Here is a 57671-nt window from a genome sequence, read left to right as displayed (position 1 = left end):
TGTTATAGTAGGTTACAATGGAAAGGATACAGCCTAAACTTAAGTTTAGGTCAAGAGGAATTTTTTAAAATAAATATAGAATATCTATATATAAGAGTGAGAATTCTTATCATTTAAGAGAAAGTCTGTTATTATAAGAGATGTAGGTATTATATTTTCAAGGGGATGAAAACATGGAGTACAGAATTGAAAGAGATACATTAGGAGAAATAAAAGTTCCAGCTGATAAATTATGGGCAGCACAAACACAACGTAGTAAAGAAAACTTTCCAATTGGAACAGAGCAAATGCCGCTTGAAATTGTAAAAGCATTTGCAATTTTAAAGAAGAGTGCAGCGCTTAGCAATCAAAAATTAGGAAAGCTATCAAAAGAAAAAGCAGAAGCAATTGTAGAAGCTGCGGATGAAGTGATTGCAGGGAAATGGAATGAACATTTTCCGCTTGTCGTATGGCAAACAGGTAGTGGTACACAGTCAAACATGAATGTGAATGAAGTAATTGCAAATCGTGGGAATCAAATTTTGAAAGAGAAGGGATCTGACGTACACATTCATCCGAATGATGATGTGAACATGTCACAAAGTTCAAATGATACATTTCCAACGGCGCTTCATGTAGCTTGTGTAATCGCAGTAGAAAATCACGTATTACCAGCAATTACGAAATTAAAAGAAACTTTAGCAGAAAAAGTAACTGCATTTGAACATATTATAAAAATTGGTCGTACACATTTACAAGATGCAACGCCGTTAACTTTAGGGCAAGAAATTAGCGGATGGCACCGTATGCTTGAAAAAACAGAGCGTATGATTGCAGAGAGCAATACATATATGAAAGAGTTAGCAATTGGTGGAACTGCGGTTGGAACAGGTATTAATGCTCATCCTAAATTTGGTGAGATGGTATCAGAGGAAATTAGTCAATTTACAGGTAAACAATTTGTTTCTGCACCAAATAAGTTCCATGCATTAACGAGCCATGATGAAGTTGTATATACTCACGGTGCATTAAAAGCATTAGCTGCGGATCTAATGAAGATCGCTAACGATGTACGTTGGCTTGCAAGTGGTCCACGTAGTGGTCTTGGAGAAATTATTATTCCAGCAAATGAACCGGGAAGCTCTATTATGCCAGGTAAAGTAAATCCAACGCAAAGTGAAGCGTTAACGATGGTTGTAGCGCAAGTAATGGGGAATGATGCAACAATCGGATTTGCTGCGAGCCAAGGTAACTTTGAGTTAAATGTATTTAAACCTGTTATTGCTTATAACTTCTTACAATCAGCTCACTTATTAGCGGATGCAATTGTTTCGTTTAATGACAATTGTGCAGTTGGTATTGAAGCAGATGAAGAAGTAATTAATGAAAATGTGAATTGTTCACTAATGCTTGTAACAGCGCTAAACCCACATATCGGATATGAAAATGCAGCGAAAATTGCGAAGCATGCTCATAAAGAAGGATTAACTTTAAAAGAAGCAGCATTGCAATCTGGACTACTAACAGAAGAGCAATTTAATGAAATTGTAGATCCAAAGAAAATGATTGCTCCAAAAGAGTAATAGAAAAAGCCAGGGTTCTGAGTATAGAATCTTGGCTTTTTTGATGTTCATTTTTATGTTTCATCTACTTGCAATACTGCAAGCTTCAAAATATATTATTTGTTAGCGGGCGTATTCATTACTTTCATCTGTGGGCAGTTCTCTTTTAAGAGTGAAATGAATTTTTCTTCTTCTTGTGGTACGAAAGTGGTCACTGAGTCAAATAAATTATAATTAATTTCTAATTGTTGCCTCGTCCATTTTTTTGAACGAAGTTTTTTGCCAGAGTACTTAATATGGCGAATGTCTTTAAATGGGATTTCAGTACGAAGTATGAAACCGTGTTTTACAACAAGAGATGATTCCGTTACGTTGTAGTGAGAGAAATAGAATGAAGAAAGATTCACGATATTTAATAGCATCATGAGAGTGAAAAAAATAGAATTTTCATTTTGGAAGAATAACGAAACGAAAAAAATAATTATAAATAATGTAATGAAAATGACGTGGAATGGATTTTTTTTCGCTTTAAACTTCAAGTTAGTCACCTCGGTATACTTGTTCTTTAACTAAATTAAATCATAACATTGTGATAAAACGTGTGAATATGCATAATTGCATATTCACACGTTTTATTATTCATGTAAAATTTCTTGATGGGATAAATTCAAAAGAAGTTTTGTAATAGTGGAGTGGCATGAAGTGACTTACAAGAATAGAAAGATAGCGTTAGTCATAATTAGTTGTATGATGATTATGAGTAGTTGTGCTAATAAATTTGTTGAAGATAGAAATCGAAAGCATACATTTGTACAAGTAAGTAAGGTTTTAGTAGAGACTGTAAATAGAATATATAAAAAGTAAAGGATGTTTTCTTATACGAAAACATCTTTTTTGTAGTTAAAATTGAATACTGAAGTTTTGGAATGAGTGAATACCAGTTCCATATTCACTAATCGCATATGTATTCTGTGCAATTTGTTTAACGGTAAACTAAGGGTCTTGAAGAATATTTATGTTCTATTTCACATCCTATAAAATGAATTTGTATAAACATATTCGCTTTTCGTTGTATTAAACCCTTTTGTTAGATGTTTTTATAAAAGTTTATAAAATGGGTAAACGAAACATTGAAATGTTTGTTTGCGTTGTGATAAGATGATGAAGTGATAATAAACGTTATGCTGATTTGTTTAGTTTTAAATAAACATTTTAAAGGAGTGTTTAGTATGAGTGATATTTCAGAGAAGTTTTGGGATGCGTCAATAGAGGAATTAAAGAAAGGGTATGTGTTTGATGAAGAAAAAGAGGAGTACATTTGCTTAGCTTGTGGTGAAACATTTATTAAAGGTGTTATTTATCAAGATAATCAAATTTTGTATGAAGCAGAGAAGTTCGTCCAATTGCATATTCAAAATGAGCATACGTCTATGTTTGATTATTTGTTAAATATGGATAAGAAATTTACTGGTTTAACGGATTTACAAAAGAAAATGGTTCAGTTTTTCCATATGGGACTGAATGATAAAGAAATTGTAAAAGAAATGGATGGCGGAAGTACATCAACAATTCGTAATCATCGATTTACACTGCGAGAGAAAATGAAGCAAGCAAAAGTATTTTTAGCGCTAATGGAATTATCAGAAGAAAAATCAAAAGTACAAACGAAATTTGTGCCAATTCATAGAACAGCAACGATGGTGGATGATCGATACAATATTACGGAAGAAGAAAATAATGAAGTATTAAAAGCTCATTTTACAGAAGGGTTAGATGGACCTCTCTCTAAATTTCCGAAGAAACAAAAGCGTAAATTAATTATATTGCGCCATTTAGTGAAGAAGTTTGATAGTAATAAAAAGTATACTGAAAAAGAAGTAAATACAGTGATAGAAAATGTATACCCTGATTTTGTAACATTAAGAAGATATTTAATCGAATATGGATTTTTAGATCGAACAGCCGATGGAAGTCAATATTGGGTGAAGTTATAATTATACGAAAAGAAAATGAATAGAAGCACAGTATTATAACAACTATACAAAGAGATAGAGATTGAAAATAGATGTTTAATAAAAGGAGAAATGAAATTTGAAACCACCTGCAGATAACAATAAAGAAGGTGCGGAGTCACATAAGTTGGAAAGTGAGAGTAAACCGATTTGGAAATCGATGTCGATGTTTTTAGTACCGTTATTATTAAGTAATGTACTACAATCAGTTGGACAATTATTTGGTATGGTAGTAGTAGGAAGATGGCTTGGAGTTAATGATTTAGCGGCTATATCAGCATTCTTCCCATTATTTTTCTTGCTCGTTTCATTTGTAATTGGTATCGGTTCAGGAAGCTCTATTTTAATTGGTCAGGCGTTTGGTGCTAAAAACGAAGATCGTTTAAAAGCTATCGTTGGTACGACGTTGACGTTTACCTTTATTATTGGAGTTGTGTTGGCGATAATAGGCAGTATTTTTGCGATGGATATTATGCGTCTAATGGGAACGCCAGAAAATATTATTGAAATAAGTGTACATTATGCACGGATTTTATTTATATCGATGCCAGTATTATTTTTATATTTCGCATATACAACATTTATGAGAGGTACAGGAGATTCTAAAACGCCATTTTACTTTTTAATTGTAAGTACAGCGCTAAATATGATCTTATTACCGATTCTTATTTTTGGATGGTTAGGAGCTCCGAAATTAGATGTGTATGGAGCGGCCTATGCATCTGTTATATCTACAGTTATTACGTTTATTGTCATGCTTGTGTATTTAAAGAAGAAAAATCACCCATTACAACTAGATGGCACGGTTAGAAAATACCTTCGAATGGATGGGGAGTTATTAAAGCTATTGCTAAGGCTCGGTATACCAGCAAGTATAAATATGATATTAGTATCATTATCTGAGATTGCCGTAATCGCATTTGTAAATCGTTACGGTTCGGATGCAACAGCTGCTTACGGCGTTGTGAATCAAGTTGCAAGTTATGTACAAATGCCAGCAGTTAGCCTTGGTATTACAGTTTCCATTTTTGCGGCACAATCGATTGGTGCGAATCAATTTGATCGATTGCAGAAAGTTGTGAAGGCTGGAATTATTATGAACTACGTCATCGGTGGTTTGTTAATATCTCTTATTTACTTATTCTCAAGAGACATCTTATCACTATTTTTAACGAGTCAAACTACAATTGAAATTGCTCATAGCTTAGTTATGATTACGTTATGGAGTTATTTAATTTTCGGTCATGCACAAATTATTAGTGCGACAATGCGAGCGAGCGGTACAGTACTTTGGCCAACTGTTATTGGAGTTGTTTCAATTTGGCTTGTAGAAGTACCCGTAGCATATTATCTTTCTTACCATACAAGTCTTGGAATAGAAGGCATTTGGATCGGGTATCCAGCAGCATTTATTGTCAGCTTAATATTACAGTATGCATATTATAAGCTTTCATGGCAAAAGAAACGAATTACACGATTAGTTAGTTAAATAGAAAAATGTCCCTAAGTTATTAGACTTAGAGACATTTTTTCGTAAGTGCAGGTTTACAAATAGCTTTTTAAAGTGATATCAAAATGTTGTCTAATGAGTGTTTTATCACTCATATAAAACTCCCACGCTTTTTCCGGTTCACCGATAATCTCAAAGGATTCCTCTGTAATATATAAAGCGCAATTATCCTCGAGTGCAATTCCTTCTATATTCCCTTGATGATTTTGTAAAAAGGAATGGAAGGCGTTCATTCTGTTTAATTGATTATAATGTGGACAAAATCTTTTATTAACAATCCCCCATCCGTTACTCTCTATATAACCAGAACCTTCATAATCTGATCGGATACTAGACGTGAACCAACACATAGCACCAGCGCTATAACCAGCAATAAGTGTTCCTTGCTGCAGAGCCAATAATAATTTTTCATCGAGTCTATGTTCTTTCCATTGCGTAAGCATGTGAATATAGTTCCCGCCACCTAAATAAATTAAATCGGCTGAATGAATCATCTCGTCTATTTCATACTTTGAAGGTGAATCTGTTGTAGTACGTAAAATTTGTACTTCACAATGTAATTGTTTTTCAAACGTGTCTAAAAATAATTTTATATAGCTTTCATCATCATGACTAGCCGTTGGAATAAACAATATTTTTGGGTACTGTTTATTTGTTAATTCTATAAGGCGTTCATTAATAGGCAAGTGATTTGAATCTTGTAAATCACCGCCACCAATGACAGCTAATTTCATAGTAAAGCACCACCTAATCATTTTTGTTATATAAAAATTCGATAGAAGAGAGTTACATTCCTTCCGTAATGTAATCAATAATTAGAAAATATAGCTTAAGTATATCGGAATAGTAAAGAAACTACTGACTATATATACCAATGCATTAGAAACCATTCATTGATATATAATATTTCATACTAATGTTTCAAAATATGGAAAAAATATGTTTAAATAGATATAATGACGCATTCATTCATATTGAATTTATACTTATATTTTAAAAGGGTATCGGAAATAATAGCGATTTTCTAAAACAGTTTTTACTTTTAATAGGAAGTTGTATTACAATATGGTAAAATTATTTCAATATATTTATTTAATATGAAATACAAAGAAGGAGCGTGAAAAAAGTGGATTTTCGATTTGAATTTACAACGAAGCTGAAAGAATACTTAGACGATGAGAAGGATGAAAAAATAATAAAAGATGGACATAGAGATGTAATTTTTCACTATTTATATGCGTTAGAGACTGAAATTGGCGTTGTTAAAAATCCTAATTTTACTTTTTTTGCATCAGGAAGACGTTCACATATAGTGTTAGAAAACGTTGAATTTAAAACAGAAGTAAATGTAAAAAGTAATATAATTGAAATTACAAAAATCGTGGATAATGTAGCTATTCCATTAGATACTATCGTAGCGAAAGATCGGGAATTATTTGCCCTTGGGCGTAATGAGAAGTTTAGTGTACAAATATTAGAGCAGTACCTTTTTGATACATTTGGAGAAAAATTAGGTTTAAAATGAATGGAATAGCCTATGTATTTATAGGTAGTTAATTTTCGTATATATCATTTACGTTTGACCTTTCATTTAATTTATACTACAATTCGTAGTGTGAAAGGAGTTGTACAATGTTTACTCAAAACTATAAGTTAAATGAGCACGGGTTAAATCATTTCTTTGGACCGCTTGAAGCAAAAATTATGGAGATTGTTTGGTCTAGCGATGGTATTACGATTAAAGAAGTGCAGCAGAAATTAAGTGAAGAATCACCTGTGAATTTTAACACTGTTATGACAGTTATGAACAGGTTAGTAGAGAAATTACACTTAGAAAAACAGACTGTGAAAAGAAGTGGCATATATCGTGCTGTACAAACGAAAGAAGAATTCTTATCCAATCAAACGAAGAAAATGACACAGGAATTGATGGGGGAATTTGGAGATTTAGTTGTAAATCATATGTTAGATGAGTTAGAGCAGGCTGATCCGACTTTAATAAAAAAGTTAGAAGACAAATTGAGTCAGTTAAAAAAAGAGGATTAATGAAATGAAATGGCAAATGCGTAAAATCGTATTGTTAGCAGTAATTGTTAGTACCCTCTTTTTCAGCTTGTTACTGTATTACGTTACATATCCATTTCTGTTTCAAAATAAGATGTTCCTTCTTTCAAAATTTTGCTTGTTCCAGTTAGAAAAACATATGAAAGAATTATCGCTGATTCGTATAATAATCGCTGGATTATTATTACTTACTGTATTAATCGTGTGCAAAAGAATTTGGCGACAATTTTTCTATAGTAAAAAATTACAAAAAGTACTTATCCCTTTCATCCGAAAAGGAAAACAAATATATATATTGCCGACTACGGAAGTTGCGGCATTTACAATTGGGCTATTTCGTCCGAAAGTTGTCATGTCAGAAGGGATGCTTCAAACATTTTCAGATGAAGAAATGGATGCAATTATTTTCCATGAAGAATATCATCAAAAGAATTGGGATCCGCTAAAATTATTTTGTTTTACGCTATTAGCAGAAGGAATGATGTACATACCAATATTAAAAGGGTTGTTACAGCGATATCATACGTATCAGGAACTAGCTGCTGATAAATATGCGATGCAAAAAATGGAATCCTCACTTGAGTTAGGTAGCGCGTTATTAAAATTAATTAAAATAAAGACAATGGAAAATCGATGTGTTACAGCTTCATTTGCAAAAACAGCAATAAATTTACGAATCGAGCAAGTGTTAAATGAAAAGGTTGTTAAGCTTACTATTCCGTTACATACGAATTCGGTATATGTAACAGTAGGTTTATTCTGTATGTCGGTTGTACTTATTGTCGGAGAGTGCATATAGCCTCTTTTTTTTAGAATAAACACTACTCATTGTAGTGTTTCAGGGGGAATAAAATGAATGCAGCAGATTTAACAATTTGGCTTGTGGCTGGGGCGGGAGTATTGTCATTTATATCACCGTGCTCTTTACCGCTATATCCATCTTATTTATCTTATATTACAGGTGTGTCTATTCAAGATTTAAAAGAAAATCGTGGGATTATGCAAAAATCAGCGATTATACATACAGTATTTTTTATGATCGGATTTTCGGTTATATTTTACGCGTTAGGTTTATCGGTAAGTTGGATTGGAATAACATTTTCATCTAACCAAAAATTGATTCAACAAATTGGTGGGATTTTTATTGTTTTAATGGGGCTATTTATGACGGGCTTGTTTCAGCCTAAGTGGCTTATGGCAGAGAAAAAGGTGCAGTATAGAAGTAAATCGACTGGATTTATTCGCTCGATTTTAGTCGGTATGACATATGCAGCGGGTTGGACGCCATGTGTTGGACCGATATTTTCAGCTGTACTCATGCTTGGCGCGACGAATCCTGAAGGGGCACTTCTTTATATTACAGCGTATACTCTTGGGTTTGCGGTTCCATTTTTCGTGATGGCATTCTTTATTGGGAAGGTAAAATGGATTGTTACATATGCCAATGTCATGATGAAAATTGGCGGTGGAATGATGATTGTAACGGGTATTTTATTGTATACAAATCAAATGACGAAAATTACAGCATTCTTTATTCGACTATTCGGTGGATTTACAGGTTTTTAAAAATGAGGAGGAAGAAAAGTGAAGAAACTAATTGCTATTATACTAGTAGGTGCTCTCGTTTGGGCGGGGGTTAACTTTTATAATTCAAAGAAAGAAGAAAAGGAAAGAAAAGCAAAGCAAGCAGAGTTACAGGAGAAAGAAGTATTACCACAAGTCGGTTTTAAAGCACCTAGCATCACATTAAAAGGATTAGACGGAAAGTTGCAGTCGTTAAATGATGCTAAGGGAAAACCATATATTATTAATTTTTGGGCATCATGGTGTGGGCCGTGTGAAATGGAGGCACCTGATTTAGTTCATATGTATGATAAATATAAAAAGGATGTTGAAATTTTTGCGGTGAATGCAACTGTTAGTGACCCAGTACAAGAAGCAAGCGCATTTGCTAATCGCTATGGGTTTGAGTTTCCTGTTCTATTAGATATGGACGGAGTAGCTGGACTAGATTATAAAGTATTCTCTTTACCGACGACATTTTTTGTTAATAAAGATGGAATTATAGTAGATCATGTACGAGGTGTATTACCACCAGATCAATTAGAAAAGAAATTTAAGAAATTGATTGAGAATTAAAAGGAGATTTCGTGACGATGGAGTGGATCGTGAGGTTACAACCCATATCTCTTATAATTGGAAGTCTATTTGGATTTGTGTTGATGAAACGAAAGATGAGGCATCAAAATGTATCATATGAAAAAATGATGGATGCCGTAACAAATGCTTTTCTTATCATCGTATTTGTATGGAAGTTTGCACCATCAATTTTAAATCCTGTATGGGCCTTTGGGGCGCCAGTGCAAGCAATATTAGCTGTTGGAAGTATGCAACATATTGTAGTAGGATGCGTGATTGCGAGTGTATACATTGTTTGGAAAAGTAAAAAGGAGCAATTTTCGCTTCGTATTTTACTTGATGCATTGCCTTTGGGTCTGTGTGTGAGTATTATCTTTTATTTTCTATTACATCATGAAGTAGGTGCACAAACGACACTACCATGGGGAATGAAAATATATGAATCTAAACTTTTATATCACCCTATTTTCGTATATGAGATCAGCCTTGCTCTTTGTATAATGGGCTTGTTATGGATGAAAAATGAAAGGCTCGGAAATGGAAAGAATATAAGTGTTTTTCTAATTATTGAGGGGTTTGCTCATATTATTATTTCGCTTGTTAGTGAACAAAATTCGGTTCTGTTTGGTCTATCAGCAGAGCAAATAATGAGCTTTTGTATTATTAGTTTAGGGATTTTGTTGGTGTCGAAAAAATAAAAGATAGCCATGTACAGAGAGTATATGGCTATCTTTTATAAGCATATTTCTTCATCATATGCTAAATCATTATATTGTAGAAATCTAAAAACCCCTTTATTAGGGGTTTTTAGGTTTCTATAGGTCTGCATGTGTTTCTTGTTTATCTGTATCCCATTTTGGAAGTTGTTTTGCTTGTTGACTTTCAGTAAAATTATTAAATCCAAAAGCAAGTATGCATGTAAAGGTTAAAATAGCTAAACTAATCTTTTTCATTATCTTAGTGCCTCCTTAGTTAATAATTTTTGTTTTGCTTCGTAAGTATTGAAAAAATATTTTTGAGATTTCTCTATTTTATTCACTTTATGAAATTCTACTGCTAATAATTCGTAATATTCTTGTACATAATCGTATAATTCTTTACTGTTAAAATATGTAGTGCCTGCAATGATTGCGTTTTCTAAGTCGTCTAGAATACCAGTGTGTTGTGTTTTTAAGATAGTGAAATGGTGTTTATATTCTTGATTATTTAATTCATTACAAATTTCTAAGCCTTTTTGAACCCAATCGTTTGCAATTTCTTTTTCATTTAAACTAAAATGTTCTTTGGCTTGTAGAAAATTGGCTTTTAGGTGTTTAGGTAATTTGTTTGTAACTATTGTAAGATGTCTAATAGCAAGGGTTGATAGATTTTGAGAAGAGTAGAGCCAACCTAAGTTATTTCGAACTTTTAAGATTAGTGTATCGTCTTTCAGCTTTTGTAAAATATTGATTGCTGAATTATAGTTCTCTTCGGCTTGTTCGAATTGTTTTAAATAAACAGAACATGAGCCTAAAATGTTTTCGCATAGAGCTATTTTAATTTCATAACGTGGATATTTTGAGAAAATCTCTTTAGCTTGATTTGCATAATTGATTGCTGTAAGTGGTTTGTTTGTATGGTGATTAAATATAGCGAATTTATATTTATATTCAGCTTCTTCTAGTTCGCCTGGTACATGTTTTAAAAGGGATTCAGCTTTTTCGTATTCTTTTTTTGCTTCATCATAATTTCCAATAATGGTAGCATGTTCAGCTTTAAAAAAGTGATAATAATAAGTAATAAAGTCTTCAGTTATTGGATTGTCTAAACGAACAATTTGACTAAAAGTATCATATTTAATGTTTGTCCAATCGGTTAGGACCTTATATTTAAAGTTTAGTAGGGAGTAGTAAAGCGATAGATTTTGATCAGCTTCAATTTTATTAATCTGTTTCTCTATTTTTTCTTTTAATTGTTTCGCTTCAATTAATTGCTCCGCTACCATTACTTGATATAAAATGTTTAATTCGTTGACAATCTGTTCATGCCCTTTTAATAACACACTCATTATATATTCCCCCATTCGATAAAAGTATCCTAATTTAATTATTTCTATAATAGCAAAATAGAAGAAGTATAAGAGTGATTTTACCATATTTTTCAACAAAATTCTGAAAAATTAATTAATTTTTACATATTTCTTATTTTTATGTGAATATTACAAGTGCCTCTGGTAGTGGTGGGATGAATCTGACTCATGATACGTTAGCATCAATGGGAGGGATAGTTTTACTTGTAAATATGTTTTTAGGAGGATTGTTCGGATTGGGTCCAACTGTTAAGTTTTTAACAAAAATTTCACTTTCTTATTTAATAAAAACAGGATAATCCTCATTTTATAAGAATCATCCTGTTTTTATTGATACATTAAAAAATCGGCGGAGTAACAGAAAATAAGACTATCGCGTTTTTTTCAAAATGATTCTCCCATTTATGCTTTAAATAAGCAGGTATCTTTACGCTGTCGCCAGTTTCTAATACGTATTCTTCCTCATTTAAATATAATGTGATTTTCCCATCTAAGACAAATGCTAATTCTTCTCCTTTATGTTCTAGCACATTTTCTGATGAAGCTGTATTAGGCGGGACGGTCATAATTGCTGTTGCTAAATTTCCAGTGAAATCAGGTGAAAGCATTTCATATGATAAATTATCAATAATCATTTTCTTTCGTTTATGGGAACGTACAATTAAATCGTCTGTATTTGTATCTTCAAGTAAAAAGCTAAATGTTGGCACATCAAGAGCTTTAGCAAGCACTTTTAATGTTTGGATAGAAGGGTTAGCGGACCCGCGCTCAATTTGACTTAACATTGATGGTGTAATATCGGCCATCTTTGCTAGTTCTTTACTAGTTAAACCTTTTTCTTTTCTTTGTTTTTCAATTTTTTTACCAATATCTATATTTTCCATAATGAAAATCTCCTTAATAATTATTAAATTATATTTAAATAAATTAAATTAAAATTAACTAAATTGGATTATTTGTGTTAAACTATATTAAAATTAATTTAATTATAATTTATTGTATGGTGAGCTACAAGGATATAAGGAGGAAACAAAATGAAAGAAATAGGGGCATTACAAGCAGAATATCCATTAGTGAATAAGCTTATTGCAACAGAAGAAGTATTTTGGATAAATCCAAACATACAAATGTATGAAACAGCAATAAAAGATTCACCACTTAATGAAGAGAATGTAAAAGATGCGGAAGAGAGATTAAAGCGTTTTGCACCATATATTGCGAAAGTTTTTCCTGAAACGAAAGGGGCGAACGGCATAATCGAATCACCTTTAGTGAAAATACCTTCTATGAAAGAAGCTTTAGAGAGAAAATATGAGCAACCTATTTTAGGAGAATTATTATTAAAATGTGATAGTCATCTTCCAATATCAGGATCAATTAAAGCTAGGGGCGGCATTTATGAAGTGTTGAAACATGCTGAGCAACTAGCATTGCAGCACGGAATGGTAACAGAAGAAGATAATTATTCCGTTTTAGATAGTGATACATGTAGAGAGTTTTTCTCGAAATATTCAATTGCAGTAGGTTCTACAGGGAATTTAGGACTTAGCATAGGGATTATGAGTGCGAATCTAGGTTTTAATGTAACTGTTCATATGTCAGCAGACGCAAAAGAATGGAAGAAAGATTTATTAAGAAGTAAAGGTGTAAACGTTATTGAATATGAAGATGATTATAGCAAAGCAGTAGAAGAAGGAAGAAGACAAGCGGATGCGGATCCTAGCTGTTATTTTGTAGACGATGAAAACTCACATGATTTATTTTTAGGATACGCAGTAGCCGGATCACGATTACAAAAGCAATTAGAAGAGTTAGAGGTTGTAGTAGATGAAGATCATCCTTTATTTGTTTACCTTCCGTGCGGAGTAGGAGGAGGACCTGGCGGAGTAGCATTCGGTTTAAAGTTATTGTATAAAGATAATGTTCATTGTTTCTTTGCAGAGCCAACACATTCTCCTTGTATGTTACTCGGCTTAATGACAGGCCTTCATGACAAAATTTCCGTTCAAGATATCGGAATTGATAATGTAACAGATGCGGATGGACTTGCGGTAGGAAGGCCATCTGGATTTGTCGGTAAAACGATGGAACCATTTTTGAGTGGGAATTACACAGTAAGCGATGAAGAGTTATATAGATTGTTAAAAGAACTAGCTGATACGGAAAATATTTATTTAGAGCCTTCTGCACTAGCAGGTATGATAGGGCCAGTGAAAGTATGCAAAGAAGGTGAGTATTTACAAAAGCAACAGGTAACAGAGAAGGTGAAAAAAGGTACTCATATTGTGTGGGGAACGGGTGGAAGTATGGTTCCAAAAGATGTAATGAATGAGTATTATAGGAAAGGTTTGGATTTAACGGTATAAGAAAAATGAGGCTAGTTGTAGCCTCATTTTTTCATGTACATAAAAATCTTTGTTATTTTCACAATAGTTCTTTATAGTATATATAAAGGATAACTAATATTGAATAAATACAACAAAAAAGCTTTATTTTACATAATAAGAGGATGTGTATACGATGTCATTACAGACTAAATATATAGCGGGTATTTCGCTTGGGGTTATGGGTGTCGGCTTTGCGGCTTCTATCCCTTTTCAAGGAACGGTAGCTGGAGAGATTATACAAGGTGGATTTGAAGCTGGATTGGTTGGTGGACTTGCGGATTGGTTCGCGGTTACAGCTTTATTCCGTCATCCGATGGGAATACCAATTCCGCATACAGCTTTGTTACCTAAAAACCGTAAACGGGTAACGAAAGGACTCATTCATACGTTAGAAAATGAATGGCTGACGAAAGAAAGTATTACGAATAAAGTAAAAGAGATGCAGTTAGTACAAATGGTACTGCAAATTGCTGAGAGAGAAATGCAGTCTGATGCTGTGAAAAAGGGGATTGTAACGATTGCAGAGAAAGCAATTGTTACAATAGATACAGAAAAGTTAGCTGTTATTATTGAAAAAGAATTAAAAACATATTTGCATACAATTAATACAAGTAACATTTTACAAGTGCTTGTTGATCAATTAGTTGTGCAAGAATATGATGAAAAGACACTTGATTACATATTAGTGAAGGTAAAAGATTGGACAGCGCAAGATGAAGCTCGTTACCAGCTCGGTAGCTTAGGTATGAAGGCGATGGAAAATATAAAAGTAGATGGATTCTTGCAGTTTACTTTGAAATCATTTATGAATATTGTAGATGAAGATAAAATTGGCGGCATTTTGCAGAAGTTTATCATTAGTAATATTAACAGCTTACAAGAGGCTGATAATAGCACAAGACAACTTATATTAGCGAAGATTCGTCAAGAAATTATCAATGTAAAAGAAAATGAAGCCTTATTACAGGAATTAGAAAATTGGAAAGAAAAGTGGATTGCGAATTGGAATGCTACTGACAAAATAAAAGAGATGCTAGAGCAAGTACAACAAAGAGCAGTTACTTTTGTAAATAATGAAGAATTTGCTGATAAATATGTTATTCCATTTTTACAAAAACAAATGAATAAAATAAAAGAAGATGGACAGACAGTTCAAAAAATAGAAGAGTGGTTACAAAAACAAGTTGTGAATCTTGTTGAGAAGAACCATTCGAAAATTGGTAAGCTTGTACAAGAAAACCTTGATAAGTTAGATGATAAAACGTTAATCGAAATGATTGAAAATAATGTCGGTAAAGATTTGCAGTGGATCCGAGTGAACGGGGCGGTTTGCGGATTTATGATTGGATTAGTGTTAGAAGGAATTAAAGCGATTATATGAGAAAAACCTTCCGCAATTGCGGAAGGTTTTTCTTATTTTTCAATAACGCTCATATTTAAATTATAAGCTTTCTCAATATTTAACTTGTACGTGCCATTTCCAGTTTTAATCGAATTTTTATACCAATGTTCTTGGTTGTTTAATTCTGGATGTTCTTCTGAAGAAGTATTTTCGTTTTTCGTTAAATCTTCTACTTGTTCCCAAGGTGTGCTTCCGTGTGTTTCTTTTTGATTCGTTACTGCTGTTAAAGATACATCACTCTCTTTTGCAAGATGGACAGACACTCTTGAGCTTTCTTGTACAAACCAATTATTTTGTAATTGACCTGGATAAAGAGATAGTTCGTTATTTGAAGCACGGATTTCCACATTTTTATTTTGCGGAAGAACAAGCGTTGGTTTCACCTGTGGTGCTGAATTAAATAACGTATGCTGAACAGGTAATGATTTTAAAGTGATATACATCGTTTCTCCAGCCGTTTGAACTGAAAGGAAATCATCTTGTTTTAAATTGAGTTTTTCATTTGCTTTCGTCGTCATTTCATAAGTTCCCAAAAGATGAATTTGATTTGTATTATTTCCCTCTATCGTTAGAGGCTGATGTCCTGCATCTACTACGATTTTTTTGATAGATTCAGGTATATCAAATTGTCCGTCTGGAATATTACTCGTTTGCCTCGTTGTGTTAATAGAGTGACGAACTTCTTCTAGTAATCCAGTTGATAATAAACAGTAAAAAGCAATTCCGACGCTTCCTAAAACGCCGATAAAGAAAATACTAAAAATATCATATTTAATAAATGATTGTTCCTTCTTAGAAAATAGAAGGTATAGAAAAACTTCGGCTCCAAGTATGATTAGTAAAACTGGCCACCATGCAGTTAGTGTATCTAATACTTGAATTCCTTTTACGACTGAAAATAGTAAAAAGCATCCTAACGATATAATAGAAAGCCCCATTGAGAATGTTCCAACACGCCAAGTCCTCATTCGTTTGTCCCACCTTTGTTTTCTTTATTTCCAAGTAACAATTTAAAGCCGCCGCCAATTAAAAGGAGCGCAACGATAGATGTTTGGAAATAGCGATAATATAGTTCACTAAGATGAATATTAAATATAGTTACAAAATAATCATTCAAAATAGGAAGGACTGTTTGATTTAATAAATAATAACCACCGAGTGTAATTAATCCGATACCGATCCATCTTTGATGATTTATAAAATAATCGATAATGGGTTCGTCTTGAACTCGTTCTTTTCCGTATTTTGCTGTTTGCTGTAACGCATCAAAAAAGCTATAGAACCAAATGATTGGTACTAAAAATAAAAATGCAGAAAGTCGTAATAAATCGAGTAAATAAATAGATAGTAAAAAGGCTGCCATAAGCTGAAGACCACGGCGTTGTAAGCCTAAATACATATGACCTGCTCCAGGGAACATTGCTAAAATAGAAGCAAATGTTTTATTCTTCTTTCCTTGTTCACGATGCTCTTCAAACTCTTCGAAAATAGTACGATCATCTAGTTGCTCGCCACGTTCTTTTTTCTGGAGTTGCTGAACAACATCGAAGAAATTGTAAATCCATAAAACAGGTAATGTAATAAGGAAGATAAGAAAACTTTCTTGCGATGTTAAAAGTGCAACGAAAATAATCATACTTCCGATTCCTGTGCAAGCTACTAAAAATGTAAGTCCACGTTGCATAAGTCCTAATTGGAAATGGCCAAGTCCAGGGATGATGGATAGGAGAATGATATAAAATCGTTCGCTCTCTTTAGAGGATGTTGTCAATTCTCCAGCTTCTTGTTTTTTCGTTTGGTTTATAATGGTGATAACTAAATCTAGTAAGTTAATTACCCATAGAACAGCTAGTAAAAATAGAGAAAGAAAAGCAATATCACGTTCTCTTACTACTATTGTACAAAATACTGCAAAGGAGAATAGAAATAAAGATCCTCCGCTATATAAAATAAACCGTCCTAGCTTTTTTAAGTATAAATGTCCAAGCCCAGGAATTAGCCCTAATACAAGTGCTAAAAAGGGGTTTTTATTCATGCTTTAAACCTCCGTCCTTTTTTGATGTGTCTACCGATTTGTTTACAATTTGTTGTGAGATAGAAGACTCGTTATGTTTTGAAGATTTCTCGAAATTTGATGTCGCTGTAAAAATATATTGGAATAAACCACTTACCATAAAAATAATTGTAGCCGCAGTCGCAATTATGTAGTGAATGATTGTGCGCTTTAGTGAGTTTGTTTTTATATTTTCATTAGACTGTAGTGTTTCAAAATTAATTTGCGTCATAACTTCGTTCGTAAATGAATCATCATTTATCATTGGAAGGTTTTCATGTTGTTCATCAATACTTTCCATATAAAGTGCTAAACAATCATCACATTCATAAAGATGTTCTTCCATAGATTCACGTTCATTGCTTTCTATAAAATCTAATGTATAATTGCGCCAATCTTCTTTTGAATAATGCATCATAGAAACTCTTCCTCCTTCCAATGTTTTTTAATCCATTTTCGTGCCCGATACAGTTTCATTTCGACTGTTTTCACTTCGATGTTTTCCTGTAAAGCAATTTCTTGATAACTTTTTTCTTCTAAGTAATGTGCGAGAACGACGTCACGGTAATTTTCGGGAAGTTCTCTCAGTTTTTGAGCGATGAGTAATTTCTGCTCTTTCGTCAATAATAAAGCCTCAATATTATGAGAGGACTTTATATTTTCCTCAGCTTCTTTACATAAGGAGAGTTCTTCACTTTCTCTAGCTTTCTTTCTCTTATAATCAATAGCGTGATTGGTGGCAATACGCGCCATCCACGTTTTTAATCCGCGAAATTGATAATTAGGGAGAGAGGCGTGAATTTTTACGAATACTTCTTGTGTAACATCTTTCGCATCTTCTTCATGTCTTAAAATAGAAAAGATAACTTGGAAAATATAATGACGATATGTTTGCACAAGGATACGAAAAGCATGTTCGCTTCCTTGTTGTGCTTTTTCAATTAATTGTTTTTCCTCAATGGGTCTCTCCCTCCTTTTTGACGCATTCTATTATATAGACGTAAAGAATGATAAGTCACCCTACACATTTTATAAAAAAGAATAATATATTTTTTGTAGGAGAGCTAGATGAAAAAAGGTGTGAAAAAATGGTAAAGAGAAGTATATAATGAGCAAGTAGGAAATGTTACACGGAGAAAGGATGTGAATGTTAGTAGGGGAAGGTCCATACTAACAAACATGAAAATTAAAATATTAATAGCAGATGATAACTCTTTTATTAGAGAGGGCATGAAAATTATTTTAAATACATACGAAGAGTTTGAAGTAGTAGATACAGTAAATGATGGGAAAGAAGCAGTGGAGTATTGCAAAAAGAACGACGTTGATATCGCTCTATTAGATGTTCGCATGCCAAATATGAACGGGGTAGAGGCGACGAAATTCATTTGTGAAGAGACGAAAACAAAACCGCTTATTTTAACGACGTTTGATGATGATGAATATATTTTGGATGCAGTAAAAAACGGAGCGAAAGGTTATTTATTAAAAAATAACGATCCGGAGCGTATTCGTGATGCGATAAAAGGAGTATATAACGGTCAAACTGTTATGCAAGATGTTGTCCTCGATAAAATTAAGTCTAATTTAATGGAAAGTAAAGAGGAAGAATGTAAAATTGATAAGAGTCTTTTCACAGAAAGGGAGCTTAGTATTATCGCATTAATTGCAAAAGGTTTCTCAAATAAAGAAATTTCGAAACAGCTTTTTATATCTGAAGGAACAATTGCAAATTATATTACGTCAGTTTTAGGGAAAACTGGACTTGAACATCGCACACAAATTGCGATTTATTACTTAACAGGGAAAGTAGATTAATGATATGGAATTTTGGCTAACTGTAAGTAAATTAATTGTCTTTTTATATATTGTGTTTAGTTATATTTACGCAAATGTAGTAAATTTACCGTGGGTTATATTTACTTTACTTATTTACCTCTCTGTAAACGTAATGATTTCTATATTTAAAAAAGATACGTATAAAAAAATATTAATTTGTATGTCAATTGGCGTAGTTATGTTATTTACATGGAGGGTTCATCCATTTTTTATTTTGTTTTTACCTTTGAATTTATACGAAATTACATTCCATTACATAGAAAAGAATTGGCCACGCTTTGTCATTATGATGCTCCCAATTACAATTGCAGATGAAAGTATTCGAATGACTTATGGATTAATTGTTGCATTTTCTTTTCTCGTTTTAACTATTGCAGATCGATATATATCGCGTGTAGTAAAGCTTGAATCGCAAAATGATAAGATGCGAAAAGATATGCAACGACTTACGAAAAGCTTACATGAAAATAAAGAGTACATAAGACAATCTGAATACACATTTAAGTTAGAAGAGAGAAATCGGTTATCACAAGAAATTCATGATAAAATTGGCCACTCGATGACGGGTGCACTAATTCAAATGGAAGCAGCAAAGAGATTAATGGGGATAGATAAAGAAAAATCTGCGGAGTTATTACAAAATGCAATTCATATTTCAAAAGATGGAATTGAAAGTATTCGCATTACATTAAAAAATATGAAGCCACCAACTGAGCAAATTGGCATTCACCGCATGAAATTATTCATAGAGGAATTTGCCGGTAAGAATGATGTGAATATTCCTTTCGTGTACAAAGGGAACCTAGATATGATTTCTCCCATTCAGTGGAAAATTATCGGTGAGAATGTTACAGAAGCACTAACAAATGCAATGAAATATGCTGATGCGACAGTTATTTCTATAGATATTCATGTGCTTAACAAGATGGTTAAGGTGCAAGTAAAGGATAACGGAAAAGGGGTAGCTCTTGTTAAAAAAGGTCTCGGTATTATGGGGATGGAGGAGCGAACGGCGTCTGTAAACGGAAAAATTATTGTAGATGGGACAAGTGGTTTTTCAGTAACGATGTTGTTGCCAATATAAAGAGAATGGTACGAGGATGAACCATCTCATATGAAAAAAGTGAATATTCTCATGTGAAAAGAATGAACTTCTGCACTGAGCAGGTTCATTCTTTTTGTTTATACTAAAAGCAGAGAAACCGAAATAGGGGTGAAAATGATGAATACATTAGAAATTAAAAATTTAACGAAAAAATTTGGTGATTTCATCGCAGTTGATAATATGTCTTTATCTATTAAAGAAGGAGAAATATTTGGCTTTTTAGGATCAAATGGTGCTGGTAAGAGTACAACGATAAATATGATTGCTGGTTTGTTAAGAAGTAATGAAGGTGAAATTAGCATACTAGGAAAAAATATAAAGAAACATAATCGATTTGCGAAAATGAATATCGGTATTGTTCCACAAGATATTGCGATTTATGAAGAGTTAACTGCCTATGAAAATGTGAAATTCTTTGCTGGATTGTACGGATTACGAGGAGCCGAATTAAAAGCTAGGGTAGAGGAAGCTCTTCAATTTGTAGGACTTAGTGATAAACAGAAAAGCTATCCGAAGAACTTTTCTGGTGGGATGAAGCGAAGACTGAATATCGCTTGTGCAATTGCTCATAGACCGAAGTTAATTATTATGGATGAGCCGACAGTTGGAATTGATCCACAGTCAAGAAACTACATTTTGCAGTCAGTACGTAAATTAAATGAAATGGGAAGTACAATTATTTATACGAGTCACTACATGGAAGAGGTAGAAGAGATTTGTACAAAAATAGCGATAGTAGATCACGGTAAAGTAATTGCAGAAGGAACGAAAGAACAGTTAAAAGCAATTATTACTGATACGAAAGATATTTGGATTGAAGTGAAGTCGGTGGAAAATTTAGACGTGGAAAAATTAAAAGAGATAAACGGTGTGAAAGCAGTTCAAATTGAAGAAAACGTAATTAAAGTGAATTCTGATGGGGGATTAAATAATTTAAATAAAATCATTCAATACTGTATCAATCATGATATTGAAATTCGTTCATTAGAGGAGCAGGCTCCCAACTTAGAAACAGTATTCCTTACATTGACGGGAAGAAACTTACGAGATAAATAAAAAGTAAATGAAGAAAAGGTAAAGGGAGGTTCATCAATTGAACATCTTCAATATTGCAATTATGCATATTAAAAGAGATTTCAGAGACGTAAGAACTTTAGTTTTTATGTTAGCATTTCCGATTGTGCTTATGCTTGTGTTAGGAACAGCGTTAACGAATGCATTTAATAGTGATAGTCATTCGATTAAAGATATACAAGTGCTATATAAAGATGAAGCGAGTAGCACGTTTTCTCAATCATTTGAAGCATTTACGAAAGAAGTGGATAAATCAGGTATTCATTTTAAAAAAGCTTCCGGCAGTATAGATGGGAAAGAAGAAGTGAAGAAAAATAAATATGCCGCTTATGTAGAGTTAAATAAAGATGGTGCAAAATTTTATGGAAGTGACAAAAGTAGTATTGAGGGAAGTATTGTGGAAGGAATGCTTACAACATTTGTTGATAAGTACAATGTAGCGGTCGAAGTTGCAAAAGTAGATCCTACTAAGGTTAGTACGGTTATTTCAAATGGAAATCATAATGATTATATAAAAGAAACATCTTTACAAGCTGCGAAAAAACCAGGTTCTATGGATTACTATGCGGTTGTAATGACAACGATGATTGCACTATATGCTGCGATGGGAGCGAGTTCTTTAATTCGAGGAGAACGAATACGTAAAACAGGAGATCGTCTCATTGCTGCACCTATAAGTAAAGCTGAAATATTCATTGGAAAAGTACTTGGTAGCCTAGTAGCAAATGCCCTGTGCATATTACTCGTCATGTTATTTAGTAAATTTGTTTTTCAAGCGAATTGGGGCGACCATCTTGGAATCATATTTCTTATTTTATTAACACAAGTCTTTCTAGCAATTAGCTTCGGTTTAGGAATCGGATATATTACGAAAACAGCTGAAGCGTCTAGGGCAATTATTATGGTTGTTGTGCAATTAGCTTCTATTTTTGGAGGTGCATATTTCGTAGTAGAAGAAAATTTTGTTACGAATTTATCGCCATTAACTTGGGCAAATACAGCTGTTATGAAAATTATTTATGCAAATGATGTAGGGGCAGCACTACCAGTCATTTCTTTAAACATTGGAATTTCAGCACTCTTTTTATTAATTGCAATTATTGCATTACGTAGACGGGAGGGGCTATAGTATGAAGGATATTTTATGGCTCATACAAAAAACGTTATCTGTGCTTTTGAAAAATAAAAAAAGTTTACTCATTATAATTAGCTTGCCGATAATAGGGACGCTCATTTCCTTCTCGATATACGGAAATGCAGGGCAAGGAACGTTAAATATCGGGATTGTAAATAAAGAAAATGAGCCAATAGCAAATGATACGATAAAGTTTTTAGAAGGATTAAATCATGTGAATGTGAGTAAGGTTAAGGAGTCTGAAGTAGAAGATAAACTCACTTCCAAAAAACTTGATGGAGTTATTACATTAGATTCTGGTTTTTCAAAAAGTGTTCGAGAAGGGGAACCAGAGCATATTGAAATTTCATCGATTAAAGGTGATCAAGTAACAGGATTTATAAAATCATATTTATATAATTATATTGATAATATAGCAGCTATTAGTAAAGTAGCAGGAACAGATCAAAGTACATTCGACAATATGTACGCAGGGTATCAAAAAAGTTCATTTAAAATGAAAACTGAGACGCTAGAAGATACTTCGAAAAATAAAGATATGACAAATCAAACGATGGGTTACCTTATTATGTTTATGCTGTTTTCAGCAGCGAACTTATCAGGTCATATTTTAAAAGAAAAAGAGAATAGAACGTACTTTAGACTATTATCAACGCCGATAGATGGGAAGAAGTTCATATTATCTAATGTCGGGGTAAATATGATAATACTAACAGTACAAATTTTGATTACAATCCTATTCCTAACGAATGTTTTTCATACGAATATCAATATGCCTTTCATAGTGATGATTGGTGTACTCATGCTATTTGCTTTAATAGCGATTGGAATATCGTTAGTCCTTGTCGCTTTTTCGAAAAACTCAGCATCAGCAAATGCACTGCAAAATATGATTATTGTACCGACATGTTTACTGGCTGGATGTTATTTTCCTTATGACATTATGCCAAAAGCGGTACAAAAAGTAGCTGATTTTCTTCCGCAGAGATGGCTATTAGACACAGTATCAAAACTACAACAAGGAATTCCAATTTCAGATTTGTATTTAAATATTTTAATCTTATTTGCCTTTGCGGTAGCATTCTTCTTAATTGCTATTTATAAGTTTGGAAGAAATAATGATGCGAGAAACTTTATTTAATATGAAAAGGGTGTGACGTTAAGTCGCATCCTTTTTTGTATGAAGCATGAAATCTAAATTTGAATGACAAAATAGAAAGGTGGAAAGAAAATGAGCGGAAGGAAATCAAAATGATTAAAAAAATATTGCGAGTTACTTCTATTGTAATTACTATTTTCGTTTTTGTTTTAATTTGGATGCATATTGACGTTACGCTCGGAAGAAAAATGGAAGTCGGGAAAAATATGCCGACAGAGTACGCTCCTCATTATAGTGATTTTCAATTATATGTAGAAGGAAAGTCATTTTATAAACAGTTATTTACTGATATAAGAGAGGCGAAGCAATCTATTTACACGTACTTTTTCATTTTGTCGGATGATAAAAGTAGCCATACTTTTTTAAACTTATTAAAAGAGAAGGCGAGAGAAGGAGTAAACGTATATTTATCTGTCGATTTACTTAACGATTTATCATTTGAAAGAAAGGTGAAAAAAGAATTACAGGAAAGTGGCGTGCATTTTACATATAGTAGAAAACAGGAATTACCATTCGGGTTTTATTCCCTACATCATCGTAATCATCGCCGTATTACGACGATTGATGGGGAGATTGGCTATACAGGCGGATTTAATATAGGAGATGAGTACTTAGGGAAAGATAAGCGATTTGGATATTGGCGTGATTATCATGTACGGCTTAAAGGAGAAGGAGCAAAAGATTTAGAAGAGCAGTTTGCTTTAGATTGGAAACGAGATACGAAAGAAGAGATAAAGAGGAGTACGAATAAAGCTAGTAAAGGGAATACATTACATACTATGACTAGTTACAATGGGCATTACGTTGCTGAAAAATATATAGAGCTCATAAAACAAGCTCAACACTCCATTGTAATTGCAACGCCGTATTTTATAGCAAAAAATAAAGAGTCCATGAATGCTTTAATCGCAGCACAAAAGCGTGGTGTTACAGTAAAAATACTTTGGTCATATAAACCAGATCTACCTCTTATAAAAGAAGCGGCGTATCCATACATACGTCAAGCTGTTAATAATGGGATTACTGTATATGGGTATAAAAAAGGAATGTTCCATGGTAAATTAATGCTTATTGATAATGAATTAACCGTTATTGGTACAACAAACTTTACTTCGCGTAGCTTCAATATAAATGATGAAATGAATTTTTATATTTATGGTGGTCCTATTGTAGGACAAGTTAATAAGGCGTTAACAGAGGATTTTCATGATTCGAAAGAAATGACGAAAGAGTTTTTTGAAAAGTTATCTTTTTGGGAGCGTTGTAAGGAGAAAGTGGCGGGATTGGTTGACTTCTATTTGTGATGATGAATTAGGAAAGGGTGCCTACAAAAGGCACCCTTTTTGGTGGGGAATTATTATTTTTCATGCACCAGCATCGTAACATCATCATTGATCAACGTCCCCACATGTTCGCCTAAACATATTTTCTTCATGACACCAGGCTCATCAAAGTTAAAGACGTGTGCTGGTAAATTGTAGTCCCGGGCAAGCAGTAATGCCGCTTGATCCATGACTTGTATATTTTGTCTAACGACATCATTATAGTTTAGTTTGCTGTACATTTTTGCTGATTTATTATGCTTTGGATCACTTGTAAAGACGCCATCGACCCCTTGTTTTGCGACTAATATGGCATCACTATTCATCTCGATGGCTCTTTGTACACTTGGATAATCTGTTGTCACGAACGGTTGGCCGTTTCCGCCTCCAAAGATAACGATATAACCGTTATCTAAATGGTGGACTGCACGCAAGCGAATGTATGGTTCAGCTACTGCATTAAATGGAATGGAAGTCATAACGCGTACTTCTCTATTTGTTTTACTTGTTAAAACACCGCGAAGCATTAAGCTGTTAATGATTGTACCTAGTGTACCGATATTATCAGCTTCTACGCGATCGATTCCCCATTCTTCAGCTAGATGCCCCCTAAAAATGTTACCGCCACCGATGACGATGGATACTTCGATACCTAAATCAACAATGGATAAAATTTCGTTTGCGATATGTTCTAATCGTTTGGAGTTAAAGCTATTTCCAGTTTGATCGGCAAGTGCACCGCCGCTTAATTTAATTAAGACACGTTTATATGGTCTCATAACAATTCCCCCTATATAGATCGCAATAAAAAAGGAACAAAGGCGAATGCCTTTGTTCCTTTTTAAGAAAATGAAAAAGAAAAGAAGAAGATAGGACGAATTGCTTTGTATAGTTTTTCATAACATCCACTCCTTTTCCTTTTGATTTGTTGTAAGTATATATCTTTTTGATTATACGAAATAATCTGATTGCTTATCAAGTTTATTTTATCGTTTTTTAACAAAATGGTGTCAATGAAAAAAAGAAGAAAAATATTTGAATTTTTTGTGACGAACTTGTAGGTTTTTGTATGATTTTGTAGGTTCGCTTATAAGATGTGTGAGTAGCTTTTATAAATTCAAATTGAAAGCGTTCGCATGAAGGGGATGAACATAAATGAAAAAATTCGGATTGGCAACACAAATTTTTGTCGCGCTTGTTTTAGGGATTGTAGTAGGGGCAGTCTTTTATGGCAATAAAACGGCGATTTCTTATATCACACCAATTGGGGATATATTTATTCACTTAATTAAGATGATTGTAGTACCAATTGTTATTTCAGCATTAATTGTTGCGGTAGCTGGTGTAGGAGATATGAAAAAGCTTGGGAAACTGGGCGGTAAGACAATTCTTTATTTCGAAATTATTACGACGATTGCTATTTTAATGGGATTACTTGCAGCGAATATATTCCAACCAGGTACTGGTGTTGATATGAGTAATTTACAGCAAAGTGATATTTCTTCTTATAAACAAACAGCAGATGCAACGGAGAAGAAAGGTTTTGCTGAGACAATTGTTCACATTGTACCAAAAAACGTATTTGAATCGATTGCACAAGGTGACCTATTACCGATTATATTCTTCTCAGTATTATTCGGCTTAGGAGTTGCGGCAATTGGGGAAAAAGGAAAGCCTGTTTTTAACTTCTTTGAAGGCGTACTCGAAGCAATGTTTTGGGTTACAAATCAAGTTATGAAATTTGCACCATTTGGTGTATTCGCATTAATTGCCGTTACAGTTGCAAAATTTGGTGTAGCAACATTACTTCCGCTAGGAAAACTAGTGCTAGCTGTATACGTAACTGTTATACTATTCGTTGTGATTGTATTAGGTATTAATGCACGAATGGTTGGAGTAAACATTTTTACATTAATAAAAATTTTAAAAGAAGAACTGATTCTTTCGTTTACGACAGCAAGTTCAGAAGCTGTTTTACCTAATATAATGAGAAAAATGGAAGAGTTCGGTTGTCCAAAGGCAGTTGCCTCTTTCGTAATTCCGACAGGTTATACATTTAACTTGACTGGATCGGCTATTTATCAAGCGTTAGCGGCATTGTTTGTTGCCCAAATGTACGGTGTGCACATGTCACTAACGGAGCAAATAACGTTATTATTCGTTCTCATGTTAACATCCAAAGGTATGGCGGGAGTTCCAGGTGCATCGTTCGTTGTTGTATTAGCAACGTTAGGTTCAATGGGGCTACCACTAGAAGGTATCGCGTTAATTGCGGGAATTGACCGCATTTTAGATATGATTCGCTCATCTGTCAATGTATTAGGAAATGCATTAGCGGCCATTGTTATGTCGAAGTGGGAAGGCGAATTCGATAATGAGAAAGCAAAACAATATGTAGAAACAGTCAAAGAAACAAAAGCAGCATAAGAAATCGTTAAGGAGTGAATAATCATGGCAACATTAACTGAAGTTAAAAATGGTGTTCGAATTGAAAAAGATTTTTTAGGTGAAAAAGAAGTACCAAACTATGCATACTATGGCGTACAAACAATGCGTGCAGTTGAAAACTTCCCAATTACAGGATACAAAATCCATGAAGGTTTAATTAGAGCATTCGCAATTGTAAAAAAAGCAGCAGCACTTGCGAATACAGATGTAGGAAGATTGGAATTGAACAAGGGTGGCGTGATCGCAGAAGCTGCTCAAGAAATTCTTGATGGAAAATGGCATGATCATTTCATCGTAGATCCAATTCAAGGCGGAGCAGGTACTTCAATGAACATGAATGCAAATGAAGTCATTGCCAATCGTGCTCTTGAATTATTAGGAATGGAAAAGGGAGACTATCACTATATTAGTCCAAATAGTCATGTAAATATGGCGCAATCAACAAACGATGCATTCCCAACGGCGATTCATATCGCAACATTAAATGCATTAGAAGGCTTATTACAAACGATGGGTTATATGCATGATGTATTTGAATTAAAAGCAGAACAGTTCGACCATGTTATTAAAATGGGTCGTACACATTTACAAGACGCTGTGCCAATTCGCCTTGGACAAGAATTTAAAGCGTATTCTCGCGTACTTGAACGTGATATGAAACGTATTAAGCAATCACGTCAACATTTATATGAAGTAAATATGGGAGCGACTGCAGTTGGTACAGGCTTAAATGCAGATCCAGAATATATTGAAGCAGTTGTAAAACATTTAGCTGCAATCAGTGAATTACCGCTTGTTGGTGCAGAAGATTTAGTAGATGCGACGCAAAATACGGATGCTTATACTGAAGTATCTGCAGCACTTAAAGTATGTATGATGAATATGTCTAAAGTTGCGAATGACCTTCGTCTAATGGCATCAGGTCCACGTGTTGGTTTAGCTGAAATTATGTTACCAGCTCGTCAACCAGGTTCTTCTATTATGCCAGGGAAAGTAAACCCTGTTATGCCAGAAGTTATTAACCAAATTGCGTTCCAAGTAATTGGTAATGACCATACGATTTGCCTTGCTTCAGAAGCAGGACAATTAGAATTAAATGTTATGGAACCAGTACTTGTTTTCAACTTACTGCAATCAATTAGCATTATGAATAACGGTTTCCGTGCCTTTACAGATAATTGCTTAAAAGGAATTGAAGCGAATGAAGATCGCTTAAAAGAGTATGTTGAGAAAAGTGTAGGAATTATTACAGCCGTGAACCCTCATATCGGTTATGAAGCTGCAGCTCGCGTTGCGAAAGAAGCAATTGCGACAGGGCAATCCGTTCGAGAACTTTGTGTGAAAAATGGTGTACTGTCACAAGAAGACTTAGAGTTAATTCTAGATCCATTCGAAATGACACATCCAGGGATTGCAGGAGCAACTCTTTTAAAGAAAAATTAAAAGAAGAGGGGGGACAAGCCCCTCTTTTTTGTTTACAATATAGAAATGCTATATATGAATAGAGGTAGGGATGTTATGAGCAAGTTTACAGTAGCTTCTAATGGTGCATTAGAAACAACATTAAGAGGAGCAGAAGTATTATCAACACCACTTTTAAATAAAGGGGTAGCTTTCACACAAAATGAAAGAGAAGAGTTAGGTTTAAAAGGGTTATTACCGCCAGCGGTTTTAACGTTAGAAGAACAGGCACGCCGAGCATACGAACAATTTAGTTCGCAGCCGGATGATTTATTAAAGAATGTATACTTAACTGCGTTACATGATCGAAATGAAGTATTATTTTATCGTATATTAACAGATCATTTACGTGAAATGTTACCGATTGTATATACACCAACTGTCGGTGTAGCAATTCAAAGGTATAGCCATGAATATCGTAAACCACGTGGTATTTACTTATCAATTAACGACCCATCAGGTATTGAAGAAGCGTTTGCCAATATCGGTGCAACAGCTGAAAATATTGATTTAGTCGTTGTAACAGATGGAGAAGGTATATTAGGAATTGGTGATTGGGGTGTTGGCGGTATTAATATCGCAATCGGAAAATTAGCTGTTTACACTGCCGCAGTTGGAATCGATCCTAGCCGCGTATTACCGGTAATATTAGATGTAGGTACAAACCGTGAGGAACTATTAAACAACCCATTTTATATTGGAAATCGTCACCCTCGTATAACAGGTGAATCTTACGATGAATTTATTGATACATTTGTTCAAGCGGTAAACAAACAATTCCCGAAAGCACTTTTACATTGGGAAGACTTTAGCTCTCGTAACGCACGAAAAATTTTAGATAAATATCGTCATGACGTATGTACGTTTAATGATGATATTCAAGGTACAGGTGCAGTTTCACTTGCTGCTGTATTATCAGCGGTGAAAGCTTCTGGTGTACCACTGAGTGAACACCGCGTTGTTGTGTTTGGCGCTGGTACAGCTGGAATCGGTATCGCAGATCAAGTAAGAGATGCAATGGTCCGTGCTGGCTTATCAGAAGAAGAGTCACATAATCGTTTCTGGTGTATTGACCGAAACGGATTAGTTACAGATAACATGGAAGATCTTCTTGATTTCCAAATTCCATATGCAAGAAAAGAAGCAGAAGTAAGTGAGTGGAAAGAAAATGATGTAATCGGACTTGCTGAAGTTGTGAAACATGTACAACCGACAATTTTAATTGGTACATCTACTGTGGCGGGCGCATTTAAAGAAGAGATTATTAAAGAAATGGCTTCTCACGTAGAAAGACCAATCATTTTGCCAATGTCGAATCCGACGCCACTTGCTGAAGCAAAACCAGTAGATTTAATTGAATGGACAGAAGGAAGAGCGTTAGTTGCAACAGGAAGTCCATTTGAACCAGTTACGTATAACGGTGTAACGTACGTTATCGGGCAATCAAATAATGCACTTATTTTCCCGGGGCTTGGTCTTGGAACAATTGTAGTACGTGCAAGCGTTATGACGGATGGGATGTTCGCAGCAGCTGCTGAAGCAGTTGCAAGTATGGTAGATACAAGTCAGCCAGGCGCACCTATTTTACCAGAGGTCGAAGAATTACGTAATATCTCAGAAATGGTTGCAATTGAAGTAGCGAAAGTTGCAGTTGCAGAAGGTGTTGCAAGAGTGAACTTAAGTGATAACGATATCAAGATGGCAGTGAAAGAAGCAATGTGGAAGCCAGAGTATCGCCAAATAAAAGCGGTAGAAAAGGTTAGAATATAGAAAAAAAGCCCGTTTATAACAATAAGCGGGCTTTCGCTTTTACTACTGAAAAAAGTATAGGAAGTGGCACCTTTGAATTGGAATCAATTATGGAAGAAAGATATGTCCCTTTTAATTATATTAATGGTCGTTGTTCCGATTGCTGGGGAGCTGAACTTTCATCCCTTTAATGATACGTTTCGAGTTAGCTTCGGTACACCGCTATTCTTCTTTTTATTATTATTTTTAAGAAGAGTACCAGCAGGAGTTGCAGGTATTCTTGTTGGTATATCTGTAGTCTTATTTCGAGTATGTCTTGACTGGATCATGCAAGGTTCATTTCATATGACAGAATCATTTTATTTGCGTTATCCTGTGTTCTTCTATTATTTTATTTATGGCAGTCTTTTTTCGCTTTGCAGGGTAAATAAGTTCCATCAGAAACCAATCATTATTGGATGCCTTGGAATTTCAATTGAAATTGTTGCAAGTATGTCAGAACTTGCGTTTTATCACATGTTAGTACTCGGTACAACAATAACGATTTCTGAAGTAAATAAACTTATTATCATTGCTATTTTTCGTAGTTTCTTTGCACTTGGTTTTTTAAATATGATGAATTTATATGAAACGAAATTAAAAGAATCGCAAGTTCGAAAAGAAAATGAAAATATGTTAATGCATCTTTCTAATTTATATGTGGAATCTGTTCATTTGAAAAAGACGTTACAAAATGCGGAGTTAATTACACAAGAAGCATATCAACTATATCGAAATTTACAAGTAAGCGCTGATTCAAGTAGTAAAACAGCATTGAAAATAGCGGGGGAAGTGCATGAAATAAAAAAGGATAACCAAAGGATATTTGCAGGGTTATCTAAACTGTTATTAGATAAAAATGTGGCTGAATATGTAGAAGGACATGAGTTAGCAGAAATGATTGTTAGAATAAACGAGAAGTATGCTGAAATGCTAGAAAAGGATATACGTTTTTCTAAACATATAGAAGGTGAGCATGCTGCATACCACGTGTATACAGTTCTATCAATTTTTAATAACCTCGCTGCAAATGCAGTTGAAGCAATTGAAGATAAAGGTGTCGTTATTATTAAGCTATATAAAAGAGATCAACATATATTTTTTGAAGTAATTGACGATGGACCTGGTATTGCACAAAAGTATAAGAAATTAGTATTTAAGCCAGGATTTACTTCCAAGTATGATCAAACGGGAACACCGTCAACTGGTATTGGGCTTTCTTACATAAATGAAATGGTAACAGAGCTAGGCGGAGAAGTGAGATTAGAAGGCCGAGAAAATAAAAGAGGATGTAAGTTTATCGTTTGTTTACCAGAGGGTAGTTTAAAGCGGGAAGGTGAATAGATTTGTTTTATTATATCGTAGACGATGATGAAGTTTTCCGTTCGATGCTTTCGCAAATTATTGAAGATGGAGATCTTGGAGAAGTAATTGGTGAGGCGGATGACGGAGCTTTTATTGAAGCGGATCAACTAAATTTTAAAAAAGTAGATATTTTATTTATTGATTTGTTGATGCCGATGAGGGACGGAATTGAAACAGTTCGTCACATTGCGTCAACTTTCACGGGGAAAATTATTATGATTTCTCAAGTGGAATCGAAGCAGCTTATAGGTGAGGCATATACACTTGGTGTAGAATATTATATTACAAAACCATTAAATAAAATCGAAGTTGTATCTGTTGTACGCAAAGTGATGGAGCGTATTAGATTGGAGCGTTCTATACATGATATTCAAAAATCATTGAATAACGTGTTTCAGTGGGAAAAACCGCAATTGCGTACTGAACCAGTGCAAGAAGGAAAAAAGATAGGGGATTTAGGACGCTTTTTACTATCAGAACTCGGTATTGCGGGAGAGAATGGAAGTAAAGATTTACTTAGTATGCTGGAATATTTATATGGTCAAGAAAAGGCACAGACATTTGAGTTTGGCTTTCCTGCGTTAAAAGAAATTTTTCATCATATTACGATAAAGAAATTAGGGGATCTAGCTTTAGGTGCGGATATTGATAAAGAGAAAAAAGCGTCTGAACAAAGAGTACGTCGAGCTATTTATCAGTCGTTAAATCATTTGGCTTCTTTAGGACTAACAGACTTTTCAAATCCAAAATTTGAAAGCTATGCTCCAAAATTTTTCGATTTCACCGTAGTTAGAAAACGGATGACAGAAATGACGAAAGATGAACTCGCATCTTCTGGTCATACGCGAATTAATACGAAGAAGTTTATTCAAGTGTTGTATTTTGAGGCGAAGAGGTTGATGGAGATAGAGTGAAGAAGATGCTTATAAATAAGCATCTTTTTTTGTTAAATCAACATTTTATATTTTCTCGTGGAGCATGTAAAATGTTAAGTAAGAGAAAATGGTTTTATATTAAGGAAGTGTCAAAGCGATGAGTTTCACATTGAATAAATCGATTATTAAAGAAGTGTGCGGAGAGACCTCATATAAAAGAGGTGAAGCCTATTATAAATCAAATAAAGTGATAATAGATCATTACGATGAAAATAAAGAAATTTGTGAGGCGACAGTAAAAGGGAACGAGGATTTCCATGTTACAGTAGCAAAAGCCAAAAAGGGTGATGTTGTTGCAAAATGTAGTTGTCCTTCATTAGCGTCTTTTCAAACGTACTGTCAACATGTTGCAGCAGTATTAATACAAATAAACTATAATCAACAAACAGGTGGAATGAGCTCCACTAGTAACAGAAATGATCAATTGACAAGTGGTATGTTCCAGCTGTTTGCAGACAAACCACTGAGGCCAAAAAGTAAACAACACCGTTTTGATACACGTGAAATATTAGATATTGAGTTTATATGTACACCAGTTGCTACGAGAAGTGGTGGTGCTCTTCTTGGAATTCAATTGAAACTTGCCAAAGTGTATTTCATAAATCATATTAGAGAATTTCTTTCTAAGGTGGAGAAAAGAGAGTCTTTTCATTGTTCAAATGAATTTACATATACACCAGATGTACATAGTTTTAAACAAGAAACGGATGCAATTATTCAGCAGCTCATTAAAATGTATCATAACGAAAAAATGTATGAGGATGCGCTAGAAGTACATGCGAAACAAGATGAAAGTATGATATTTATACCACCAGCTTCATGGAAAGATATGCTCTCTTCACTTTCTAAAGTTGAATATGTACAGCTGAAACAAAATAAACAACTGTTTCAGGGATTACAAGTTTCAAAAGGTTTGTTGCCGTTACACTTTGAATTTACGAAGGGAAATAATGGCGGATTTACACTTCATATAGAGGGTTTAAATCGTGTACAAGTTATGGATATGTATAACAATGCACTTTACGAAGGGAAATTATATCACTTACACATTGAAGATTGTATGCGACTTATTGAATTACAAAAGATGATGAGTCGCTCAAATAGTAATCAGTTTTATATTCCAGAAAGTAAGATGGAACATTTCGTCGCGAAAGTTGTACCAGGATTAATGAAGCTTGGAACTGTACACATTGATGAAGTAATATCGGATCGTGTTGAAACACCTTCGCTAAAAGCGAAATTGTATTTAGACCGCGTGAAAAATCGCTTATTAGCAGGTCTTGAATTTCACTATGGGAACGTCATGATTAATCCGCTAGAAGAGGATGGACAGCCGTCTGTTTTTAATCGTGATGAGAAAAAGGAAAAAGAGATTTTAGACATTATGAGTGAAAGTGCTTTTGCAAAAACAGAAGGCGGTTACTTTATGCATAATGAAGAAGCTGAGTATAACTTTTTATATCACGTTGTGCCAACATTAAAAGGTTTAGTTGATATTTATGCGACGACAGCAATCAAATTGCGAATTAGTAAAGGGGATGCAGTTCCTCTTATTAGAGTGAGAAGAAAAGAAAGAATTGATTGGTTGTCATTTCGTTTTGATATAAAAGGAATACCAGAAGCAGAAATTAAAGGTGTATTAGCGGCCCTTGAAGAGAAACGTAAATATTATCGATTGGCGAATGGTTCGTTTTTATCGCTAGAGAGTAAAGAGTTTAATGAAATTAATCAGTTTATAAAAGAATCAGGTATTCGGAAAGAATTTTTACATGGAGAAGAGGTAAATGTTCCGCTTATTCGAAGTGTAAAATGGATGAACGGACTTCATGAAGGCAATGTTTTAAGTTTGGATGATTCTGTTCAAGAGTTAGTAGAAAACATTCAAAACCCGAAAAAATTAAAGTTTGCTGTGCCAAATACTTTAAATGCAGAAATGAGAAAGTATCAAGTATATGGGTTCGAATGGATGAAAACACTTGCTCATTACCGTTTTGGCGGTATTTTAGCAGATGATATGGGACTTGGAAAAACGTTGCAAAGCATTGCTTTTATAGATTCTGTTTTGCCTGAGATTCGAGAAAAGAAACTGCCTATATTAGTCGTTTCACCATCATCTCTTGTTTATAATTGGTTTAGTGAATTGAAAAAATTCGCCCCGCATATTAGAGCAGTTATTGCAGATGGAAACCAAGCAGAGCGCCGGAAAATTTTGAAAGATATAACGGAATTTGATGTCGTAATCACGTCATACCCATTACTGAGAAGAGATATAAGATTATATGCAAGACCATTTCATACACTATTTCTTGATGAAGCACAGGCGTTTAAAAACCCTACAACGCAAACGGCAAGAGCTGTGAAAACAATTCAAGCTGAATACCGTTTCGGACTAACTGGTACACCTGTAGAAAATTCATTAGAAGAGCTATGGTCTATCTTCCATGTCGTCTTCCCGGAATTATTACCAGGAAGAAAAGAGTTCGGTGATTTAAGGCGTGAAGATATAGCGAAGCGAGTGAAACCATTCGTATTAAGACGATTAAAAGGGGACGTATTAAATGAGTTGCCAGAGAAAATAGAGCACTTACAATCATCGGAGTTATTACCCGATCAAAAGAGTCTCTATGCTGCTTATTTAGCGAAGTTAAGGGAAGAAACGTTAAAGCATTTAGACAAAGACACGTTACGTAAAAATAAAATTAGAATTTTAGCTGGTTTAACGAGATTGCGACAAATTTGTTGTCATCCCGCTTTATTTGTTGATGATTACAAAGGAAGTTCAGCTAAATTTGAACAACTGTTAGAGATTTTAGAGGAATGTAGAAGTACAGGGAAGAGAATATTAATTTTTTCTCAATTTACGAAGATGCTTTCCATTATTGGTCGTGAGTTAAATCGACAAGCAATTCCATACTTTTATTTAGACGGGAGTACACCAGCGCAGGATCGTGTAGAGCTGTGCGATCGGTTTAACGAAGGAGAAGGAGATCTATTTCTCATTTCTTTAAAAGCTGGTGGTACCGGACTTAATTTAACTGGTGCAGATACAGTAATATTATATGATTTATGGTGGAATCCAGCTGTTGAACAACAAGCGGCCGATAGGGCGTATCGAATGGGACAAAAAAATACAGTGCAAGTTATAAAGCTAGTAGCTCAGGGAACAATTGAGGAGAAAATGCATGAACTGCAAGAAAGTAAGAAAAATTTAATCGCTGAAGTGATTGAGCCGGGAGAAGAGAAATTGTCCTCAATCACAGAGGAAGAAATTCGAGATATTTTAATGATTTAATATAAAAAAGCTATGCCTTCAAATTTATGAGGGCATAGCTTTTTTGTTGTAATAATTATATTTTGTTTTGTACAAAGTAAAGAAATCAAATGTTATTTAAATTACTTCTTTGTACCTTTACTTTTGTATGGTTTGGCAGCTGCCTTTTTCTTTGCACTTGATTGCCAACGGTTCCATCCTTTACTTCCTGTACCTTGTCCTACACCTTTTTTCGGTTTTGCTTTCGTTTTACTCATATGATCACTCCGTTATATAAAAATCTTATTTGATAATAGTCAATGATTTAGAAAATACTCTTTATAAATGACTATGATTGCTTTAAGTAAAAATAAACTGCTTGAATGCTATAGTATAACATGAATTTGCAAGTAAACTGAAAGGAATTATAAAGAAAATGAAAATAATAAGAAATACTGCAGATTCTATATTCCGAACGATCACATTAATTGTTGTGTATACGTTAGTTTCGGTCAGTGAAACATTTTTTGGATTGACGAGGCAGAAAAAGTAAAGATGTTAAATTAACAACAATCAATAAAGCCGTAAAATAAAGAATTGAAAAACATTTTAAAACTTTTTGTTGACTTTCTTTATTTTTTGTATAGAATAATCATTAATAAAATGTTTCAGAGATGTGACAACAAAACGACTATGAAAGGACGAGTAGTAGTAGGACGTAGTTTAAGCGAGTCAGGGGTGGTGTGAGCCTGATACGAAGCCTATTATGAAGAACCTCCTGGAGTTGCTAACCGAAATCCTTTATAGGAAAGTAGACTTAGCCGGGAACTTCGCCGTTACAAGAAGAACAGTATCGAGATATTTCATCTCCGTATTGTATAAGTGAGCAACCTCTGTTGCTAATTTGGGTGGTACCGCGGAACCAAAGCCTTTCGTCCCAGTTTTTTGGGAAAGAAGGGCTTTTTTTGTTGGCTTCTTTTCACAACATCCAAACATTTTAGGAGGAAACCACCATGTATCAATCATTAATGACAGTAAGAGAGACTCAAATCGCAATTAAGGAAGTTAAAACATTCTTCGAGGACCAATTAGCAAAACGCCTTGAACTATTCCGCGTATCTGCACCATTATTCGTAACGAAAAAATCAGGATTAAACGATCACCTAAACGGTGTAGAACGTCCAATTGAATTTGATATGTTACATTCAGGAGAAGAATTAGAAATTGTTCATTCACTAGCGAAATGGAAACGATTTGCATTACATGAATACGGATATGAAGCTGGTGAAGGTTTATATACAAACATGAACGCGATTCGTCGTGATGAAGAACTTGATGCAACGCATTCCATTTATGTTGACCAATGGGATTGGGAAAAAATCGTTCAAAAAGAATGGCGTACTGTTGAATACTTACAAAAAACAGTACAAACAATTTATGGAATATTCAAAGATTTAGAAGATCACTTATTTGAAAAATATCCGTTCCTTGGAAAGTATTTACCGGAAGAAATTGTTTTCGTTACTTCTCAAGAATTAGAAGATAAATATCCAGAATTAACACCGAAAGATCGTGAACATGCAATTGCAAAAGAACACGGTGCAGTCTTCATTATCGGAATTGGTGATGCACTTCGTTCAGGTGAAAAGCATGACGGACGCGCAGCTGATTATGACGATTGGAAATTAAACGGTGACATTTTATTCTGGCACCCAGTACTACAATCTTCATTTGAGTTATCATCAATGGGAATTCGTGTTGATAGTAAATCGCTTGATGAGCAGTTAACGAAAACTGGTGAAGACTTCAAACGTGAGTATGATTTCCATAAAGGTATATTAGAAGACGTACTACCATTAACAATCGGCGGTGGCATTGGACAATCAAGAATGTGCATGTACTTCTTACGTAAAGCACATATCGGTGAAGTTCAATCTTCTGTATGGCCTGACGATTTACGTGCAGCTTGTAAAAAAGAAAACATTCATCTGTTTTAATAGAAGTGAGGGAATAGCTTAAATATAGAGCTATTCCCTCTTTTTTTAATTGTGTAAACGAATGGTTTACAGAGAGTTTTACTAATGGTTTCTTTCATTTATATCTCTTTTTATGTAATAATTTGTTAAAGGAGGGGACGTTATGAGCATAGGAGAGCAGCTAAAAAAACTACGAGAATCAAAGGGGTTTTCGCAAGAGGATGTTGCTAAAAAGATTGGTGTGACGAGGCAAGCAGTGTACAAATGGGAAAATGATAAAAGTTATCCTGATATTGATAATCTAATTTTACTAAGCGAAATGTACAATGTTACGCTTGATGAGTTAATAAAAGGGAAACAGAATATTAAAGAAAAAATACATATTGATGAAGAAGATGAGGATTTTGAGAAAGAGAATGATTTTGGTTTTTATATTGGGTTTGGATTGCTAATTATGAGTGCATTCATTGATTATGAAGGAATACAAGTATTTGTATTAGGAGTTGCACTATTCATGATGGTTTTTTATTCGAATGTGAAGAAAGTTATTTTGAATGAATATAGATCGTTTTTTCAAGAGAAAGAGTGAAAAGATATATGTGATAAAAAGTGAGAAGAGTTAGTTATATTTCCTAGGAAAGGGTATAACGAATATTTTCATTGTATTATAATGATTTTGGGATATCGGTAATATGAAAGCTATTTGGGTAGATCCTTGAAATCTATATGTAAAATGATAATAAAGTTATTTAATTTTAAAAGCTCAAACAAGCATAACCCCGTTCTAAAGCTAGGACGGGGTTCAAAATATAATAATAAAATCGCTTAAGAGTCTACGTTTTATTCAATGATAGTGCCTTTTTATAAAACGTCACTTGCTTATTTATTACCGAGTTCTTCCGCTAAACCGATTAAAATTCCTTCGACTCCACGAATGTAGCAGAGACGATACGAGTTCTCGTACTGAACTACTTCGCCAACGAGCTCTGCACCATGCTTAGTGAGTCTCGATACCATTTCGTCAATATCTTGAACGGTGAACATGACGCGTAGATAACCGAGGGCGTTTACAGGAGCTTTTCGGTGATCTGCTATAGTAGGAGGGGTGAGAAATCGCGAAAGTTCAATTCGGTTGTGGCCATCTGGAGTGACCATCATAGCGATCTCTACGCACTGAGAACCGAGTCCAGTTACGCGACCAGCCCATTCACCTTCGACATTGGCTCGACCTTCGAGATTCAAGCCAATCTCCTCAAAGAAAGAGATTGCGTTATCAAGAGATTCTACAACGATGCTGACATTGTCCATTCGTAATAATTTGTTTTTTGCCATAGTCTTATCTCCTTATGTATAAAAGTTCATTATTTAATCATCCTCATAATTATACTACTAAGTAGTTACAAATTCCTTTCAGTCAAAAACACCTTGTCACAGTATAGGAAAAATTGACAAGGTGTTTTTTTATATGTCATATAGCATCTTGTTAACGAACAGCTTTTATTTAATAGGAAGGAAGTAGATTAATATGATTTTTTTATAAGTGTTACTGAGCATATCAAATTAGCTCATTTGTACTAAAGGCTCAATTTTCGCCATAAATGATTGATGTAGCGCCTCAACCCCTGTTACTAAATGAAGGCGGTCAATAACGACAGACACTTTAATTTCTGATGTACTTACCATTTTAATATGAATATCTTCTTCTTTTAAAGTAGTAAACATATTTGCAGCGACACCAGGGTTAGATACCATGCCAGATCCTACGATTGATACTTTTGCTAAGTGATTTTCATGTTCTACAGATTCGTAGTGAAGAGTTTCTTGATTTTGTTCCAAAACTTTTAAAGTTTCTCTTAAATCATTCGAGTGAATGGAGAAAGAGAGATGTACAGTTCCTTCATTTGTAATACTTTGAATGATGATATCTACATTAATATGTGCCGCTGCTAATGTAGAGAAAACTGTTGAAAGCGAGCCTTGTTCTAGTCCTTTAATTGTGACACGTGTAATGTTATCCTCAAATGCAATACCTTTAACGATTGATTGTTGTTCCATGTTACATTCTCCTTTTACAATTGTTCCGTTTTCTTGTTCCATACTTGAGCGAACTTCTAAAACTACGTTATGATTTTTAGCAAACTCAACAGCGCGCGGGTGTAATACGCCAGCACCGAGATTAGCAAGCTCTAACATTTCGTCATAAGAAGTTTCGTCTAATTTGTAAGCGTCTTTTACAACTCGTGGGTCCGTTGTATATACGCCTGTCACATCCGTATAAATATCACATTTTTTTGCTTTAAGTGCAGCGGCTAGTGCGACAGCAGTCGTATCAGAGCCACCACGGCCAAGCGTTGTAATTTCATTTTCTACACTTATACCTTGGAAACCAGCTACGATAACAATTGTGCCTTCAGCAAGATAAGATTGAATACGATCTGTATGAATGTCAGTAATCCGTGCACTACTATGTACAGATTCTGTCGTAAGACCAGCTTGCCACCCTGTTAATGAAATTGCACGATAGCCTTTTGCTTGCAGTGCCATTGTTAATAATGAAATAGTTACTTGTTCTCCTGTAGATAGAAGCATATCCATTTCACGTTTACTTGGATTTTCTGTAATAACGTTAGCGAGTGCGACAAGTTCATCCGTGCTTTTTCCCATTGCTGAAACGACAGAGACAACGCTATGACCTCGTTCATATTCTTCAATAATTAAATTTGCTACATGTTGAATGCGCTCGACGCTTCCGACAGAAGTGCCACCAAATTTTTGAACAATTGTTTCCATTACAAATTCCTTCTTTCGTCTATTTTTAAGAATAGATTAGGAAATATATAAATCCCAATACTCCTGTAGTTACCAGAAAGACAAACAAAAAACACCATCTCAAATAAGTGAGGATGGTGCTGTTACAGGAAAAGGGAAACAGAAAACGGAGCTAATAAAAAAACCGCCAAAAAAGGAATATCATAAAAAATGATATCTCTTTTTTGTAGATAGCTCTTCATACGTACACGTCTGTACATATGACAGTTCTGTTTCTATTCGAAAACAGCCCCAATTGATAAATGCAGAGAAACTTATCAATTTCGGCAATACTTCCTTTCATCTAAGTTCATAGACATCTCTGTGTCTCCATTAGAATACTCATAAGTATCGCAACCTCTATCTCACGTTTTAGGCGAGAGTGTTTGATTTATGAAGTTGTTGGTAACATTTGTTTTATAATAATTTAAATTTTTCGGGGAATCAAGTGTTTTATATATATTTTTAAAATTCTTTCTTTTTCCAGGAAAGTTTGTGAAAAATGTAGCAAAATAAATTCATTGCATGTACATTAAACTTATAGTGCATAGGAGGTGGGAGAATGAAAAGGAAACAGCCTATTTATGTTGCGACAAAAATGAACACGACGATGGGAAAATTATGGGAATATACGCAAGAACCACATATACATACGGAGTGGGATGCTCGCTTTACTGAAATTTCGTATTTAGAGAAAAAAGAAGGAGAACCACAGAAGTTTTTGTATAAAACAAAGATTGGATTTGGGCTTGAAATAGCTGGAGAAGGGGAATCAATAGGTGAAATAAGAAAAGAAACTGGTGAAAGAATTTCTTCTTTAAAATTTTGGACGGATAATACATTATCTCTTATTCAAATAGGACGTGGTTATTGGAAGTATACGCCGAATAAAGAATACATCCATTTTGAGACACAATATGATTATGATACAAGATTTGGTCGTATAGGAAATGTGATAGATTCCTATATTTTTCGTCCGTTATTAGGTTGGGCGACTGCTTGGAGTTTTGATGCCTTAAAATTATGGTTAGAAAAGGGGCTTCATCCTAGGTTACTAATTAGAAGAACAATGACGTATTGGCTCGTATGTTTTTTATTTGCTTTTGTATGGATATATCAAGGGATAGTGCCAAAACTACTTTTTACTCATTTAGAAGAAGTAAAGATGCTTTCTGTATTAATCGGTTCAAATGAAAATAGTGTATATATACTTAAAATAATTGGGGTGTTAGAAATAATTTTCGGTGTTGTATGGCTGTTGCCAATAGCAAAACGAAAATTATTTATATTGCATATTATTGTATTACTAGTTTTAACATTAGCGGCAGGATTTACGAATATTGCAAGCTTTACAGGGCCGTTTAATCCGATTACATTAAATGTTCTTCTAATGGGGTTATCAATTGTCGGTTATATAAATAGTTTCGATTTACCAAGAGCGAAAAATTGCAATAGGGCGAGAAAGGGATAAGTGTATGGCTAATATATATGAACGATTATTAGGGGATACCTATAAAAATCTTCATCCTGAATTGCAGAAGCGTTATGCGATTACAGAAGAGAATAGTTTTACAGGTGAAGGAAAGATGGATGAAATTTACGGTGGCTCTTTTTTCGTGAAATTTATATTAAAAATTGCATCGAAGTTTCGAATGTTTTTCTCAGAAAGAGGAGAGGAAATTCCATTTACGATACAAAATACAGCTGAGCGAGATGAATATGGACAAGAATTAGTAAGGTGGAATCGTACTTTTTATTTTCATAATAAGAAAAGATATTTTAATGCAGTTATGCAATTGGATGAAAAAGAAAATGAAATTGTAGATTATTTTGGCGAACCACATTTACTCGTTTCTACACTGCATTTTCATATCGATGAGTTAGGTGCAATGCATATTTCTTCAAAGAAACAATGGTTTTATATGTTTGGAAGAAAAATTCCGTTACCAAAATTTTTGTATGGTGAAGCAAAAATTGTTGAAAGTTATGATGATGAACTACAATGTTTTCGAATTCATGTACAAGTACGAAACCCGTTAATTGGCTCGCTTTTTTCATATAAGGGAACATTTATGGAAAGGAACTAAATGATATGAAAAATATAATATTTGGGCTTGCTTGTTATGTTGTTTTTCTATTATGTGAGCGGTCGAATACAAATCCTGTTGAAGCAATTATATTATTATCTGTTTTATTATTTATACCAATGTCACTTTGTATTATTGATAAAAGAAAAAGAGATGGATCGTATTTATTATTTTATAAATTCGTATCGTTTTTATATCCAATCGCAGCAATTTGTGCAATGCTAGCTTTCGTCACAAATCACTATGTATTTGCGCTAGTTTGGTTTGTATATACAGGAATCGTTGCGTTATTTGGTGTAAGTAGATTGCTAGAAAGAGGATGGAAGCCGTTAGAAGAGATCGCCATAGATAGTGCGTTTATTTATTTGTTTTTAGGTGGTTTTTGGTTTTTTGCTTCAGCAGCAAAACTTTCAATTATGCATTTTAGCTCTGACATTGTTTTACTCACAGCTGCACATTTTCATTATTCGGCGTTTCTATTGCCATTATCAGCTGGTTTAATAGGGAGAAAAAGAGAAAAGAGAAGTAAAGTATATGATGCTATTATGTTTATAATCATGATTTCACCTATGACAGTTGCAATAGGAATTACATACTCGAGAATATTTGAATTTTTTGCAGTGCTCCTATATTTATGTGCGATTTATGGATATGGATTTTACGTTTGGAGAGCAAAATTTAATGCTATCAGTGCAAAGATTCTTTTAATCGTTTCGTCTAGTACACTCATGGTTACAATTATGTTCTCACTTATATACTCATACGGGAATTTGAAGCATGTAATGACGATTACAATTGCTCAAATGGTTTGGATTCACGGTGTTGTCAACGGAATTGGAGTAGCGTTACCGGCATTTGTCGGCTGGATGATCGAAAAGAGTGTTCCGAATTATAAATACTATGGGAAACCAATGAGTAAATTAAGAGGAAGTGTGGCAATTGGTGAGGCTTTTTTATATAGCGGCAATTTAGTAGGCAGTAAGGAATACAACGGTTTAGTTGATCAAATAACTGATTTTCATAGTGAGTCATTTGACGTGACGAAGGTTCCTTTAAGTATGATTCATTTTTATGAAAATACAGCAGAGTATGAATTGCAATCGAATATTAAATGGACTCGTTGGTTCCGTCCGTTCGCACTTTGCTATGAGAAAATGAGTAAGCGTGTAGAACAAATACATTTAGGGATGGGCGGCAATTGGGAAACGATGCATGGCTCTATCATTAGTGTAATAGATGAGAAAGATGGAAGAGAGAATGTAAGGGCTTGGATAAGGAAAAATGAAGCAGGTGAATCTATTTTTGTAGCTCTTTATTCAAAGCATACAAATAAGAATGAGACATATATGAATATCGCCTTACCTTTACCTTATTCGAATATGACTGGTATTTTGAAACTATATAATGATAGTCATGATTTAATCATTACTAGTAAGTTAAGAGAAAATGGTCAGGGAGATGAGGGGATTTATTTACATACTCGGTTCTTAACAATCCGTTTACCGTTAGCAGAGACTTTCATCATTACAGAGGGTAAGGATAAAATGTTAACAGCTCATCATAGCATGTGGCTATTTGGACTTGAATTTTTACATATTCATTATAAGATTGAAAAGATTGCACAGAAGTAAGAAAGGCTTGGATGGATTTCCAAGCTTTTTTATGTATGGGTAATTGTCATAGAAATTTGTTTATTTAGCTCATTATCCCAAACACGTTGAATTTCAAAAGTGCCTGTTTCAAAAAATAATGGGAATCTTTCTTTAAACCAATCTTGCATAGGAAGCTTTAGTGCTGTATCAATTGGTATCCATAATAATTCGCCCTCAGGAGGGTTCAAAAGAAATTCACCTTCAAATGAGTCTGTCCAGTAGTTGAATACCATGTACCGAACATTCCCTTTCGGATTTACATATTCATCTAATCCCTTAAAAATTAAATCCGAAACAAGTAATCCGGTTTCTTCTTTTACTTCCCTTATAGCGGCTTGAACGATACTTTCGGGGAAATCTACTTTGCCGCCAGGAGCGATGTAGCCAGGGAAACCTCGATGGTTGGGGCGTTTTATGAGTAAAACTTCATTGTTGCGCTGGATCATACACATTGTATAGATCTGGTGTTCGATGTTATGTGAATTTAGAGGCATAATGATGTATTCTCCTTTATATTTTTTTGATAATTTTACCATAACATAATTGTTTCTTATATAATTAGAAAAATAATATTATAAATTTTCAGTCATATATTTTGTATTCTATAGTCATTTGAAAAGAGGGGAGAGACATGCAAGGGGAAATACAAAAGGAAAAAAGTTTAGGTTATATTGGAAAATTATTATTACCAGTTAAAGTATCAACGCACTTTAAGTTTTTATGGATTGGACAATTACTCTCGGCCTTAGGTAGTTCGATAACTATGGTCATACTTCCAGTTGTTGTGTATTCATTAACTGGTTCAACAGTTGTAATGGGGATGACGATGGCAATGTACATGCTACCTAATATTCTTGCTTTACCGTTTGCGGGTTTAATTGTAGACCGAATTGATCGGGTTAGGTTAATGTTATTTACGGATATAATCCGCTGTATATTAATGCTATTACTTGCATCGCTTATATTTATGGATTTATTAACAATTACGATTTTATATATTCTCGTTGCCATATACGGACTTATGGAAGGGATATTCCAACCAGCATATTCTGCTGTAAGGGCGAAAGTATTCGTCCCTGAAATTCGTAATGCAGCTAACGCACTCACTCAAATGAGTAATCAAGGTATACGATTAATTGGGCCAGCACTTGGTGGGTTAATCGTATCGGTTGCATCTGCAGGGATAGGTTTCGGACTAGATGCAGCAACGTACTTATTATCATTTTTATGTTTATTATTTTTAAAAGAAATTAAGTTTAAAAAAGTAAAACCCATTGAAAAGAGTAAGCTTAATTACAAACAAGAGTTTATAGAAGGTGTTTTAGTTTTAAAAAGTCATCCGTGGCTGTGGATTACAATTTTAGTTTTTTCTTTTATAAATATTTGTTATGCCGGCATTATCGTCGTATTAATTCCATGGTTATTTAATGTTCATCATCATTTTGAAGCTTACGTGTATGGACTTGGCATGGCCTTTTCTGGTGGTGGGGCTGTAATTGCCGCATTAATATTTGGTGGGAAAGAGCTGTGGCATAAGAGAGGATTACTGGCTTATGGAGGTGTTTTAATGAGTGGCATTGCTTTATTAATTATGCCATTCATTTCTTGGGCACCCGCTTTAATATTCTTAATGGCAATTGAAGGATTTGGCATGATGATATTTGGACTCATTTGGGAAACGAGTTTACAGGAGCTTGTACCAGAAGAAGCATTCGGAAGAGTGGCAAGCCTTGATATGTTGGGTTCTTTTGCTTTATTGCCAGTAGGGTATGTAGTTGTAGGCTGGTTAGCTACTGTCATAGGTGGCGAAATAACTATTATAACACTAGCTAGTTTAGTAATTTTAACAATTGGAATAGCATTGTCTGTACCGAGTATTCGTCGATTTAATTGATTATATGGGAAAAGAGGGCGATATGCATGACTATAGAAAACTTGAAAGATATAGTAACAAGGCAATTAGAGAGTAAATATATTTTGGAAGAAAAGGTCTTTGAAGCGAAAAATTTTACAGTCTATATCGCTACCCAAATAGAAAATAACTTAGCATATAATCAATTAGTATTAATAAAACATCTTTGTAATGAAAAACCGTCCGTACATATTTGGCACAAAAAGATTAGTATGGAAGCAACAAAATTAGAAATCATAAAAGAAGTGACGGAAGCGATACAAGCAGGTTTCAAAAATGAAGAATAAGCCCTAAAGAAATTAGGACTTATTCTTCATTAAATACAAATGTTTGTTTCATTTTTTTACCTTCATTTACCGGATGGCCGTTATAAGAGAAATTCTTTTCTTCCCAAGTGATCACAACTTTAAAATTATGACTATTAAAGTCTAATGGGAATACCATGTAGTCAAAGCTTGTATGACTTTTAGAAATATTTTCATTAGGTGTAGTAGGTTTAAAGGTAGCTTTAGAGGTAGGGTTGTTATCAAGTATTTCCACAGATACATTTGATACATCATGACCGATGTTTTTTACGAGTAAACTATACGTATCAAATACACCTTGTTTTGGCTGAATTGCTTGCTTGTTTGAGTTATGAGATTTATCAATTTCGACATACCATTGTTTAGACTTTGACGCAATCGGTAGTGACTGAAATGTGTAAGCATTAGCTTGCATTGGTAGTGCTAAACATATAAGCGTAAAGAGAGTTAATATTTTTCGTTTCATTTTTTAGAGCTCCCATTCTTTAATGGATTTACTTGTTATTATCTTCTTTTTACGAGTGAATATACCATATAATGTAAAGTGGGTATTGTGAGTAGTGAATTAATATCTTATTCACTACTCTTATAGCTGGCATCATTACGTATGTAGTAAGAAAGAATAAATTTATTTTTTTCTATACTTAGATTGCCGCTCTTTTTAAAAGGGCTATTTTTACGTTTTAATAAAAAGAATTTCCTAAGAGTTCCGTATAAATTATTTATTTTAATGTAGTTAAATGTGCTTATATATGTGAAATTAGAGAAGGAAGCTGTGTAGAGATGTTTCTACACAGCTTTTTAGGATATGAAAAAATTCCCAAAAATATGTTAAAATAACATTGTCATACAACAAGGGGGATTTGTTTTATGGAAAATGGACATCTTGCTAAAGTAGACTTAACGAAAAAAATTGAATCAAAATCTAAGTACAACAAGAAACTCGAAAAATATCAAAGGCGCTTATTAGCATTACAGCAAATTTTGAAAGAAGAAAAAATCGCGGTTATGCTTGTTATGGAAGGATGGGATGCGGCTGGTAAAGGTGGGGCAATTAAGCGGGTGACGGAACATCTTGACCCGCGTGGGTTCCAAGTAAATCCAATTGGAGCGCCTGCACCTCATGAAAAACGTTACCATTATTTGCAACGTTTCTGGCGCAAAATTCCACAGTACGGGCAAATCACCATTTTTGATCGCTCATGGTACGGTCGTGTGTTAGTTGAGCGTGTTGAAGGATTTGCTACAAAGGAAGAGTGGATGAGAGCATATGATGAGATTAATGATTTTGAAAAACTACTAACAGATGACCATTACATAATGGGGAAGTTCTTCTACCATATAAGTAAAGAGGAACAGTTAAAGAGATTTAAAGATAGAGAGAAAAATCCTTTGAAAAGATGGAAAATTACAGACGAAGATTGGCGTAATCGTGAAAAATGGGATGAATATGTTGAAGCGATGGAAGACATGTTTGAAAAAACAAGTAAGCCAAATGCGAAGTGGCATATTATTGAAAGTAACGATAAATTGTATGCTCGTGTGAAAACGTTAAAAATTATTATTTCATTCATTGAGGATTATTTCTTAGAACATGGTATAGAATTGCCTTCTTATTATTATGAAATGAAAGAGGATATTGAAGTTTTGCAAGATGTAGGTGTGAAAGAGTAAAAAAGAAAATGGCCCTGTGAATTGGTGAAACCAAATTATGGGGCTTTTTTATTTAGAAACATTTTACAATTAACAGAATAAGGTATATAATCAATAATCATATTAACATTGTTAATATGATTATTGATTATATAATATGTGGGGGTTTTACTTTGAAGGGAAGAGATGTTGTTTTAGGTTTATTAATGCAAAAGGAATTGTCTGGTTACGATATTAAAATTGTGTTTGAAGACGTATTTACTCATTTTTTTGATGGAAGTTTTGGAATGATTTATCCAACGTTACGACAATTGGAGAATGAAGGGAAAATAAAAAAAGAGGTTGTCATGCAAGAGGGAAAACCGAATAAGAAAATGTACTTTATTACAGATGAGGGGCGTGAAGAATTTTATCAATACATGCAGACGCCTGTAGAGAAGGATGTTTTACGTTCGGATTTTTTAATGAGAATGTATTTTGGTAACTATAGTGATGATGTAACAATAAAAAAATGGATTAAAGATGAAATTGAAAGAAAAGAAGCGTACATTGCAGATCTTCGATTGAAATATGAAAAGTGGAGAGTAGGTATTACTTTCGTCGAAGAAATTTCACTAGATGTAGGTATTGCATCGTATAGTGCACAAGTGGAGACTTTGAAGAGAAAATTAGAAGAGTTAGAGGCGAAAGAAAACAATAAAACAGAAGAATGAAAAACGCATTCACAATAAATAAAGGGGTATATAAAGATGGAGCAATCAAAGGGTATTAAGATTGTCTTTTTAATGTGTCTAGGTATCTTTCTTTGTATGATTGATACGACAATTATGAATATAGCTTTACCGGCAATACAATCGAGTGTAAATACTTCATTAGAAAAGATGTCTTGGGTATTAAATGTTTATACAATGACGATTGCAGTACTTGCCATTCCGTTAGGGCGGATAGCTGATATTTTTGGAAAAGCAAAGATGTATATTTTTGGTCTGGTGATTTTTGGTGGTGGATCGGTACTTTGCGCTTTTGCTAATACAGGTGATTTTCTTATTTTTTCTCGTTTTATACAAAGTATTGGGGCAGCGATTTTATTTCCAACAAGTATGGTAATTGGTGTATCAGCTATGCCGTTAGCTAAGAGGCATGTTGCGCTTGCAATTTTAGGAGTAACACAAGGATTGTCAGCTGCTATGGGACCAGTAATAGGTGGAATTATTACGCAAAATTTAGGATGGAGATGGGTGTTCTTCGTTAATGTTCCGGTTTGTATAATAGGAATCGTGTTATGTTGCATCATGCTACAAATAAAAAATGAAGAACGTATTATCTCAAAAATAGATTGGATAGGACTACTATTAAGTAGCACAGCAATTTTTTCATTTACTCTCATATTAGTAAAAGGTAATACATGGGGATGGCAAAGTAATATTGCTTTGTCTTGTTATGCAATTAGCACTATTTCTCTTATTCTATTTGTTTTAGTAGAACGAAAGATTCATAATCCAATGGTGAATTTAAAGTTATTTCAAGATCGAATGTTTGTCGGAGCGTCTATCGTTGTTATATTAAGTAATTTATTTTTAATTGGAGTTACTGTATTGCTTCCAACGTTCTTGACGAAACTACAAGGTCGAACGGAAATTGAAGCGGCTTTTTTAGTGACACCTATTTCAGCAATGATATTTTTTGTCTCACCAGTTGCAGCAACTTTAATTAAAAAACTCGGAAAAGTAACTATTATTTTGTCAGGATTTCTTATTATGGGGCTTTCCTACTATTGGTTGCAAATGATTGATGTTCATTCAACAAATATAGAAATTATTATTCCATGTATGATATTAGGTGTTGGATATGGTTTAGTAGTGGGGCCAATTACAGTTTTAAGTGCGTCTTCGTTTGAAGGAGAATTGTTAACTGCTTCTCAAAGTGTTGTATCAATGTTACGACAAGTCGGAATTGTATTGGCAGTCGCAATATTTGTCTCTAACTTAACTCACAATTTAACTGTAAATAAAGAAAAAGTATATCGTTATGCAGAAGAAAAGGTGCGTACTATTCATGTGAATAGTACTGAGCAAACTGAAATTTTACAAATGACTAAAGAAAAAATAGAGAATCAAAGTTTAGAGTCGAATATAAATAAGAAACAAAATGCAATGACAATGGGATTAAGTAAAGAGAAAAAGGAAGAATTGATTCGCGACAAGACGGATGAAATATTAAGAAAAGTTCCAGTAGAATATAGAGATGTAAAAAGAGAAGAAGTTATGAGGCAAGTGACAAAAGAAGTTGAAAAACAAGAGGAAAGTATAAAGAAAGAAGTACTCACATTTTCAAATGATGTGAATCATTATGCCAAGAATCAGATGGCTATGAGTTTTACAGATTTATATAAAGCAAGTGTGCCAATTATTTTAATTTGTGCTTTCGTAAGTTTGTTGTTTTGGGAAGGGAAAGCTTTGAGTAAAAAGAGAAGGGGAAGATTAGTAGAAGAAGCGTAAAGAAAAACAGGCTATAGCAGCCTGTTTTTTTCATTGTTTTCTCCTTGCATATTGTGAATAGTAGTATTTTTAATATAGCATGGGATAAGTCGAGTATGATTAGAAAGTTTTTTAGAATGAAAGGGATGAATGGAAAATGCCATTGAATATGTAACGTTATACATAGTACATTAACAAGAGGGATTAATTTTAAAAGGAGGATGGGGAATTGCTAGATAAGGCAGGGGCTTTAATAGATAATCATGTGTACACAGAAGAAGAGCAACAAAAACTATACAAACGAACGTTAATAATCGTCAGCATTTCACAAATGTTTGGCGGTGCAGGACTAGCTGCTGGTATTACAGTGGGAGCACTTCTTGCGCAGCAAATGCTTGGAACAGATGCATTTGCAGGATTACCAACTGCTATGTTTACATTAGGATCGGCATTAGCAGCTTTCATAGTAGGGAAGCTTTCGCAACGATATGGACGCCGGATAGGTCTTGCAACAGGGTTTATAGTAGGCGGATTTGGAGCAATTGGTGTTGTAATGGCAGCTTTAACGAACAGCATTATTCTTTTACTTATTTCTTTACTCATATATGGTGCCGGTACAGCCACGAATCTACAAGCTCGTTATGCAGGTACAGATTTAGCAGATAAGAAGCAGAGAGCAACGGCTGTTAGTATTACGATGGTAATGACGACTTTCGGTGCAGTTGCAGGACCAAATTTAGTAGGGGTAATGGGAAGTTTTGCTCATTCAATTGGAGTTCCTAAACTTGCAGGTCCGTTCATACTATCGGCAGCAGCATTTATACTGGCGGGTCTAGTTCTTTTTGTTATGCTTCGTCCAGATCCTTTGATTATTGCTAACATAATAGAAAGATATAAACAGGAACATACATATAAAGGACAACCAATAACAGAAGAAGCGAAAGAAAATAAACGAGGTATTACAGTTGGAGCAATCGTAATGATACTTACGCAAATAGTGATGGTTGCGATTATGACGATGACGCCAGTTCATATGGGACACCACGGTCACGGTTTAAGTGCAGTAGGACTTGTGATAGGTTTTCATGTAGGTGCAATGTATCTTCCATCTCTCGTTACAGGAATGTTAATTGATAAAATTGGCCGAACTACAATGAGCATAGCTGGTGGAGTGATTTTACTTGCAGCGGGTGTCATAGCTGCGATAGCGCCAAGTAATTCTTTATTATTATTAATCGTTGCTCTGTCTTTACTTGGGCTAGGATGGAACCTCGGATTGATAAGTGGTACAGCACAAATCGTTGATTCCACAACACCGTCTACACGTGCTAAAACACAAGGGAAAATAGATGTTTTTATTGCGCTAGCTGGAGCTTCTGGTGGAGCAATGTCAGGTATGGTAGTAGCGAATTCAAGTTATGCGGCATTGTCATTGGCTGGAGGCGTGTTAGCGTTATTACTTATTCCTGTTGTGATATGGTCTCGAAAAGGGGCAAGAAATTAAATGAAAAAGAGGTTCTAGTTACTGACTAGAGCCTCTTTTTATACACTTAAATTAAATTCCACTCTACAATAAGCCCTAAATGCGTAAGCCCGCCACCAAATCCGTATAGTAAAAGTGTGTCTCCGTTATTTAATTTCCCTTCTTTTATAGCTAAATTTAAAGCGAGTGGAATGGTGACTGAAGAGGTATTCCCCATATATTCCACGCTCGTTAATGTTTTTTGTATTGGAATTTGAGATTTTTCGCAAATAGATTCGATCATTCGTAAGTTAGCGCTGTGGGGTATGAACCAGTCTATATCATCTACTTGCATATTTACGGTATGTAATAAATTTTTTATGCCTTTTGGTACTGTGCGTGTTGCCCATTTATATACTTCTCTTCCATTTTGAACGATTTTTTCATTTGTTTGCAGTGGTGTGCCATTCATAGTAGTAGATAAGTTTGTTCTATATAGATGAATGCCGCCATCACCGTTTGTTCCCATGTGAGCAGCGATAAAGCTTTGGGTGTTTTCATCTCTTTCTAATAAAATAGCTCCAGCACCATCACCGAATAAAATACAGGTCGTTCTATCGGTATAATCAGTAACTTTAGATAATGTCTCTGTCGCTACGACAAGTACTTTTTCATGTGATCCAGAAGTGATTAAGCTATTACCGACGTGTAGTCCATATGTAAAACCAGCACAAGTTGCATTTAAATCAAAAGCTAGTGTATGAGGTATGTTGAAGTATTGTTGTATTTGGCAAGCAACGCTAGGGAAAACGTAATCAGCAGTAGTAGTAGCGACAATGATACAGTCGACATCTTCTAAGTTTTTCTTATATGTTGTACATAAATTTTCAATTGCTTTAATGGCTAAGTTTGAGGAGTATTCTTCTTCGCTAGCGATTCTTCTTTCCTTCATTCCTGTTCTTTGTACAATCCATTCATCATTCGTATGGACCATCTTTTCTAAATCGTTATTAGACAATATTTGATCTGGAACATAAGTACCAATTGCAGTAATACGAGATTTAGAATGCATAGGAACATCTCCTAACTTTTATTTTTTATAACCTGATACTAATATCAGGTTATAAAAATGTCAATAAAGATTTTTGTTGTATTAAAACGATAATACTTAACTTACTATGAAGGAATTTGGCGAGTGCTGTAAAAATAATATACGAGAAGTTTCTAAAATTGATAATGAAGGGAGTTGAGCTCCTTGAAAAGGATTTTACACATGTTTCCTGTCGTCATCATTTGTAGCTTTATTCTTATTATTTTTCCAGAGAAATCTTATGCTTGTGATTGTATTAAAGTATCAACAGAAGATGCATTTCAAAAAAACGATGTAGTGTTTGAGGGAAAAGTAATTGAGGTTGGAAGGAAAGCAGGGGTTGGAACTGAAGTGTTATTTGAAGTGAAGAAAATTTGGAAAGGGACAACTTCTTCGCAAATTATCGTATATACAAAGGGTGGTGATTGTATGTTTCGCTTTGTAGAAGGAGGAGACTACTTAGTATTTTCTACTCAAAGAGGATCAGAAAAACAATTACACACAAATAGTTGTAGTGGAACGAAGAGATTGGATGAGGCAGGGGCGGACAAAGCGGCTTTAAGTCAAATTGCAAAAGAGTCTGTTCCGACGAAGAAAGTGGATTTAAAAGGTGAGATGGTGAGCGGTTTAAATTGGCGGCAAGTTGCTATTATTTCCATTGGTTTGTTATTGATGATTGTTTTTGTTATTTTTATTGTGAGAAAAACTCGCAAAAAATGACGATTAAAGTAAAAATATAAAGATTTTCTTTAGTGTGATATAGGTTGTTAAACCTTGTGAAAGCGAATTACTTATGCTACACTTTATGTAACTTAAAATGAACGGAGGGGCTTCCTTTGATCTTAATCAGATTACGTCTCAATACTTTGTGCCAATAATTGAATAGCGCTCAAAGGCTCTGTCTGTGTACAGAGTGAACGGGATTGGTCTGCCTATTTTAAAGGAACCCTTTATTAAGCTTATATGTGAAAAAGAGGGAGGGACGAATACGCCCTCTTTTTGTTTTGCCTTTATAAATAGAATGGGATTGTATAAGTGAACACTTACTGTGGATACGTATACAATCTTGGGACTTGTTGACTATAAAATAGGATGAAAGCATAGCTTTCTTCTATTTCTTTGGTGAACCCTTATCCGTTTACGAAAACACAGGCAGCGACCTGTGTTTTTTATTTTACGTAATCGAAATGGAGGAATAAATATATGGAAGAAGTATTACAAAGAGCAGTTTTAGTTGGAGTAAATGTAGGTAATGAAGATGATTTTGCATATTCGATGGAAGAGTTAACAAATCTTGCGGAAGCTTGTGATGTAGAGGTAATTGGGCAAGTAACGCAAAATTTACAACGAGTAAATCCATCGCATTATATCGGAAAAGGAAAGATTGAAGAAGTTGCAGCGTATGTACAAGAAATAGATGCGAATATGGTTATCTTTAATGATGAATTATCTCCTTCACAAATTCGAAATTTAGAAGAGGATTTAGATTGTAAGGTAATTGATCGTACCATTTTAATTTTAGATATTTTTGCGCAACGTGCGAAAACGAAAGAAGCACAGCTACAAGTAGAAGTAGCACACCTTCAGTATATGATGCCTCGTTTAATCGGTCTTCGTGAATCGTTAGGGAGACAGAGCGGCGGCGTTGGTACGAAAAATAAAGGTGTCGGTGAAAAGAAGTTAGAGTTAGACCGTCGTAAAATTGAAGAACAAATTTCAGTTTTGAATAAAGATTTAGAAGCGCTCGTTGCCCAGCGTCAAACGCAGCGAAAGCAGCGTAAGAAAAATGAAATACCTGTTGTAGCATTAGTAGGTTATACGAATGCAGGAAAGTCAACGACGATGAATGCAATGCTTGAAATTTATAATGGTACAGAAGAAAAACAAGTATTTGAAAAAGATATGTTATTCGCGACGTTAGAAACATCTGTACGAAATATTGATTTGCCAGATAATAAATCATTTTTATTAACAGATACAGTTGGATTTGTAAGTAAATTACCACATCATCTTGTGAAGGCGTTCCGTTCAACGTTAGAAGAAGTAGCGGAAGCAGACCTACTTATTCACGTTGTAGATTACGCAAATCCAAATTATGAACAATTAATTGATATTACAAATGAAACGTTAAAGAAAATTGGAGTAGAAAATATTCCAACGATCTATGCTTATAATAAATCAGATATGGTAGATGTTGAAATTCCGAAAGTGCAAGAAGATCGCGTTTATTTATCAGCGAAGAAACATGTTGGAATTGAAGAACTTGTAGAAATGATTCGCTCACACATCTATAAAGAATATACGAAGTGTGAAATGTTAATTCCATATGATCAAGGACAGGTAGTTTCGTATTTCAATAATCATGCACACGTTTTATCTACGAGTTACGAAAACGAAGGTACCAAATTACAAATAGAATGTAAGACGAGTGATTACGAGAAGTATAAGCATTTTGCAATTTAATGTAAGAGGCAACCCAGTATGTGATTGGGTTGTCTTTTTTTGTACTGTTTTACCGCTGAAAGTTACAAGGATGCAAGCCAATGACGGGAGTTAAGTTATATTTCTGGAAAAAGAAATGAAAGCAGTATAGAATAGAAATGTTTCAAAAGTCAGAATTTATTACACCTACTGTAATAAATATATATTTTGTACAGAAAGGGGAGATTCACATATGCAGGCAGTTTCACACAAAAAAACTGTAGAAACACCGACAATATATCGAATTTTATTTGCGATTAGCTTTGGGCATTTTTTAAATGATTCGATGCAAGCAGTTGTGCCGGCGTTGTTTCCTATTTTGGAAAAAACGATGAATTTATCCTATATGCAAGTAGGGTGGATTGCGTTTGCATTAAATATGACGTCATCGATTATGCAACCGGTGTTTGGTATGTATTCAGATAAGAAGCCGTCACCATTTTTATTACCACTCGGCATGTTTTCAAGTATGCTTGGAATGATTGGACTCGCGTTTGCACCAAACTTTATTATTGTTATTATTTCTGTTTTATTTATTGGTTTAGGTTCCGCGGTCTTTCATCCAGAAGGCGCTCGTGTTGCGTATATGGCGGCAGGTGCAAAACGAGGGTTAGCGCAAGCAATTTATCAAGTTGGGGGAAACACGGGGAATTCTCTAGCTCCTATTTTTACAGCGCTAATTTTCGTTCCACTCGGTCAAATTGGTTCATTAGGTTTTACAGCATTTGCAGCAGTAGGAATTGTATTATTAATTTTCGTATCGAATTGGTACAAAAATGAATTAGCAACCGGTGCTGTAAGAAGGAAGAAGAGGGCTGCACTTGAGGTGGAAAATGCAATTGTAAGTACACACATTAAATTCGTTATTATACTTCTTGTTTTTCTTACTTTTGTACGCTCTTGGTACGGTGCTGGTATCGGGAATTTCTATCAATTTTACTTAATAGAGCATTACGGTTTATCTATAAAAAATGCCCAGTATTTCGTATTCGCATTTATGATTGCTGGTGTGTTAGGAACTTTCTTCGGAGGACCGTTAGCAGATCGATTTGGTAAGAAAAATATCATCGTATTTTCAATGTTAGGTTCAGCGCCACTTGCACTGTTATTACCACATGTCTCACTTGTGTGGGTCGTACCGTTATTTTTATGTATCGGTTTTATTAGTTCAAGTAGTTTTAGTGTAATTGTTGTATATGCACAAGAGCTTGTACCTGGAAAAGTGGGAATGGTGTCAGGATTAATCGTAGGTCTTGCGTTTGGACTTGGAGCATTAGGTGCTGTAGTTCTTGGGAAATTAGCAGATATATATAGCCTGCAATTTATTATGCTATTATGTAGTTGTCTACCATTAATTGGACTCACTTCATGGTTACTGCCAAGTGATAAGAAAACGATAGAATAGGGGATGCGCTATGAAATTGTGTGAAAACGTTACGGAATTAATAGGAGATACACCTGTCGTCCGATTATCTAAATTTATTCCGGAAGACGCAGCAGATGTGTATGTGAAACTAGAAATGTTTAATCCATCGCGCAGTGTGAAAGACCGTGCTGCTTATAATTTACTTCACGTTGCAGAAGAAAATGGTCTCATCAAACCAGGAGATACAATTATTGAACCGACAAGCGGGAATACAGGGATTGGTTTAGCGATGAATGCAGCAGCTAAAGGGTATAAAGCGATTTTAATTATGCCAGATAATATGTC

Annotated in this window: 55 protein-coding genes, 1 riboswitch and 1 other annotated feature (1 of these 57 cut by a window edge); of the genes, 39 read left to right on the top strand and 16 right to left on the bottom strand. The window is 34.4% G+C overall.

What is annotated here, in order from left to right:
- The first annotated feature begins 173 nt into the window (after nucleotides 1-173).
- Nucleotides 174-1562 (top strand): class II fumarate hydratase, encoded by a 1389-nt coding sequence (gene fumC, locus ACS2FK_RS16235; RefSeq protein ID WP_063547004.1) that lies wholly within the window; start codon nucleotides 174-176, stop codon nucleotides 1560-1562.
- 95 nt (nucleotides 1563-1657) lie between these two features.
- On the opposite strand, the gene ACS2FK_RS16230 is transcribed toward fumC, so the two are convergent.
- Nucleotides 1658-2080, bottom strand: a complete 423-nt coding sequence (locus tag ACS2FK_RS16230; RefSeq protein ID WP_000669072.1) for a PH domain-containing protein — start codon at nucleotides 2078-2080, stop codon at nucleotides 1658-1660.
- 690 nt (nucleotides 2081-2770) lie between these two features.
- Between ACS2FK_RS16230 and ACS2FK_RS16225 the strand changes: the two genes are divergently transcribed.
- Together ACS2FK_RS16225 and ACS2FK_RS16220 are read left to right on the top strand one after the other, a co-directional pair.
- Nucleotides 2771-3535 (top strand): DUF2087 domain-containing protein, encoded by a 765-nt coding sequence (locus ACS2FK_RS16225; RefSeq protein ID WP_001280273.1) that lies wholly within the window; start codon nucleotides 2771-2773, stop codon nucleotides 3533-3535.
- Between the two features lie 97 nt (nucleotides 3536-3632).
- Nucleotides 3633-5042 (top strand): MATE family efflux transporter, encoded by a 1410-nt coding sequence (locus ACS2FK_RS16220; protein ID WP_000804123.1) that lies wholly within the window; start codon nucleotides 3633-3635, stop codon nucleotides 5040-5042.
- A gap of 56 nt (nucleotides 5043-5098) precedes the next feature.
- On the opposite strand, the gene ACS2FK_RS16215 is transcribed toward ACS2FK_RS16220, so the two are convergent.
- Entirely contained in the window at nucleotides 5099-5797 is a 699-nt protein-coding gene (locus ACS2FK_RS16215; protein ID WP_000762116.1) for a peptidase E, read from the bottom strand.
- A 392-nt stretch (nucleotides 5798-6189) separates the two neighbouring features.
- On the opposite strand from ACS2FK_RS16215, the gene ACS2FK_RS16210 reads away from it, so the two are divergent.
- From ACS2FK_RS16210 to ACS2FK_RS16185, 6 genes are all read left to right on the top strand, one after another.
- Nucleotides 6190-6588: a DUF3942 family protein gene (locus ACS2FK_RS16210; protein WP_000347525.1), complete on the top strand. Its 399-nt coding sequence runs from the start codon at nucleotides 6190-6192 to the stop codon at nucleotides 6586-6588.
- 107 nt (nucleotides 6589-6695) lie between these two features.
- Complete coding sequence (locus ACS2FK_RS16205) at nucleotides 6696-7109, top strand: BlaI/MecI/CopY family transcriptional regulator (protein ID WP_000495052.1); 414 nt, start codon at nucleotides 6696-6698, stop codon at nucleotides 7107-7109.
- Nucleotides 7110-7113: 4 nt separating this feature from the next.
- Nucleotides 7114-7926 (top strand): M56 family metallopeptidase, encoded by an 813-nt coding sequence (locus tag ACS2FK_RS16200; RefSeq protein WP_023521637.1) that lies wholly within the window; start codon nucleotides 7114-7116, stop codon nucleotides 7924-7926.
- Nucleotides 7927-7979: 53 nt separating this feature from the next.
- Nucleotides 7980-8693, top strand: a complete 714-nt coding sequence (gene ccdA, locus ACS2FK_RS16195) for a cytochrome c-type biogenesis protein CcdA (RefSeq protein WP_000990439.1) — start codon at nucleotides 7980-7982, stop codon at nucleotides 8691-8693.
- An 18-nt stretch (nucleotides 8694-8711) separates the two neighbouring features.
- Complete coding sequence (locus ACS2FK_RS16190) at nucleotides 8712-9266, top strand: TlpA family protein disulfide reductase (RefSeq protein ID WP_000733187.1); 555 nt, start codon at nucleotides 8712-8714, stop codon at nucleotides 9264-9266.
- A 17-nt stretch (nucleotides 9267-9283) separates the two neighbouring features.
- Nucleotides 9284-9964 (top strand): prolipoprotein diacylglyceryl transferase family protein, encoded by a 681-nt coding sequence (locus ACS2FK_RS16185; RefSeq protein WP_000454853.1) that lies wholly within the window; start codon nucleotides 9284-9286, stop codon nucleotides 9962-9964.
- Nucleotides 9965-10081: 117 nt separating this feature from the next.
- On the opposite strand, the gene ACS2FK_RS16180 is transcribed toward ACS2FK_RS16185, so the two are convergent.
- Both ACS2FK_RS16180 and ACS2FK_RS16175 read right to left on the bottom strand, forming a co-directional pair.
- Nucleotides 10082-10219 carry a hypothetical protein gene (locus tag ACS2FK_RS16180; RefSeq protein WP_000724012.1) on the bottom strand — a complete coding sequence of 46 codons (138 nt, stop codon included), beginning with the start codon at nucleotides 10217-10219 and terminating at the stop codon, nucleotides 10082-10084.
- Entirely contained in the window at nucleotides 10219-11313 is a 1095-nt protein-coding gene (locus tag ACS2FK_RS16175; RefSeq protein WP_000114845.1) for a tetratricopeptide repeat protein, read from the bottom strand. Before ACS2FK_RS16175 ends, ACS2FK_RS16180 begins: the two co-directional genes overlap by 1 nt.
- Nucleotides 11314-11456: 143 nt before the next feature.
- On the opposite strand from ACS2FK_RS16175, the gene ACS2FK_RS16170 reads away from it, so the two are divergent.
- Nucleotides 11457-11633, top strand: coding sequence for a hypothetical protein (locus ACS2FK_RS16170; protein ID WP_002025592.1), 177 nt, complete (start codon nucleotides 11457-11459; stop codon nucleotides 11631-11633).
- Nucleotides 11634-11672: 39 nt separating this feature from the next.
- On the opposite strand, the gene ACS2FK_RS16165 is transcribed toward ACS2FK_RS16170, so the two are convergent.
- On the bottom strand, nucleotides 11673-12218 hold the full coding sequence (locus ACS2FK_RS16165; protein ID WP_063547005.1) for a helix-turn-helix domain-containing protein: 546 nt from the start codon (nucleotides 12216-12218) through the stop codon (nucleotides 11673-11675).
- A 150-nt stretch (nucleotides 12219-12368) separates the two neighbouring features.
- Here ACS2FK_RS16165 and ACS2FK_RS16160 point away from each other — a divergent pair, with 150 nt between their 5' ends.
- Both ACS2FK_RS16160 and ACS2FK_RS16155 read left to right on the top strand, forming a co-directional pair.
- Nucleotides 12369-13700: a D-serine ammonia-lyase gene (locus ACS2FK_RS16160; protein WP_063547006.1), complete on the top strand. Its 1332-nt coding sequence runs from the start codon at nucleotides 12369-12371 to the stop codon at nucleotides 13698-13700.
- Nucleotides 13701-13854: 154 nt separating this feature from the next.
- Nucleotides 13855-15102, top strand: coding sequence for a DUF445 domain-containing protein (locus ACS2FK_RS16155; RefSeq protein ID WP_063547007.1), 1248 nt, complete (start codon nucleotides 13855-13857; stop codon nucleotides 15100-15102).
- Between the two features lie 32 nt (nucleotides 15103-15134).
- Here the strand turns inward: ACS2FK_RS16155 and exsE are convergent, their stop codons facing one another.
- From exsE to ACS2FK_RS16135, 4 genes are read right to left on the bottom strand one after another with little or no spacing between them, the layout of a single operon-like run.
- Nucleotides 15135-16091: an exosporium protein ExsE gene (gene exsE, locus ACS2FK_RS16150; RefSeq protein ID WP_063547008.1), complete on the bottom strand. Its 957-nt coding sequence runs from the start codon at nucleotides 16089-16091 to the stop codon at nucleotides 15135-15137.
- Complete coding sequence (locus tag ACS2FK_RS16145; RefSeq protein WP_063547009.1) at nucleotides 16088-17158, bottom strand: hypothetical protein; 1071 nt, start codon at nucleotides 17156-17158, stop codon at nucleotides 16088-16090. The genes exsE and ACS2FK_RS16145 overlap by 4 nt, the downstream gene beginning before the upstream one ends.
- Nucleotides 17151-17594 (bottom strand): hypothetical protein, encoded by a 444-nt coding sequence (locus ACS2FK_RS16140; protein WP_063547010.1) that lies wholly within the window; start codon nucleotides 17592-17594, stop codon nucleotides 17151-17153. The genes ACS2FK_RS16145 and ACS2FK_RS16140 overlap by 8 nt, the downstream gene beginning before the upstream one ends.
- A complete protein-coding gene (locus ACS2FK_RS16135) occupies nucleotides 17591-18073 on the bottom strand; it encodes an RNA polymerase sigma factor (RefSeq protein WP_230387339.1) in 483 nt (160 codons plus the stop codon). The genes ACS2FK_RS16140 and ACS2FK_RS16135 overlap by 4 nt, the downstream gene beginning before the upstream one ends.
- Before the next feature lie 282 nt (nucleotides 18074-18355).
- On the opposite strand from ACS2FK_RS16135, the gene ACS2FK_RS16130 reads away from it, so the two are divergent.
- The 6 genes from ACS2FK_RS16130 to ACS2FK_RS16105 all read left to right on the top strand — a co-directional run bounded on the left by ACS2FK_RS16130 (nucleotide 18356) and on the right by ACS2FK_RS16105 (nucleotide 24792).
- A complete protein-coding gene (locus tag ACS2FK_RS16130) occupies nucleotides 18356-18994 on the top strand; it encodes a response regulator transcription factor (RefSeq protein ID WP_000694106.1) in 639 nt (212 codons plus the stop codon).
- 4 nt (nucleotides 18995-18998) lie between these two features.
- The gene (locus ACS2FK_RS16125) at nucleotides 18999-20099 is read left to right on the top strand and encodes a sensor histidine kinase (protein WP_063547011.1); all 1101 of its coding nucleotides are present in this window, start codon (nucleotides 18999-19001) and stop codon (nucleotides 20097-20099) included.
- A gap of 138 nt (nucleotides 20100-20237) precedes the next feature.
- Nucleotides 20238-21176: an ABC transporter ATP-binding protein gene (locus ACS2FK_RS16120; protein WP_063547012.1), complete on the top strand. Its 939-nt coding sequence runs from the start codon at nucleotides 20238-20240 to the stop codon at nucleotides 21174-21176.
- A gap of 37 nt (nucleotides 21177-21213) precedes the next feature.
- Nucleotides 21214-22323 carry an ABC transporter permease gene (locus ACS2FK_RS16115; RefSeq protein ID WP_001020154.1) on the top strand — a complete coding sequence of 370 codons (1110 nt, stop codon included), beginning with the start codon at nucleotides 21214-21216 and terminating at the stop codon, nucleotides 22321-22323.
- Between the two features lies 1 nt (nucleotide 22324).
- Complete coding sequence (locus tag ACS2FK_RS16110) at nucleotides 22325-23470, top strand: ABC transporter permease (protein ID WP_063547013.1); 1146 nt, start codon at nucleotides 22325-22327, stop codon at nucleotides 23468-23470.
- 110 nt (nucleotides 23471-23580) lie between these two features.
- Nucleotides 23581-24792, top strand: coding sequence for a phospholipase D-like domain-containing protein (locus ACS2FK_RS16105; RefSeq protein ID WP_063547014.1), 1212 nt, complete (start codon nucleotides 23581-23583; stop codon nucleotides 24790-24792).
- A gap of 53 nt (nucleotides 24793-24845) precedes the next feature.
- Here ACS2FK_RS16105 and pyrH read toward each other — a convergent pair whose 3' ends face one another.
- Nucleotides 24846-25589, bottom strand: coding sequence for a UMP kinase (gene pyrH, locus ACS2FK_RS16100; protein ID WP_001248059.1), 744 nt, complete (start codon nucleotides 25587-25589; stop codon nucleotides 24846-24848).
- A gap of 376 nt (nucleotides 25590-25965) precedes the next feature.
- On the opposite strand from pyrH, the gene ACS2FK_RS16095 reads away from it, so the two are divergent.
- From ACS2FK_RS16095 to ACS2FK_RS16070, 6 genes are all read left to right on the top strand, one after another.
- Nucleotides 25966-27237, top strand: coding sequence for a cation:dicarboxylate symporter family transporter (locus tag ACS2FK_RS16095; RefSeq protein WP_000713291.1), 1272 nt, complete (start codon nucleotides 25966-25968; stop codon nucleotides 27235-27237).
- Nucleotides 27238-27261: 24 nt separating this feature from the next.
- The gene (aspA, locus tag ACS2FK_RS16090; protein WP_000224199.1) at nucleotides 27262-28701 is read left to right on the top strand and encodes an aspartate ammonia-lyase; all 1440 of its coding nucleotides are present in this window, start codon (nucleotides 27262-27264) and stop codon (nucleotides 28699-28701) included.
- A 75-nt stretch (nucleotides 28702-28776) separates the two neighbouring features.
- On the top strand, nucleotides 28777-30489 hold the full coding sequence (gene malS, locus ACS2FK_RS16085) for an oxaloacetate-decarboxylating malate dehydrogenase (protein WP_063549276.1): 1713 nt from the start codon (nucleotides 28777-28779) through the stop codon (nucleotides 30487-30489).
- 63 nt (nucleotides 30490-30552) lie between these two features.
- Nucleotides 30553-31851 (top strand): sensor histidine kinase, encoded by a 1299-nt coding sequence (locus ACS2FK_RS16080; protein ID WP_080469767.1) that lies wholly within the window; start codon nucleotides 30553-30555, stop codon nucleotides 31849-31851.
- Between the two features lie 2 nt (nucleotides 31852-31853).
- A complete protein-coding gene (locus tag ACS2FK_RS16075) occupies nucleotides 31854-32786 on the top strand; it encodes a response regulator (RefSeq protein WP_063547016.1) in 933 nt (310 codons plus the stop codon).
- Nucleotides 32787-32904: 118 nt separating this feature from the next.
- Nucleotides 32905-36099, top strand: a complete 3195-nt coding sequence (locus tag ACS2FK_RS16070) for a DEAD/DEAH box helicase (protein WP_063547017.1) — start codon at nucleotides 32905-32907, stop codon at nucleotides 36097-36099.
- A 101-nt stretch (nucleotides 36100-36200) separates the two neighbouring features.
- On the opposite strand, the gene ACS2FK_RS16065 is transcribed toward ACS2FK_RS16070, so the two are convergent.
- Nucleotides 36201-36335 carry a DUF3934 domain-containing protein gene (locus ACS2FK_RS16065; protein WP_000047588.1) on the bottom strand — a complete coding sequence of 45 codons (135 nt, stop codon included), beginning with the start codon at nucleotides 36333-36335 and terminating at the stop codon, nucleotides 36201-36203.
- A 406-nt stretch (nucleotides 36336-36741) separates the two neighbouring features.
- Nucleotides 36742-37000, top strand: a binding site (T-box leader).
- Between the two features lie 70 nt (nucleotides 37001-37070).
- On the opposite strand from ACS2FK_RS16065, the gene asnA reads away from it, so the two are divergent.
- Both asnA and ACS2FK_RS16055 read left to right on the top strand, forming a co-directional pair.
- Nucleotides 37071-38054, top strand: coding sequence for an aspartate--ammonia ligase (gene asnA / locus ACS2FK_RS16060; RefSeq protein WP_000284916.1), 984 nt, complete (start codon nucleotides 37071-37073; stop codon nucleotides 38052-38054).
- Nucleotides 38055-38196: 142 nt separating this feature from the next.
- Complete coding sequence (locus ACS2FK_RS16055) at nucleotides 38197-38622, top strand: helix-turn-helix domain-containing protein (protein ID WP_063547018.1); 426 nt, start codon at nucleotides 38197-38199, stop codon at nucleotides 38620-38622.
- 290 nt (nucleotides 38623-38912) lie between these two features.
- On the opposite strand, the gene ACS2FK_RS16050 is transcribed toward ACS2FK_RS16055, so the two are convergent.
- Nucleotides 38913-39365: a VOC family protein gene (locus ACS2FK_RS16050; protein ID WP_001107258.1), complete on the bottom strand. Its 453-nt coding sequence runs from the start codon at nucleotides 39363-39365 to the stop codon at nucleotides 38913-38915.
- Nucleotides 39366-39593: 228 nt separating this feature from the next.
- Nucleotides 39594-40823, bottom strand: coding sequence for an aspartate kinase (locus ACS2FK_RS16045; RefSeq protein WP_063547019.1), 1230 nt, complete (start codon nucleotides 40821-40823; stop codon nucleotides 39594-39596).
- 202 nt (nucleotides 40824-41025) lie between these two features.
- Nucleotides 41026-41212: riboswitch (Lysine riboswitch) on the bottom strand.
- A gap of 191 nt (nucleotides 41213-41403) precedes the next feature.
- Here ACS2FK_RS16045 and ACS2FK_RS16040 point away from each other — a divergent pair.
- From ACS2FK_RS16040 to ACS2FK_RS16030, 3 genes are read left to right on the top strand one after another with little or no spacing between them, the layout of a single operon-like run.
- The gene (locus ACS2FK_RS16040) at nucleotides 41404-42312 is read left to right on the top strand and encodes a DoxX-like family protein (RefSeq protein ID WP_063547020.1); all 909 of its coding nucleotides are present in this window, start codon (nucleotides 41404-41406) and stop codon (nucleotides 42310-42312) included.
- A 4-nt stretch (nucleotides 42313-42316) separates the two neighbouring features.
- Nucleotides 42317-42928: a DUF4166 domain-containing protein gene (locus ACS2FK_RS16035; RefSeq protein WP_063547021.1), complete on the top strand. Its 612-nt coding sequence runs from the start codon at nucleotides 42317-42319 to the stop codon at nucleotides 42926-42928.
- 5 nt (nucleotides 42929-42933) lie between these two features.
- Nucleotides 42934-44559 carry a YndJ family protein gene (locus ACS2FK_RS16030; protein ID WP_063547022.1) on the top strand — a complete coding sequence of 542 codons (1626 nt, stop codon included), beginning with the start codon at nucleotides 42934-42936 and terminating at the stop codon, nucleotides 44557-44559.
- A 29-nt stretch (nucleotides 44560-44588) separates the two neighbouring features.
- On the opposite strand, the gene ACS2FK_RS16025 is transcribed toward ACS2FK_RS16030, so the two are convergent.
- Nucleotides 44589-45074, bottom strand: a complete 486-nt coding sequence (locus ACS2FK_RS16025; protein ID WP_063547023.1) for an 8-oxo-dGTP diphosphatase — start codon at nucleotides 45072-45074, stop codon at nucleotides 44589-44591.
- Between the two features lie 137 nt (nucleotides 45075-45211).
- Here ACS2FK_RS16025 and ACS2FK_RS16020 point away from each other — a divergent pair, with 137 nt between their 5' ends.
- Nucleotides 45212-46474, top strand: a complete 1263-nt coding sequence (locus tag ACS2FK_RS16020; protein WP_063547024.1) for an MFS transporter — start codon at nucleotides 45212-45214, stop codon at nucleotides 46472-46474.
- Nucleotides 46475-46500: 26 nt separating this feature from the next.
- Complete coding sequence (locus ACS2FK_RS16015) at nucleotides 46501-46779, top strand: hypothetical protein (protein WP_063547025.1); 279 nt, start codon at nucleotides 46501-46503, stop codon at nucleotides 46777-46779.
- Nucleotides 46780-46798: 19 nt separating this feature from the next.
- On the opposite strand, the gene ACS2FK_RS16010 is transcribed toward ACS2FK_RS16015, so the two are convergent.
- Nucleotides 46799-47263 carry a hypothetical protein gene (locus tag ACS2FK_RS16010; RefSeq protein WP_049107139.1) on the bottom strand — a complete coding sequence of 155 codons (465 nt, stop codon included), beginning with the start codon at nucleotides 47261-47263 and terminating at the stop codon, nucleotides 46799-46801.
- A 404-nt stretch (nucleotides 47264-47667) separates the two neighbouring features.
- Here ACS2FK_RS16010 and ACS2FK_RS16005 point away from each other — a divergent pair, with 404 nt between their 5' ends.
- From ACS2FK_RS16005 to ACS2FK_RS15990, 4 genes are all read left to right on the top strand, one after another.
- Nucleotides 47668-48471, top strand: a complete 804-nt coding sequence (locus tag ACS2FK_RS16005; RefSeq protein WP_063547026.1) for a polyphosphate kinase 2 family protein — start codon at nucleotides 47668-47670, stop codon at nucleotides 48469-48471.
- A gap of 152 nt (nucleotides 48472-48623) precedes the next feature.
- Nucleotides 48624-49163, top strand: coding sequence for a PadR family transcriptional regulator (locus ACS2FK_RS16000; protein ID WP_063547027.1), 540 nt, complete (start codon nucleotides 48624-48626; stop codon nucleotides 49161-49163).
- A gap of 36 nt (nucleotides 49164-49199) precedes the next feature.
- Nucleotides 49200-50948: an MDR family MFS transporter gene (locus ACS2FK_RS15995; protein ID WP_063547028.1), complete on the top strand. Its 1749-nt coding sequence runs from the start codon at nucleotides 49200-49202 to the stop codon at nucleotides 50946-50948.
- A 208-nt stretch (nucleotides 50949-51156) separates the two neighbouring features.
- Entirely contained in the window at nucleotides 51157-52431 is a 1275-nt protein-coding gene (locus ACS2FK_RS15990; protein ID WP_063547029.1) for an MFS transporter, read from the top strand.
- A 46-nt stretch (nucleotides 52432-52477) separates the two neighbouring features.
- Here the strand turns inward: ACS2FK_RS15990 and ACS2FK_RS15985 are convergent, their stop codons facing one another.
- Entirely contained in the window at nucleotides 52478-53461 is a 984-nt protein-coding gene (locus ACS2FK_RS15985) for a ketoacyl-ACP synthase III (RefSeq protein ID WP_063547030.1), read from the bottom strand.
- Between the two features lie 201 nt (nucleotides 53462-53662).
- Here ACS2FK_RS15985 and ACS2FK_RS15980 point away from each other — a divergent pair, with 201 nt between their 5' ends.
- The 4 genes from ACS2FK_RS15980 to cysK all read left to right on the top strand — a co-directional run.
- Nucleotides 53663-54199 (top strand): cobalamin biosynthesis protein CbiN, encoded by a 537-nt coding sequence (locus tag ACS2FK_RS15980; RefSeq protein ID WP_141435905.1) that lies wholly within the window; start codon nucleotides 53663-53665, stop codon nucleotides 54197-54199.
- Nucleotides 54200-54682: 483 nt separating this feature from the next.
- Complete coding sequence (gene hflX, locus ACS2FK_RS15975; RefSeq protein ID WP_000393283.1) at nucleotides 54683-55942, top strand: GTPase HflX; 1260 nt, start codon at nucleotides 54683-54685, stop codon at nucleotides 55940-55942.
- A gap of 211 nt (nucleotides 55943-56153) precedes the next feature.
- Nucleotides 56154-57365, top strand: a complete 1212-nt coding sequence (locus tag ACS2FK_RS15970; RefSeq protein ID WP_063547032.1) for an MFS transporter — start codon at nucleotides 56154-56156, stop codon at nucleotides 57363-57365.
- Between the two features lie 10 nt (nucleotides 57366-57375).
- A protein-coding gene (gene cysK, locus ACS2FK_RS15965) for a cysteine synthase A (protein ID WP_000762273.1) crosses the window boundary here: on the top strand, nucleotides 57376-57671 show its start. Its footprint extends 622 nt past the window's final position; only the first 296 of its 918 coding nucleotides appear in the window; the start codon lies at nucleotides 57376-57378; its stop codon lies off the right edge, out of view.

Origin of the sequence: Bacillus cereus group sp. BceL220, from assembly GCF_051776965.1 — a bacterium.
GTDB lineage: Bacteria > Bacillota > Bacilli > Bacillales > Bacillaceae_G > Bacillus_A > Bacillus_A cereus.
The sequence above is the reverse complement of the archived record's forward strand: the minus strand, read 5'-3'. Positions and strand labels throughout refer to the sequence as shown.

Bases quoted from the DNA above. Each gene is read 5' to 3' on its own strand.
- ACS2FK_RS16070 (WP_063547017.1), top strand. From the start codon at position 32,905: ATGAGTTTCACATTGAATAAATCGATTATTAAAGAAGTGTGCGGAGAG.
- ACS2FK_RS16045 (WP_063547019.1), bottom strand. From the start codon at position 40,823: ATGGAAACAATTGTTCAAAAATTTGGTGGCACTTCTGTCGGAAGCGTC.
- pyrH (WP_001248059.1), bottom strand. From the start codon at position 25,589: ATGAGACCATATAAACGTGTCTTAATTAAATTAAGCGGCGGTGCACTT.
- ACS2FK_RS16175 (WP_000114845.1), bottom strand. From the start codon at position 11,313: ATGAGTGTGTTATTAAAAGGGCATGAACAGATTGTCAACGAATTAAAC.
- ACS2FK_RS16200 (WP_023521637.1), top strand. From the start codon at position 7,114: ATGAAATGGCAAATGCGTAAAATCGTATTGTTAGCAGTAATTGTTAGT.
- ACS2FK_RS16015 (WP_063547025.1), top strand. From the start codon at position 46,501: ATGACTATAGAAAACTTGAAAGATATAGTAACAAGGCAATTAGAGAGT.
- ACS2FK_RS16030 (WP_063547022.1), top strand. From the start codon at position 42,934: ATGAAAAATATAATATTTGGGCTTGCTTGTTATGTTGTTTTTCTATTA.
- ACS2FK_RS16035 (WP_063547021.1), top strand. From the start codon at position 42,317: ATGGCTAATATATATGAACGATTATTAGGGGATACCTATAAAAATCTT.
- ACS2FK_RS16130 (WP_000694106.1), top strand. From the start codon at position 18,356: ATGAAAATTAAAATATTAATAGCAGATGATAACTCTTTTATTAGAGAG.
- exsE (WP_063547008.1), bottom strand. From the start codon at position 16,091: ATGAGGACTTGGCGTGTTGGAACATTCTCAATGGGGCTTTCTATTATA.
- fumC (WP_063547004.1), top strand. From the start codon at position 174: ATGGAGTACAGAATTGAAAGAGATACATTAGGAGAAATAAAAGTTCCA.
- asnA (WP_000284916.1), top strand. From the start codon at position 37,071: ATGTATCAATCATTAATGACAGTAAGAGAGACTCAAATCGCAATTAAG.
- ccdA (WP_000990439.1), top strand. From the start codon at position 7,980: ATGAATGCAGCAGATTTAACAATTTGGCTTGTGGCTGGGGCGGGAGTA.
- ACS2FK_RS16145 (WP_063547009.1), bottom strand. From the start codon at position 17,158: ATGAATAAAAACCCCTTTTTAGCACTTGTATTAGGGCTAATTCCTGGG.
- ACS2FK_RS16160 (WP_063547006.1), top strand. From the start codon at position 12,369: ATGAAAGAAATAGGGGCATTACAAGCAGAATATCCATTAGTGAATAAG.
- ACS2FK_RS16025 (WP_063547023.1), bottom strand. From the start codon at position 45,074: ATGCCTCTAAATTCACATAACATCGAACACCAGATCTATACAATGTGT.
- ACS2FK_RS16050 (WP_001107258.1), bottom strand. From the start codon at position 39,365: ATGGCAAAAAACAAATTATTACGAATGGACAATGTCAGCATCGTTGTA.
- ACS2FK_RS16185 (WP_000454853.1), top strand. From the start codon at position 9,284: ATGGAGTGGATCGTGAGGTTACAACCCATATCTCTTATAATTGGAAGT.
- ACS2FK_RS16215 (WP_000762116.1), bottom strand. From the start codon at position 5,797: ATGAAATTAGCTGTCATTGGTGGCGGTGATTTACAAGATTCAAATCAC.
- ACS2FK_RS16225 (WP_001280273.1), top strand. From the start codon at position 2,771: ATGAGTGATATTTCAGAGAAGTTTTGGGATGCGTCAATAGAGGAATTA.
- aspA (WP_000224199.1), top strand. From the start codon at position 27,262: ATGGCAACATTAACTGAAGTTAAAAATGGTGTTCGAATTGAAAAAGAT.
- ACS2FK_RS16040 (WP_063547020.1), top strand. From the start codon at position 41,404: ATGAAAAGGAAACAGCCTATTTATGTTGCGACAAAAATGAACACGACG.
- ACS2FK_RS16155 (WP_063547007.1), top strand. From the start codon at position 13,855: ATGTCATTACAGACTAAATATATAGCGGGTATTTCGCTTGGGGTTATG.
- ACS2FK_RS16180 (WP_000724012.1), bottom strand. From the start codon at position 10,219: ATGAAAAAGATTAGTTTAGCTATTTTAACCTTTACATGCATACTTGCT.
- ACS2FK_RS16120 (WP_063547012.1), top strand. From the start codon at position 20,238: ATGAATACATTAGAAATTAAAAATTTAACGAAAAAATTTGGTGATTTC.
- ACS2FK_RS16010 (WP_049107139.1), bottom strand. From the start codon at position 47,263: ATGAAACGAAAAATATTAACTCTCTTTACGCTTATATGTTTAGCACTA.
- ACS2FK_RS16110 (WP_063547013.1), top strand. From the start codon at position 22,325: ATGAAGGATATTTTATGGCTCATACAAAAAACGTTATCTGTGCTTTTG.
- ACS2FK_RS16205 (WP_000495052.1), top strand. From the start codon at position 6,696: ATGTTTACTCAAAACTATAAGTTAAATGAGCACGGGTTAAATCATTTC.
- ACS2FK_RS15970 (WP_063547032.1), top strand. From the start codon at position 56,154: ATGCAGGCAGTTTCACACAAAAAAACTGTAGAAACACCGACAATATAT.
- ACS2FK_RS16065 (WP_000047588.1), bottom strand. From the start codon at position 36,335: ATGAGTAAAACGAAAGCAAAACCGAAAAAAGGTGTAGGACAAGGTACA.
- ACS2FK_RS16140 (WP_063547010.1), bottom strand. From the start codon at position 17,594: ATGATGCATTATTCAAAAGAAGATTGGCGCAATTATACATTAGATTTT.
- ACS2FK_RS16005 (WP_063547026.1), top strand. From the start codon at position 47,668: ATGGAAAATGGACATCTTGCTAAAGTAGACTTAACGAAAAAAATTGAA.
- malS (WP_063549276.1), top strand. From the start codon at position 28,777: ATGAGCAAGTTTACAGTAGCTTCTAATGGTGCATTAGAAACAACATTA.
- ACS2FK_RS16020 (WP_063547024.1), top strand. From the start codon at position 45,212: ATGCAAGGGGAAATACAAAAGGAAAAAAGTTTAGGTTATATTGGAAAA.
- hflX (WP_000393283.1), top strand. From the start codon at position 54,683: ATGGAAGAAGTATTACAAAGAGCAGTTTTAGTTGGAGTAAATGTAGGT.
- ACS2FK_RS15995 (WP_063547028.1), top strand. From the start codon at position 49,200: ATGGAGCAATCAAAGGGTATTAAGATTGTCTTTTTAATGTGTCTAGGT.
- ACS2FK_RS16055 (WP_063547018.1), top strand. From the start codon at position 38,197: ATGAGCATAGGAGAGCAGCTAAAAAAACTACGAGAATCAAAGGGGTTT.
- ACS2FK_RS15980 (WP_141435905.1), top strand. From the start codon at position 53,663: ATGTTTCCTGTCGTCATCATTTGTAGCTTTATTCTTATTATTTTTCCA.
- ACS2FK_RS16165 (WP_063547005.1), bottom strand. From the start codon at position 12,218: ATGGAAAATATAGATATTGGTAAAAAAATTGAAAAACAAAGAAAAGAA.
- ACS2FK_RS16095 (WP_000713291.1), top strand. From the start codon at position 25,966: ATGAAAAAATTCGGATTGGCAACACAAATTTTTGTCGCGCTTGTTTTA.
- ACS2FK_RS16105 (WP_063547014.1), top strand. From the start codon at position 23,581: ATGATTAAAAAAATATTGCGAGTTACTTCTATTGTAATTACTATTTTC.
- ACS2FK_RS15985 (WP_063547030.1), bottom strand. From the start codon at position 53,461: ATGCATTCTAAATCTCGTATTACTGCAATTGGTACTTATGTTCCAGAT.
- ACS2FK_RS16125 (WP_063547011.1), top strand. From the start codon at position 18,999: ATGGAATTTTGGCTAACTGTAAGTAAATTAATTGTCTTTTTATATATT.